The sequence below is a fragment of the Streptomyces lichenis genome, from assembly GCF_023218175.1.
GTDB lineage: Bacteria > Actinomycetota > Actinomycetes > Streptomycetales > Streptomycetaceae > Streptomyces > Streptomyces lichenis.
Window position 1 is genome coordinate 112,767 of record NZ_JALPTH010000019.1, and the last position, 45,777, is coordinate 158,543.

Annotated in this window: 33 protein-coding genes (1 of these 33 cut by a window edge); 22 read left to right on the forward strand and 11 right to left on the reverse strand. The window is 74.3% G+C overall.

Annotated elements, in window-relative coordinates:
• On the reverse strand, window positions 1–9,193 hold the 5' portion of the coding sequence (locus M1O15_RS19970) for a non-ribosomal peptide synthetase/type I polyketide synthase (protein ID WP_248635348.1). The gene continues 2,633 nt to the left of window position 1, outside the view; 9,193 of the gene's 11,826 nt are visible here — the first part of the coding sequence; its start codon is at window positions 9,191–9,193; its stop codon lies beyond the left edge, outside the window.
• Window positions 9,194–9,336: 143 nt separating this feature from the next.
• Window positions 9,337–10,302 (reverse strand): homocysteine S-methyltransferase, encoded by a 966-nt coding sequence (mmuM, locus tag M1O15_RS19975; protein WP_248635350.1) that lies wholly within the window; start codon window positions 10,300–10,302, stop codon window positions 9,337–9,339.
• Window positions 10,303–10,501: 199 nt separating this feature from the next.
• Between mmuM and M1O15_RS19980 the strand changes: the two genes are divergently transcribed.
• On the forward strand, window positions 10,502–10,729 hold the full coding sequence (locus M1O15_RS19980) for a DUF5133 domain-containing protein (protein ID WP_248635351.1): 228 nt from the start codon (window positions 10,502–10,504) through the stop codon (window positions 10,727–10,729).
• Window positions 10,730–10,803: 74 nt separating this feature from the next.
• Here the strand turns inward: M1O15_RS19980 and M1O15_RS19985 are convergent, their stop codons facing one another.
• The 3 genes from M1O15_RS19985 to M1O15_RS19995 all read right to left on the reverse strand — a co-directional run bounded on the left by M1O15_RS19985 (window position 10,804) and on the right by M1O15_RS19995 (window position 19,640).
• On the reverse strand, window positions 10,804–13,602 hold the full coding sequence (locus M1O15_RS19985) for a helix-turn-helix transcriptional regulator (RefSeq protein WP_248635353.1): 2,799 nt from the start codon (window positions 13,600–13,602) through the stop codon (window positions 10,804–10,806).
• 272 nt (window positions 13,603–13,874) lie between these two features.
• Window positions 13,875–15,692 carry a S8 family peptidase gene (locus tag M1O15_RS19990; RefSeq protein WP_505017677.1) on the reverse strand — a complete coding sequence of 606 codons (1,818 nt, stop codon included), beginning with the start codon at window positions 15,690–15,692 and terminating at the stop codon, window positions 13,875–13,877.
• Window positions 15,693–16,142: 450 nt separating this feature from the next.
• Window positions 16,143–19,640 (reverse strand): M20/M25/M40 family metallo-hydrolase, encoded by a 3,498-nt coding sequence (locus M1O15_RS19995; RefSeq protein ID WP_248635355.1) that lies wholly within the window; start codon window positions 19,638–19,640, stop codon window positions 16,143–16,145.
• A gap of 147 nt (window positions 19,641–19,787) precedes the next feature.
• Between M1O15_RS19995 and M1O15_RS20000 the strand changes: the two genes are divergently transcribed.
• On the forward strand, window positions 19,788–20,747 hold the full coding sequence (locus tag M1O15_RS20000) for a LysR family transcriptional regulator (RefSeq protein ID WP_248635357.1): 960 nt from the start codon (window positions 19,788–19,790) through the stop codon (window positions 20,745–20,747).
• Window positions 20,748–20,780: 33 nt separating this feature from the next.
• Here M1O15_RS20000 and M1O15_RS20005 read toward each other — a convergent pair whose 3' ends face one another.
• On the reverse strand, window positions 20,781–21,209 hold the full coding sequence (locus M1O15_RS20005; RefSeq protein ID WP_248635358.1) for a hypothetical protein: 429 nt from the start codon (window positions 21,207–21,209) through the stop codon (window positions 20,781–20,783).
• A complete protein-coding gene (locus tag M1O15_RS20010; RefSeq protein ID WP_248635360.1) occupies window positions 21,203–21,643 on the reverse strand; it encodes an ATP-binding protein in 441 nt (146 codons plus the stop codon). Before M1O15_RS20010 ends, M1O15_RS20005 begins: the two co-directional genes overlap by 7 nt.
• A 251-nt stretch (window positions 21,644–21,894) precedes the next feature.
• On the opposite strand from M1O15_RS20010, the gene M1O15_RS20015 reads away from it, so the two are divergent.
• Window positions 21,895–22,758, forward strand: coding sequence for a Sco1979 family transcriptional regulator (locus tag M1O15_RS20015; protein ID WP_248635362.1), 864 nt, complete (start codon window positions 21,895–21,897; stop codon window positions 22,756–22,758).
• A gap of 8 nt (window positions 22,759–22,766) precedes the next feature.
• Entirely contained in the window at window positions 22,767–23,003 is a 237-nt protein-coding gene (locus M1O15_RS20020; RefSeq protein ID WP_248635364.1) for a DUF397 domain-containing protein, read from the forward strand.
• Window positions 23,004–23,091: 88 nt separating this feature from the next.
• Here the strand turns inward: M1O15_RS20020 and M1O15_RS20025 are convergent, their stop codons facing one another.
• Together M1O15_RS20025 and M1O15_RS20030 are read right to left on the reverse strand one after the other, a co-directional pair.
• Complete coding sequence (locus M1O15_RS20025; RefSeq protein WP_248635366.1) at window positions 23,092–25,023, reverse strand: M64 family metallopeptidase; 1,932 nt, start codon at window positions 25,021–25,023, stop codon at window positions 23,092–23,094.
• A gap of 91 nt (window positions 25,024–25,114) precedes the next feature.
• Window positions 25,115–26,464, reverse strand: coding sequence for a 6-phospho-beta-glucosidase (locus M1O15_RS20030; RefSeq protein WP_248635368.1), 1,350 nt, complete (start codon window positions 26,462–26,464; stop codon window positions 25,115–25,117).
• A gap of 168 nt (window positions 26,465–26,632) precedes the next feature.
• Here M1O15_RS20030 and M1O15_RS20035 point away from each other — a divergent pair, with 168 nt between their 5' ends.
• Window positions 26,633–27,376 carry a WD40 repeat domain-containing protein gene (locus tag M1O15_RS20035; protein ID WP_248635370.1) on the forward strand — a complete coding sequence of 248 codons (744 nt, stop codon included), beginning with the start codon at window positions 26,633–26,635 and terminating at the stop codon, window positions 27,374–27,376.
• Between the two features lie 64 nt (window positions 27,377–27,440).
• Window positions 27,441–27,908: a YchJ family protein gene (locus M1O15_RS20040; protein WP_248635371.1), complete on the forward strand. Its 468-nt coding sequence runs from the start codon at window positions 27,441–27,443 to the stop codon at window positions 27,906–27,908.
• 7 nt (window positions 27,909–27,915) lie between these two features.
• Here the strand turns inward: M1O15_RS20040 and M1O15_RS20045 are convergent, their stop codons facing one another.
• Entirely contained in the window at window positions 27,916–28,176 is a 261-nt protein-coding gene (locus M1O15_RS20045) for a hypothetical protein (protein WP_248635373.1), read from the reverse strand.
• A 186-nt stretch (window positions 28,177–28,362) separates the two neighbouring features.
• Entirely contained in the window at window positions 28,363–29,580 is a 1,218-nt protein-coding gene (locus M1O15_RS20050) for a PucR family transcriptional regulator (RefSeq protein WP_248635375.1), read from the reverse strand.
• A 550-nt stretch (window positions 29,581–30,130) separates the two neighbouring features.
• Between M1O15_RS20050 and M1O15_RS31485 the strand changes: the two genes are divergently transcribed.
• The 16 genes from M1O15_RS31485 to M1O15_RS20130 form a co-directional block, all read left to right on the forward strand.
• Window positions 30,131–30,784: a hypothetical protein gene (locus M1O15_RS31485; RefSeq protein ID WP_282576975.1), complete on the forward strand. Its 654-nt coding sequence runs from the start codon at window positions 30,131–30,133 to the stop codon at window positions 30,782–30,784.
• A 128-nt stretch (window positions 30,785–30,912) separates the two neighbouring features.
• On the forward strand, window positions 30,913–32,496 hold the full coding sequence (locus M1O15_RS20060; RefSeq protein WP_248635377.1) for a DUF6801 domain-containing protein: 1,584 nt from the start codon (window positions 30,913–30,915) through the stop codon (window positions 32,494–32,496).
• A 233-nt stretch (window positions 32,497–32,729) separates the two neighbouring features.
• Window positions 32,730–33,704, forward strand: coding sequence for an ABC transporter ATP-binding protein (locus M1O15_RS20065; protein WP_248635379.1), 975 nt, complete (start codon window positions 32,730–32,732; stop codon window positions 33,702–33,704).
• Entirely contained in the window at window positions 33,701–34,546 is an 846-nt protein-coding gene (locus tag M1O15_RS20070) for an MlaE family ABC transporter permease (protein WP_248635380.1), read from the forward strand. The genes M1O15_RS20065 and M1O15_RS20070 overlap by 4 nt, the downstream gene beginning before the upstream one ends.
• A gap of 2 nt (window positions 34,547–34,548) precedes the next feature.
• On the forward strand, window positions 34,549–35,355 hold the full coding sequence (locus M1O15_RS20075; protein ID WP_248635382.1) for an MlaE family ABC transporter permease: 807 nt from the start codon (window positions 34,549–34,551) through the stop codon (window positions 35,353–35,355).
• Window positions 35,352–36,671: an MCE family protein gene (locus tag M1O15_RS20080; protein ID WP_248635384.1), complete on the forward strand. Its 1,320-nt coding sequence runs from the start codon at window positions 35,352–35,354 to the stop codon at window positions 36,669–36,671. The genes M1O15_RS20075 and M1O15_RS20080 overlap by 4 nt, the downstream gene beginning before the upstream one ends.
• Entirely contained in the window at window positions 36,668–37,699 is a 1,032-nt protein-coding gene (locus M1O15_RS20085) for an MCE family protein (protein ID WP_248635386.1), read from the forward strand. The genes M1O15_RS20080 and M1O15_RS20085 overlap by 4 nt, the downstream gene beginning before the upstream one ends.
• The gene (locus tag M1O15_RS20090) at window positions 37,696–38,814 is read left to right on the forward strand and encodes an MCE family protein (protein WP_248635388.1); all 1,119 of its coding nucleotides are present in this window, start codon (window positions 37,696–37,698) and stop codon (window positions 38,812–38,814) included. The genes M1O15_RS20085 and M1O15_RS20090 overlap by 4 nt, the downstream gene beginning before the upstream one ends.
• A complete protein-coding gene (locus tag M1O15_RS20095) occupies window positions 38,811–39,938 on the forward strand; it encodes an MCE family protein (protein WP_248635389.1) in 1,128 nt (375 codons plus the stop codon). Before M1O15_RS20090 ends, M1O15_RS20095 begins: the two co-directional genes overlap by 4 nt.
• Window positions 39,935–41,122 carry an MCE family protein gene (locus M1O15_RS20100; RefSeq protein ID WP_248635390.1) on the forward strand — a complete coding sequence of 396 codons (1,188 nt, stop codon included), beginning with the start codon at window positions 39,935–39,937 and terminating at the stop codon, window positions 41,120–41,122. The genes M1O15_RS20095 and M1O15_RS20100 overlap by 4 nt, the downstream gene beginning before the upstream one ends.
• Window positions 41,119–42,348 (forward strand): MCE family protein, encoded by a 1,230-nt coding sequence (locus tag M1O15_RS20105; RefSeq protein WP_248635392.1) that lies wholly within the window; start codon window positions 41,119–41,121, stop codon window positions 42,346–42,348. The genes M1O15_RS20100 and M1O15_RS20105 overlap by 4 nt, the downstream gene beginning before the upstream one ends.
• The gene (locus tag M1O15_RS20110) at window positions 42,345–42,845 is read left to right on the forward strand and encodes a hypothetical protein (protein WP_248635394.1); all 501 of its coding nucleotides are present in this window, start codon (window positions 42,345–42,347) and stop codon (window positions 42,843–42,845) included. Before M1O15_RS20105 ends, M1O15_RS20110 begins: the two co-directional genes overlap by 4 nt.
• The gene (locus M1O15_RS20115) at window positions 42,842–43,408 is read left to right on the forward strand and encodes a hypothetical protein (RefSeq protein WP_248635395.1); all 567 of its coding nucleotides are present in this window, start codon (window positions 42,842–42,844) and stop codon (window positions 43,406–43,408) included. Before M1O15_RS20110 ends, M1O15_RS20115 begins: the two co-directional genes overlap by 4 nt.
• Window positions 43,409–43,440: 32 nt before the next feature.
• Window positions 43,441–43,971 (forward strand): Rv1363c family protein, encoded by a 531-nt coding sequence (locus M1O15_RS20120; protein WP_248635421.1) that lies wholly within the window; start codon window positions 43,441–43,443, stop codon window positions 43,969–43,971.
• Window positions 43,972–43,983: 12 nt separating this feature from the next.
• On the forward strand, window positions 43,984–44,754 hold the full coding sequence (locus M1O15_RS20125) for a hypothetical protein (RefSeq protein ID WP_248635397.1): 771 nt from the start codon (window positions 43,984–43,986) through the stop codon (window positions 44,752–44,754).
• Window positions 44,751–45,777 (forward strand): lytic transglycosylase domain-containing protein (locus tag M1O15_RS20130; RefSeq protein WP_248635399.1); only part of this gene is annotated, 1,027 nt, incomplete at its 3' end. The genes M1O15_RS20125 and M1O15_RS20130, both read left to right, overlap by 4 nt.

A 45,777-nucleotide genomic window follows, 5' to 3' on the forward strand; every position in this document is an offset into this window, starting at 1 on the left:
CCAGCACCTCACACCAGATGTGCGCGAGTTGTTGTTCGGTGGGGGTGGTGGGGTCTGCGGATGTGGGGGCGGTGGCGGTCGCCGGGTCCCCTGTACGGCCGGCCAGCGCGCGGCGGTCGACCTTGCCGGTGCCGGTGAGCGGCAGCTTGGCCAGCACGGTGATCCGCGAGGGGACCATGGAGGGCGGCAGCAGACCGGCCAGATGGCGGCGCACCGCACGTGGATCCGGTTGCCCGGCGCCGGGCCGGGCGGTGACGAAGGCGAGCAGCCGCCCCTCATGGGCGATGACCGCGACCTGGGCGAGGCCGGGATGGGTCAGCAGGGCCGCCTCCACCTCCCCGGGCTCCACCCGGTTCCCCCGGATCTTCACCTGGTCGTCGATCCGGCCGAGGAACTCCAGCACCCCGTCCGCCCGGCGGCGGACCCGGTCGCCGCTGCGGTACCAGCGGCGCCCGTCCCGCACGGTGAACGCCCGTGCGGTCAGCTCGGGTTGGCCGAGGTAGCCGGGGGTCAGTCCGGCCCCCGCGATCAGCAGCTCACCCGGCTGTTCCGGCCCGCACAGGGTGCCGTCGGGGGCGACGACCGCCAACTCCGTACCGGCCACCGGCCGTCCGATCGGCAGGGCGCGCTCCTCGTCGGCCGGGCGCTCCGCGATGAGGTGGCAGGTGGCGTTGACGGTCGTCTCGGTGGGCCCGTACAGATTGGCGATCCGCTGCCCCGCGCCGAACAGGTCGAACCAGCGGCGCACCTGGGCGGCGGACAGGGCCTCGCCCCCCACATGCACCCATCGCAGCGCCGACAGATCCGGCACCGGCCCGCCGTCACGCACCCGCTGCTCGGCGGCCGACAGCAACTGCTCCCACAGTGTCGGCACGGAGCTCCACACGGTGATCCGGGTCCGTTCCGCGTGGGCGAGCAGCAGTTCGGGATCGCGCAGCAGCTCCCTGGGCACGGTCACCACGGTGCCGCCGACCAGCAGCGGGGCGAGGAGCTGGCGTACCGAGGCGTCGAAGCAGGGCGACGCGGTCTGCGCCAGCCGGTCACCGGATCCGTAGCCGAAGGTGGCGATGGCCCAGTCCAGGTAGTTCTCCATCGACCGGTGGGTGATTGGCACTGCCTTGGGGCGGCCCGTGGAGCCCGAGGTGAAGATGACGTAGGCGATCGCCTCGGGGTCATGCGTGGGTACGGGGACGGGAGTGGCCGCCGTGGCGTCCGATGGGCCGTCGACCGGCACCGCCCGCATTCCGTCGAAGGCCCGGGCTGCGGTCAGGGTCGGTGCGTGGCACACCACCGTGGAGACCTCCGCGCGCCGCAGCTGGTCCGCCAGCCGGGCGGGCGGATGGGCCGGGTCCAGCGGGACCCAGCCGGCCCCGGCGCGCAGGATGCCGACCACGCCGACCACGGTGTCCGGGCCGGGCTCGGTGAGCAGCCCGACCAGCGCCCCGGGCCGCACCCCGGCGTCGCGCAACCGCGCGGCCAGCAGAGCGGAGGCACGGTCCAGCTCCGCGTAGCCGAGCGCCGTGCCGTCGGCGGACACGGCGGTCGCCCCGGGCGTGGCGCGGAACTGCCGGAGCAGTCGATCGACCACGCCGGATGACCGGGAAGGTGCGGGGGCGGTGAGGGCGGCGGCCAGTTCGGCGCGGAACTCCTGGTCCAGCCGGGCCACCGTCTCCGGCCGGAACAGCGGCAGCGGGAAGTTCCAGGAGAGCCGCAGCTCGGGTCCGTCCGCCCAGCACAGCAGGCTCAGCCGGGTCGCGGCCGACCCGGTGCCGGCCGCCTCGGCCCGTACCTCCACCGGGCAGTCGGCGGCGAGCCGGGCGGGGAAGCGGGCGAAGCTGAAGCCCGCCGGGCTCACCGTACGGGGACCACCGCCGCCGGGCAGCAGCGCGGCCAGGTCCAGGCTGCTCACCCCGGAGTGCCGCTCGCTCTCCAGCCATATCCCGCGCAGCCGCCGGGCCAGTTCGACCACCGGCTCCTCGGGGGCCGTCTCGCAGAGCAGCGGAAGCGTGTCGGCGAGCGGGGCCACCAGCCGGTCCAACCCGGGGAAGCGCCCCTCCCGCCGGGCCCGGGCCACATTGACCGCGATGTCCGGTCGGTCCGTCCACCGGGCGAGGCAGCGCACATACCCGGCGAGCAGCAGCTGGAAGAGCGACACCTCGTGCTCGGCGGCCAGCCGCTCCAGGGCGGCGGTCAGGGGTGCGTCGAGCGCGCCGTAGTGCTGGACCAGCGGGCCCGACGGCGGCCCGTCCGGATCGCCGTCACAGGGCAGCCGCAGCGGTTCCGGCGCCCTCGCCGCCAGCCGCTCGGACCAGTAGCGGCGGTCCGCCTCCGGTGCGGTGCCGCCGGACCCCCTGCCCTCGGCGGCCGCGTAGGCGGCGAAGCCCGGCCCGCCCGGTGCCGGGGCCGGGAGCTCGCCCCGCGCCAGCAGGGTGTAGGTCTCCCACACCTCCTCGGCCAGCAGGTTCAGGCTGTAGCCGTCGGCCGCCGTGTGGTGCGCGACCAGCAGCAGTCGGGCGAGGTCGGCGTCCTGACGGAGCAGCAGGGCGCGTACCGGCGGTTCCGTGCTCAGGTCGAAGGGCCGGTTGCACAGGGCCGTCTCCAGCTCGGCCACCTCCCCGGCCCCGCAGGCCCGGACCTCGTACCAGGTCGGCAGCGGTGCGGCCGGTGCCGGGTACTGCATCGGCCCGTTCCCCGTGTCCTCGATCCGCAGCCGCAGCATGGGGTGCCGTTCGGCCAGTACGGCCAGGGCCCGGCCGAGCAGCTCGGTGTCCAGGGGGCCCTGGACGGCCATCCGCAGATGGCCCCGGGCCGGGAGGTCCGGATACAGCCGGCTGCTGGTGTGCAGGGCGAGTTGTACGGGGGTCAGGGCGAAGGGCGCGGCCCGGTCGGCGGCCTCCTGGGACGCCCGGGGCTGCTGGGAGGCGGGCTCCGCGTCCAGGTGGGCGGCCAGTTCGCGTACGGTCCGGTACTCGAAGAAGAGGGTGGTCGGCAGGGTCCGCCCGGCCCGGCGTTCGAGCCGCTTGACCAGGTCGACCGCGCCCAGCGAGTCCAGCCCGAGGGAGAGGAACGGCGCGTCGTCATCGATGGTGTGCACCGGTACGCCCAGGGACTCGGCCAGCAGCTCCCGCAGCAGCGCGGCGGTGCCGGAGGGGTCCATCGGCCCCGTGGACCTCTGCGGTGCGGGACGCGAGGGCGGTCGGGTGTCGCGTACGCGATCCGGACCGTCCATCGTCCGGTCGGCGAGCAGCAGTTGGGCCAGGCCCATGCCGCAGGCGTCCCGGAGCGCTGCCAGGGCCGGAGCGGTCGCCAGCGGACGGCCTCCGGCACCGGGCAGGGTGTCGGCCGCGAACCCGGCGGCCAGGCCGGTCTCGGCGAACGGCCCGAGGTTCACCGACAACCAGGGCCGTCCGGCCTGCCGTTCGGCGGCGGCGAAGGCGTCCAGGAAGGCGTTGGCCGCCGCGTAGGAGCCCAACCCCCTCGCCAGGCCCGGCAGCACCGAGGAGACCGAGGAGAAGGCCACGCACAGCCCGGGGCCCCGGTCCTGCCGACGCAGCGCCTCGGAGAGCAGCAGGGTGCCCAGGGTCTTCGCCCCGAACGCCTCCACCGTCTCCTCCGGCTTGGTCCCGCGCAGGCTCCCCGGGCGGACCGTTCCGGCCGCGTGGAAGACCGCGTCCGGGGCTGCGGGCAGGGCGGCGACCAGCGCTTCCACGTCGTCCCGGGAGGTGAGGTCGGCCCGGTGGTAGTGGGCCTCGGCACCCAGTGCGGCGAGTTCTTCCAGCAGGCCCGCCGGAGGCTGCGGGGAGCGGCCGGTGAGCCGGAGCACCGGCCGGCCGCGACCGGCGAGCTCCCGGGCCAGGGCCGAGCCGAGGCCGCCGCCACCGCCGGTGATCAGGAAGGTGCCGTCGGCGGGCAGCCGGTCCCGGACGGCGGGCAGCCCCACCCCCTGCGGTGCGACCGTCCGCAGCAACCGCCGCCCGCCGCGCCAGGCGGCCACCACCCCCTCCGCCTGCGATGCCACCACCTCGGCGAGCACGGCCCGCAGCCGCTCCCCGGGGTCATCGAGGGAGCAGAGGTCGAGCCAGTCGGCCACCACTCCCGGGGACTCCACCGGCACGGCCAGGCTCAGCCCGCCCAGCACCGACTGCGTCGGTTCCGGCCGCTCGGGGCCGTGCCCGGTGGTGTGCGCGTCGTCGGTCACCACCAGCAGCCGGTCGGCCCCGGACAGGTCGAGCAGGGCAAGGGCCTCCTGGAAGGCCGTGACCAACTCGCGCTGGACGTCTTCGATGTCCGCCGCCGTCGTCGCGTGTGCGGCGGGCCCCGCCAGGAGCAGCACCGTCGCCGGGCGCGCGTCCGGATCCGTGGTCACCGGTATGCCGCGTTCCGCGAGCTGCCGCGTCAGCGCGTAGGCGGCCGCCGAGTCCGGGCCGGTCACCAGCACCGGCGCCGTACCGCCGGACGGTGGCGGCGGAGGCGGCGTCGGCTGCCAGACGACGCGGTGCAGCAACCGGGTCTCCTCGGGCCAGTGGCGGCGTCGCTGGTAGGGGTACGGGGGCAGCGGCACCCGCCGCCGCTCCGCGCCCCGTATCGGCCGGTCCAGGCGCACCCCGCGCGCCCACAGCCGCGCCACCGTCTCCAGCAACTCCCGCGCCCCGCCCGCGACCTCGTCCAGGGAGGGCCCGGCGGGTGCGGAGGGTGCGGAGAGCACGAGGACGTCTCCGCCCGCCCGCTCGCCGGTGGCCGCCGCCCGGATATGACCGGCGAGGCTCTGGCGCGGGCCGACCTCCACGAAGGTGTCATAGCCCTCGTCCAGCAGCCGCGCCACGGCCCGCCCGAACAGCACCGGGCGCAGCGCGTGTTCGCGCAGCCGGTCCGGGTCCAGGGTCGGCTGCCACTCGGCGGTGAGGGTGCTCAGCAGCGGGACGGCCGGGGCCGAGATGGTCAGGGCGCGCGCCGCCTCGGTCAAAGCCGGGGCGATCGGCTCCATCAGCGGGGAGTGGAACGCCCGGGTCACCTCCAGAGGCCGTACGGTCGCCCCGGCCTCGGTGAGCCGGGTCGCCGCCCTCGTGACCGCCTCAGCATTGCCGGAGAGCACCAGTGCGCCGGGACCGTTGTACGCGGCGACCGCGAGTTCACCGGGGGCCGCCGCCACCAGGGCCGCCACCTGCTCCTCGTCGGCCCCGCGCACCGCCGCCATCGCGCCCGGCGGGGTCGCCGTCCCCATCAGCCGCCCGCGTTCGGCCGCGAAGGCCAGGGTGTCGGCGAAGGAAAGCGCCCCTCCGGCGCAGGCGGCGGTGAGTTCACCGACACTGTGCCCGAGCAGCGCGTCCGGTCGCACCCCCCAGTCCGCCAACTGCCGTGCCACGGCCACCCCGTGGGCCACCAGCAGCGGCTGGGCCACCTCGGTCGCGGCCAGGGCCTTCAGGTCCGCCCCGGGGTCGGTGCACCAGTCCCTCAACTCCCGTCCGCGCACCGGGCCGACCCGGGCGGAGGCCTCGTCCAGGGTGGCGCGGTACACCGGCGCCGTCTCGTACAGCGCACGGCCCTGGCCCGGTCGCGGCGCACCCTGGCCGGGGAAGACGAAGACGGTACGGGGCCGGTGCGCCACGGTCGCCCGCACCGCCCCCGTACCGGCTGCCGGGGCGACGGCGGCGGCCAGGCGGTCGCGCAGCCCGCCGGGATCGGAGACGAGGGCGAGCCGGTGGTCCCCCTCGTCCCGGGCCATGGCCGCCGCCCGGCACACCTCGGCCTCGTCCAGCTCCGGGTGCTCACGCAGATGACCGAGAAGGCGGGAGGCCCAGGCGTCCAGACCGGGGGCGGTACGCGCCGAGAGCGTCAGCAGCCGTGGGCCCGCCGGCCGTTCGCCGTCCTCGTCCGGGCCCTCCGCCAGGGGCGGCGGCGCCTGCTCCAGCACCGCGTGGGCGTTGGTGCCGCCGAAGCCGAAGGCGTTGACCCCGGCCCTGCGGGGGCCGTCGGACGACGGCCAGGCGGTCGCCTCGGTGACCAGGGCGAACCCGGACCGCTCGACGGCGGGGGAGGGCGGCGAGGAGTGCGGCGAGGCGGGCAGCCGGCCGTGCCCGAGGGCCAGCACCACCTTCACCAGTGAGGGCAGCGCGGCCGCGTTCAGCAGATGCCCGAGGTTGGTCTTCACCGAGCCCAGCAGCCGTGGCCGGCCGTCCGCACGGGCGGGGAAGGCATGGGCCAGGGACCGCAGTTCGACCGGATCGCCGACAGCCGTGCCCGTGCCATGGGCCTCGACATAGCTCACGGAGGCCGGGTCGACCCCGCAGTCCTGGTAGGCGCGGCTGATCACCTCGCGCTGCCGCAGCGGGTTGGGCGCCATCAGGCTCAGACTCGTACCGTCGTTGTTGACCGCCGTGCCCCGGACCACGGCGAGCATGTGGTCGCCGTCCCGGCGGGCGTCCCCCAGCCGCCGCAGCACCAGGGCCGCGCCGCCCTCGCCGGGGACGAACCCGTCGGCCGCCGTGCTGAACGCCCGGCTGCGCCCGGTGGGGGACAGCGCCCGCGCGGCCTCCAGGGCCTGGTAGCCGTCCGGGGTGAGGTGCAGATTGACCCCGCCGACGACGGCGATGTCGCACTCGCCCTCCGCCAGGCTGCGCCGGGCCAGATGCAGCGCGACCAGCCCCGACGAGCAGGCGGTGTCCACGGCGAGCGCCGGGCCGTCCAGGTCCAGGCACTGCGAGACCCGGGCGGCGATCAGGCTGGGGAGGTTGCCGGTCAGCGTGGTCGCGGACGGCGGCGCGGCGGGGGCGGCCCCGGCGAGGACCTGCCGGTAGCCGCTGTCCCCGACGGCGGCGAAGACCCCGATCCGCAGACCGCGCCGGCGGGGCCCCGCGTAACCGGCCCGTTCCAGCGCCTCATGGGCGAGTTCCAGGAAGATCCGGGCCTGCGGATCCAGGGTGCGGGCCTCCTCCTCGCCGATGCCGAAGTGCTCCGCGTCGAAGTCGGCCGGGTCGGGCAGGAAGGCGCCCCACCGCCCGGTGTACGGGGCTGCCGCCGCCTCGGCGCCCCAGCGGTCCGGCCGTACCTCGGTGACCTGGTCGCGGCCGGCCTCCAGCAGCTCCCAGAACTCCTCCGGGGTGGACGCCCCGGGGAAGCGGCAGGCCAGCGCGACCACCGCCGTCGCCTCCCCCGGCCGTGCGGCTGCCGTGGCCACCGGGGCCGTCGCCTCCTCCGCCGTGGCCGGCAGGTGGTCGGCCAACGCGGCCACGGTGTCATGGCGCATCAGGGCGGGGCCCAGGGTGGTCCCCAGCGCCTCCTCCAGTCCGGCCAGGACCTCCATGGCCTTCAGCGAGGTGCCCCCCAGGGCGGCGAACGCGTCCCGGTCGCCGATCGAGGCCTCGGGCACCCCCAGCACCCGGGCCCAGACCCCGCGCACCAGCTGCCGGACACCGGCGGGTGAGCGAGTCGGCTGGGCGGCCGCCGGCGGAACGGGGCCTCCAGAGGTCGCGGCGGGCCGGTAGTGGCCCTCCTCGAAGCGGGTGCGCATGCGCTGCCGCTGCACCTTGCCGCTGGTGGTCCGGGGGAAGGCCGAGGGGGGCAGCGCCAGCACCCGTACGTCGTCGTGGACCAGCGCGGTCCGCACCCGCCGCGCGACCTGGTCCAGGACCCCGGCCGCGCCGCCCGGTGGCCGGGCCCAGGGGACGAAGACCACCACCCGCTCACCACCCGTCACCGGGTCCGTCGAGCCGACCACCACCGGGCTTCCCGGCGGCAGCCCGGGGGTCGCCGCCGCGACCTCCTCCATGTCCGGGGCGTGGAAGGTGCGGCCGTTGAGGAAGAGGACGTCCTTGTGCCGCCCGGTGACACAGAGCCGGCCACCCCGCAGAAACCCCAGATCCCCGGTGCGCAGCCATCGGCCGGTGCCGTCCGGGCCGTGGGAGCCGCCGGGGCCGTTGGTACCGCCAGAACCGCCAGAACCGCCGGAGCCGTCGGTGCCGCCGGACCCGCCCGTGTCACCGATGAAAGACAGCGCCGTCGCCTCCGGCAGGCCGTGGTAGCCGCGGGCGAGTTGCGGGCCGCTCACCTCGATGTGTCCCACCCGCCGGTCGCCCAGCAGTCGCCCGGCGCCGTCCGTGATCCGGACCGAGCAGCCCGGCACCGGCGGGCCGACGTCCATCACCTCCACCGCGTCCCCGCCCGCCGCGCGCTCCACGGCCACGCCCCGGCTGAGGGCCGCCCGCTCCAGGGCCACCGGGACGGCCGTCTCGCCCGGCGGAGGGAAGGTGACGGCCAGGGTCGCCTCGGCCAGGCCGTAGACGGGTGTCGCCGCGCGCGGATCCAGCCCGGCCGGCCGCAGTTTGGCGGCGAAGTCCCGCCATACCGTCGCGGAGATCGGCTCGGCGCCCACCAGCATCAGCCGCACCGCGCCGAGGTCCAGCCCGGCGAGCACCTCGTCCGGGACGCGGCGGACGGCCAGCGCCAGCGCGAAGTTGGCGGCCGACAGCACGCTGGCCCGGTGCCGGGCGGCGGTCTCGAACCACAGGGAGGGGTTCTTGGCGAACGACAGGGGGCCGATCCTCACCTGCTTCGACCGGGCGGCCAGCGGCGCCAGATGGGTGCCGATCAGCCCCATGTCGTGGAAGTAGGGCATCCAGCTGACCAGGACGTCCCGCTCCGTGAGGTCCGACGCGGCGACGATCTGGCGCAGATTGGCCACCACCGCGGCATGCGTCAGCTCCACCCCCTTGGGCGCGCCGGTGCTGCCGGAGGAGAACTGGAGAAAGGCCAGGTCCTCGGGGGCCGGTACGGCGGGGGAGGCGGGTACGGGGCACTCCCGCAGCGTCTCCAACCGCAGGACCCGCACCGGGCCGGGCAGTTCGGCGGCCACCGGCGCGCAGGCCGCGTCCACCAGCACGGGCGGGCGGCCCAGGTGCTCCCACACCGGGCCCACCCGCCGTGCGTCGGGTGCCAGTGGCACCGGCACCAGCCCGGCCGCCAGCGCGCCCCAGAACATCGGCTGGAAGTCCTCGCCCCGGTCCGCGAGCAGCGGCAGAAAGGTGCCGGGGGCGACCCCCGCCTCGCGCAGACCGCCCGCGACGCGCAGGGACTCTCCCAGGAGCTCCCGGAAGGTGACGGCCCTCTCGGTACCGTCCCCGCGGACATGGACGAGGACTTGCCCGGGGGACTCGTCCGCCGCGTTCAGCAGGACGTCCAGGAGCGTTGCAGGAGCCATGGGTCCGTTCGTTCGTGCTCTGGGGGATCGTGTGCGGGTGCGTCGTCGGTACGGCGTCGCCTACGTGCCGTACGGCGGCCCTCCGGTAAGGAGGAGGGCATAAGCCACCGCCGCGTTCCCCCGGACACGTCGCGCCCCGTCCCTCAGTGCGCCGGGCGCGTGCGGCCGGCGCGTACGCCGGAGGGGCGCGCCTCCCGTGCCAGCGCGGCGATCCGCTCCGGGCCCACCCGGCAGCAGCCGCCCACCAGCCGGGCCCCGGCCCGCCGCCACTGGGCGAGCCGGTCGGCCGAGAAGGTCACCGGACCGCGCCAGGCGCCCGCCCCGGCGTCCCAGCGCTCACCGCTGTTGGGGTACGCCACCACCGGCTTGCCGGTCACCCGCGCGGCCACCGACACGGCCCGGGCCACCTCCTCCGGGCGGCAGCAGTTGACGCCCACGGCGACGATCTCCTCCGCGTCCGCCGCGACCGCGAACGCCTCCTCCAGCGGCTGGCCCGCCCGGGTCCGGCCGCCCTCCACGCTGTACGACAGCCAGGCCGGCACGCCCAGTCCGCGTACCGCCCGGACCAGGGCGCGGCCCTCGTCGGCGTCCGGCACCGTCTCCAGGGCCAGCGCGTCGGGCCGGGCGGCCGCCAGCACCTCCAGCCGCGGCCGGTGGAACCGCTCCAACTCCCGTACCGCCAGCCCGTACTGCCCCCGGTACTCCGAGCCGTCGGCGAGCATCGCCCCGTACGGGCCGGCCGAGGCGGCCACCCACAGCGCCCGGCCGGGTGTGCGCGCCTCCGCCCGCCGGGCCGCCTCCCGGGCCAGCTCCACGCTCCGTGCCAGCAGCGCGGCCGCCCGGTCGGGGCCGATGCCGAGGCGGGCGAACCCCTCGAAGCTCGCCTGGTAGCTCGCGGTGATCACGGTGCCGGCGCCCGCCTCGAAGTACGCCTGGTGCGCCGCGACCACCGCCTCGGGGTCGTCGCCGAGCAGCCGGGCCGACCACAGCGCGCCGCCCAGGTCGTGTCCGGTGGTCTCCAGCTGGTGGGCGAGGCCGCCGTCCAGGACGAGCGGAGGGCCGGAGGAGGTGAGCACCTCGGTGAACGACGGCCCGGGAGCGCTGATCATGCCAGGCAAGCTAGTCGAAGCCGGGCCTCGGCGCAGGAGTCGGAACCGTATCGAGACCGATCGGTTCCGATCCGGACCGGTCGCCGCGGATCACCGGCTGATTGGGCCGGCGATCATCGGGTAGCGGGACAGCGGCGCCGGACGAGCGGCGTCCGACGAGCGGCCCCGGTGGCCGCCCGCCCCCGGAAGGAGACCCGCCGTGCTGATGGCGCACCCCGCCGTACTGGACAACCTGGTCGAGGAGTACGCCACGCTGGTGGCCCTGCACGCCGAGGAGGGCGGGCCGGAGGTCCGGGCGCGGATGGACGAGCTGGCCCGCACCCTGTGCACCGCCACCGGCACCGCCGACATCGACACCGCCCTGGTGGCGGCCCGCCACCGGCTCCCGGGCGCCCGCCCCGAGGACGACTCGCTGTTGGCGGCCTGAAGCATCGTCTTCACGGCCGCACCCGTTGATCATCCGGCCAGGCTGCCGGCACCGGCCGGGGCCGCCGCCCGCCCTCACCGCACCCGGCCCGCCGGGCCGTTGAGGGCGGAGGCCAGCTGGGCGCGGGAGCGGACGTCCAGCTTCTGGTAGATCCGGGTCAGCCGGGCCTCGACGGTCTTCACGCTGACATACAGCCGGGCCGCCGCCTCCTGGTTGCTGGCGCCCGCGCCCACCAGCCGGGCCAGCCGCAGTTCCGCGTCGGTGAGGGCGGCCAGCGCACCGCCGGAGGCGGGCTCCAGGGCGGGGCCGTCGGCCGGGGCCGGGCGGTCCGCGGTGAGCCCCAGCCAGGGCGCGGCTCCGGCCCGTTCGAAGACCGCGGCCGCCGCCTGGAGGGCGGAGGCCGCGGCGGACCTGCGGCGCCGGCGGCGTTCCACCCGGGCCAGCGCCACCAGGCAGCGCCCCTGCTCCAGGGCCAGCCCGTGCCCGGCGAACCGCTCGGCGGTCTCCACCAGCAGCTCCACCGCCTCGTCCGGCCGCCCGCCCGCCGCCAGGCAGAGCGCGTACACCCGGTCGCAGCCCAGCAGCACCGTGGCCCGGCCCAGCCGCTCGGCCACCGGGCCCACATCGGCCAGCAGCGCCCGGGCCTCGTCCGGCGCGTCCGCCGCGAGCAGCGCCTCGGCCAGCTCCTCCGGCCAGCGCAGCATCGCCGGGTCCACGGTGGACCGCACCCAGGCGTCGTCCCGCACCCGGCGCAGGGTCTCCAGCGCGGCGGCCACCTCGCCGGTGAGCAGCTGCACCCGGCCCAGGGCGTACAGGGCGCGGGACAGGAAGACCTGGTCGCCCTCCTCCTCGGAGGCCCGCACACTGCGCCGGGCGTAGCCGGCCGCCCGGGCGAAGGAGCCGCCCGCGGTCTCGGCCACCGCCAGCGCGTACCAGGCCGGGCCGGGGGAGAGGCCGGCCTCCAGGGTCAGCGCCAGGCACCGCCCGGCGTGCGCCAGCGCGGCGGCGCACTGGCCGAGCCGGGCCTCCACCTCGACCAGGGTGCGCAGCAGGTCGATGGCGTCCTCGGTCGACCCGCGCCGCTCGACCAGCGGGAGCAGCGCGTACGACTGGTCGCGGGCCTCACCGAGCCGGTCGTCGAAGAGGGCGTGCCGGATGGTGAGCAGCTGGGCGGCGTTGCGCACCCCGAGCGGCCGGTCGGCCATCTCCAGCGCCCGGGCCTGGGCGAGGGTGTCCTCGGCGCCGGGTGAGCCCAGGATCCGGTCCATCCGGGCCTGGTGGGTGAGTGCCTGGGCGGCGGTGTGCCGGTCGCCGACCGAGGCGGCCAGCACGGCCGACTCCACCGCGGCGGAGCGGGAGCGCACCGGGTCGGCGTCGGCCAGCACGTACTTGACCGCCAGCCGCAGCAGCACCGCCGCCCGCAGCCCCGGCTCGTCCTCCGAGTCCTCCATGGCGTGGACGTACATCTCGTCCAGGTCGGTCAGCCCCTGGCCCGCGGTGTCCAGCACGGCGAGCCGGGCGCGGACCCGGTCGGCGGGGGCCGCGTCCCGGGCGAGCAGGTCGGCGGCGGCGCGCAGCGCCAGGTCGGCGCGGGCCGCGCGGGCCGCCTCCTCGGCCGCCTCGACCAGCCGGCCGATGCGCCGCCCCGGCCGTGCGGCCGGGGTGGACTCGGCGGCCAGCAGGGCGAGTTCCGCGGCGAGCGCGCCCTGCCCGCGGCCCCGGGCCCGGTCGGCGGCACCGGCCACCTCGGCGGCCAGCTCCTCGTCGGGGGCGTCGGCGGCCAGCGCCCGGTGGCGGACCTCCTCCACCGGGTCGTCCGCGATCCGGGCCAGCGCGGCGTGCCCGGCGCTCCGCTCGGTCCAGCAGGTGTCCCGTACCAGGGTGGAGGGGAGCAGCCCGGCGGTGAAGGCGACCGTGCCGTCCTCGGCGAGCGCCACCAGTCCGGCCCGTTCGGCCGCCGCCAGTTCGGCCTCGGCGGCGGGGCGGCCGGCCCGGCGCAGCAGCGCGGCGGTGGGGCGCAGCGCGAGGGCGGCCAGCAGCAGGGTGGCCCGGACCTCCGGGGAGGCGGGGGCGAGCATCCGGCGGGCGGCGTCCCGGGCCCGTCCGGAGAGCGGCAACGCCTCGGCGTGGTGGACCGGTCCGGGGGCGTCCGCCAGCGAGCGGCCGACGGCCAGGGCGAGCCGCGGGTTGCCGCCGCTGGTGCGGTGGATACGGCCGGCCAGCCGGGCCGGCAGCCCGTGCCGTACCAGCAGCTCGGCCAGTTCGTCGGCGTGCAGCGGCCCCACCAGCAGGACATCGGCCTCGGCGGCCACCCAGAGCGGCAGCGGGGCGGTGGTGTCCTCCCGCTGGGGCGCCGGGGTCTCCACGGCGAGGACCCGCAGGGTGTCCGGGGCCAGGTGCAGGGCGAACCGCAGCAGGTCGGCGCTTTCGGCGTCCACCCGCTGGGTGTCGTCCACCACCAGCAGTACTGGGGTCCGCTCGGCGAGCGCCCGCAGCACCCCGGCGAGGGCGAGGCGCAGCGCCATCGGGTCGAGGGGTGCGCCCTCGGGGGCGGTGGCCTCCCGGCAGAGCACCGCCACCGCCTGGCGCTGCGGGCCCGGAAGCCCGTCGAGGGCGTGGCCGGGCACGGAGGCGATCAGGGCGGCGGCGGCCGCGCCGGTGAGATGGCGGTCGGCGGGCTGGGGCGCCAGCCAGACCACGGCCTCGCCGCGGGCCTCGGCCCGTGCGGCGGCGGCGTGCGCGACCTCGGTCTTGCCGATCCCCGGAGGCCCGGTGAGCAGGGCCCGGCCGCGGCCGAGCAGCACCCGGTCCAGCCGTCCCAGCAGCTCGGCCCGGCCGACCGGGCCCAGGCCGCCGGGCGGCGGCGGGTCCATCGGCGCGGGAGGGTACGGAGACGATCTCACCTGCTTGCCACCACCCTCCGGCGCGGCGCGGACCCCCTGTCCACGGCCGTCGCGGCCGGATCAGCGCGGGGATGTGCTGGGGAGCGGCCGTTCGAGCCCAGAGAATACGAACGCCCCGGTCCCCGTCCAGGGGTCGTGTCCGGCATATGGACAGCCGGCCCCGGGCACGGCGACGGGGCGCGCCCCCGGGGTTACCCCGGGAACACGCCCCTGACCTGCGGTGACGCCGTCTCGCTGGGAGGTCAGAAGGTCAGACCCCAGGAGTTGATGTAGCCGGTGTCACCCGATGCCGTATCGCGCACCTGGAGCTTCCAGGTGCCGTTGGCGCTCTCGCCGGCGGCGTTGACCGTGTACGAGCCGGTGACGTTGGCGGCTGAGTCGCTGCCGCTGGAGTTCTTCAGCCGGTAGGCGGTGCCGTCCGGGGCGACCAGGTCGACCACCAGGTCGCCGCGGTAGCTGTGCCGGATGTCCACGTCCACCTTGAGCGCGGCCGGGGCGGCGCCGGCGATCCCGCTGACGGTGATCGGCGAGGAGGCCGTGGCGTTGTCCGCGATGGTGACGTCCGCGGTGTTGGTGAAGCTCTTCCCGGCCGGCGGGGTGGTGCCGCCGGTGACCGCGGCGACCGTCTTGGCGGCGTCGGCGATACCGGTGCCGCAGCCGCCGGAGCAGGTGCCGGGCAGCGGACGGGCGTTGGTCTTGATGGCCGACTCGATCTGGGCCGGGGTCAGGCTCGACTTGGCCGACTTCAGCAGCGCGGCGAGCCCGGCGATGTGCGGGGCGGCCATCGAGGTGCCCTGGTAGGCGGCGTACGACTCCGAGGACTGGGTCTTCTGGCCGGAGTTCAGCGTGGACCAGATGCCGTTCTGCGGGGTCTGCGTGGTGCCGTTGCGGGTCTCGCCGCCGGGCGCCGAGACGTCCACCGCGGAGCCGTAGTTGGAGTAGTAGGCGCGGCCGCCGGAACGGTTGGTGGAGGCCACCGTGATGACGTTGGCGCAGTTCGCCGGGGTGGAGTTGGCGGCGGTGGTGTTGCTGTTGCCGGCCGCGACGACCACCGTGGTGCCGCGCGAGACGGCGCCGTCGATGGCGTTCTTGTAGACGCTCGGGCAGGTGGCGCTGCCGCCGCCCAGGCTCATGTTGATGACCTTGGCCGGGTTGGGGTTGGCCGGCACGCCCGGGACGCTGCCGCCCGAGGCCCAGGTGATGGCGTCGGCGATGTCCGAGGAGGAGCCGCCGCACTTGCCGAGCACCCGCACGTGCTGGACCTTCGCCCCGTGGGCGATGCCCGCGACACCCTTGCCGTTGTTGGTGGTCGCGGCGATGGTGCCCGCGACATGGGTGCCGTGCCAGGAGGACGGGCCCGCCTTGGAGTCGGGGTCGCACTCGGCGTCGAAGTCGTTCCAGTCGCCCTCGTCGCGCGGGTCCGCGTCGCGGCCGTTGCCGTCGCGGGCGTCCGCCGAGGAGGAGATGAAGTCGTAGCCGGTGACCGTGTTGGCGCTCAGGTCGCTGTGCGCGGCGATCCCGGTGTCGATCACCGCGACGGTGACCCCGTTGCCGGTGGTGGTGTCCCAGGCGGCGGGCACGTTCATGCCGCCGGTCGCCTCGAACAGGTCCCACTGCTTGGCGTAGTCGGTGTCGTTGGGGGTGACGGCCAGCGGGTAGGCCCGGATGTCGGGCTCCACGGTGGCGACCGAGGAGTCCGCCTTGAAGGCGGCCATGACCTCGGCGAGGTCCTTCTTGTCCTCCGCGCCGGTGCCCAGGTCGACCAGGGCGGCGCCGCCGGCGAGCCGGCGCTCGAAGGACAGCTTCTCGCCGGTCTCCTTGGCCTTGGCCGCGGTGTCGCTGCGGGCCGCCTCGTTGGAGGTGGCCTCGGCGGTACGGGCCTTGTAGGTGACGATGACCTTCTCCACGGGCGCGCCGGCCGGCGTGTCCATGGACTGCGAGACGGGGGAGGGGGTGGGGGTGGCCTCCACGGCGAGCGCCACCGAGGAGGTGGCCGCCGTGCCGGCGATCGTGGCGCAGACCGCCGCGATCGCTATGAGTCTCCGTCGTGAACCGTTCAAAGGTGTTGCCCTTTCCAGGAGCCGCCCCGGCGACTCCCGGGGCGGCTGACGGTGCTGGGTCGCGCCGTTGCGAGTGGCGGCGGGGCACGGGACCGCGGAGACACCGTGGGGGTGGCGCTCCGTGGCCCCTGGGCCGGGTGTGCCCTGTGCGCCGCCGCCGGCGCGGCGGCCCCTTGGGGAAGGGGCCGTACGGCAGTCGGATTACATGCACCTGACATTCGGGTGCACCGGAACCGCCGGTGCGCCAGACAGTAGGGACAGCCGGGCACCCCCCGATACGGGGAAAACCCTTGTCACCCCCGCCCCCACCCCCGCCACCTGCGAACCCACCCCTCGCCCCCCGAACCCGGCGGGAGGAGAACCGGCGCACGGCGGGGCCGGGACCGGTGGGGGAGCACCGGTTCCGGCCCCGGGCGCACTCAGTGCGCCGTGGCTATACGGTCAGCGGGGTCAGCGGGCCTCCAGGGTGACGTCGTCCACCACGAAGGAGGTCTGGAGCGACTGGTCCTCCACGCCGGTGAACTTCACGGTGACGCTCTGCCCGGCGAACTGCCCCAGGTCGTGCGTCTTCTGGACGTACCCGGCGGCGCTGTCCGTGTTGGACAGGCTGGCCAGGGTCTTGCCGCCGGCCGTCACCGTGAAGGTGTCGTAGGCGGTGTTCTCGGTCTCGTCGGTGTCGATGTGCACCCAGTAGCTCAGCTTGGCCGAGGTGCAGCCCGCCGGGATGGTCACCGTCTGGGCGGCGCTGTCGGTACGCGGCGAGCCCCAGCCGTTCAGCCAGGCCATGTACGAACCGCTGCGCGGCGACTGGCCGGCCTGGTTGGTGATGACCTCGGTCTGGGTCCAGGGTGAGGTGCCGTTCTCGAAGCCGCCGTTGACGATCAGCTGCGCCGGGGTGCAGTCGCCGCCCCCGCCGCCGACGGTCAGCGTGTAGGCGGTGGAGTGGCTGGTGGTGCCGGCCGCCGTCACGGTGAGGGTGTACGTACCCGGCGCGGCCGAGGCGCCGACCTGCACCGAGAGGGTGGCCGAGCCGCCGGTGGTCACCGAGGTGGGGCTGACCGTGGCGGTGACCCCGGCGGGCGCCCCGGAGACCGAGAGGTTCACGGTCTGCGCGGCGCCGCTGAGCGTCGCGGTGTTCACCGACGCCGTGGTGGAGCCGCCCGGGTTCGCGCTGCCGGCCGCCGGGTTGAGGGAGACCGAGAAGTCCTGGGCCGGGGTGTCGCTGCCGACCGCCTGCTTCCAGATCGCGTAGGCCACCCCGTCGGCGCTGCGGTCCAGCACGGTGGCGTTGATGTTGCTGGAGGTGTCACAGGAGCTGTGGTAGCAGGAGTCGTACGCGGCGTTCGCCGTGCCGCCCCACTTGGACGCCTGCGCCGAGGTCTTGCGGGCGCTTGCCCCGGCCGCGTAGCCGGAGGTGGCGATGCCCGCCTGCTGGAAGGAGTAGTCGTCGCTGCGGCCCTGGCCCTCGGTGTTCTCCTCGGGCGCCAGGTTCAGCGAGGTCCAGTACGCCTTCAGCGGGGCGGCGGCGGTGGAGTTGACGTTGTTGATGAAGTAGCCGCCGTTGGTCGAGCCGACCATGTCGAAGTTGTAGTACGCCTTGATGGCCGAGCGCTGGGCGCTGCCGAGCTGGCCGACGTAGAACTTCGAGCCGTTGAGGCCCTGCTCCTCGTCGGTCCACCAGGCGAACCGCACATGCTTGGTCATGCTCGGGTTCTTCTGCGCCAGCACCAGCGCGGTCTCCAGCAGGGTGGCCGAGCCGGAGCCGTTGTCGTTGATGCCGGGGCCCGCCGCGACGCCGTCCAGATGGGCGCCGAACATGATCGTCTGGTCACTCGGGCCGCCCGGCCAGTCGGCGATCAGGTTGTTGGACGGGTAGCGGCAGCTGGTGCAGTTCTGCTCGCTGACCTGGAAGCCGGCCGCCTGGAGCTTGCCCTTCACATACGCCAGCGACTGGGTGTAGCCGGCGCTGCCGGCCCGGCGGTTGCCGCCGTTGTTGGTGGCGATGGTCTGGAACTGCGACAGATGCGCCCGGACGTTGGCCACGTCGATGTTGGGCGGGTCGGTGCCCGGCTGGGTGCCGCCGACGTTCAGCGTGTAGTCCACGGTGTGCGCCAGGGTGCTGCCCTGGCCCTTGACCACCACGGTGGCGGAGCCGGGCGCGGCGTTGGCCGAGGCGGTCAGCGTCAGCGTGGAGGACTGGCCGGACTGCACGGTGGCCGGGTTGAAGGCGGCGGTGACCCCGGACGGCAGACCGGAGGCGGTCAGGGTGATCTGCTGGGCCTGCCCGGTGGTGGTGGAGGTGGCCACCGTGGTGGAGACCGAGCCGCCCTGCTGGACGGTCCCGGAGGAGGGGTTCAGCGCCAGCGAGAAGTCGTTCTGGCCGGACGGCGTGCAGGTCGGGTCACCGGACTGCGCGGGCACGCTGATCGCGTCCCAGGCCGCCTTGGTCCTGGTGAACAGCCCGCAGCTGGCGTCCAGGTTCTTGGCCGAGGTCAGGGTCGCCGTGCGGTACTTCTTGTACGACATGCTGCTGGTCTTCAGCAGCATCCCCCCGTAGAAGACCTTGCCGGCGTTCTGGATGCCCACGCCGGTCAGCGTGGTGTTGTTGCAGGTGGAGCTGTTGGGCTTGCCGCCGCCGGGGCTGGTCCCCTCGGCGAGCAGATAGAACCAGTGGTTGAGCGGACCGGCCGCCGCGTGGGTCTCGGTGCCGGGTATCGAGGAGCTGTAGCAGGCCGGGTCGTTGTTGACCGCCGGCGGGTTGTACATGTTGCGGATAGGCCCCCGGCCCTGGAGGTCGATCACCTCGCCGACCGTGTAGTCGGGGGTGTCGTAGGGCGAGGGCTGGTTGATGTAGGCCTCGGTGAGCGCGCCGAAGATGTCGCCGGTGCCCTCCCCGAGCCCGGACTCCTGGCCGCTGGTGCCGCCGGGGGTGTTGGTGTCGATGGCGTGCCCGTACTCGTGGGCCACCACGTCCACACCGGCGATCCACTGGTTGCGGCTGTTGCGGCCGATGGTGACCTGGCTGCCGTCCCAGTAGGCGTTCAGCTCGTTCAGCCCGACCTTGGCGGGGAAGGAGCGGCCGCTGCCGTTCACCCCGTTGCGGCCCAGCCAGTTCTTCAGCATGTCCCACTGCTTCTGGGCCGCGAACATCAGGTCCGTGCAGCCGGTCTCCTTGGAGGTGGCCTGCCCGGTGCCCCAGGAGTCGGTGGACTTGGTGAAGACCTGGTTGGTGCTGTAGTCCGCGCAGCTCAGCCCCGTCCGGTTGGGGTCCCGCAGCGAGTACGAGGAGCCGGAGGCGGTGGTGTCGATGGTCAGCGGGTTGGGCCCGTTCCACTGGCTGTTGCCGCTGCCGGCCACCACCTCGTCATGGGTGTCCAGCACCTTGCCGGTGCGGGCGTCCACGAAGACATGCAGCCGGCTGGGGGCCTTGGCGGTACGGCCGGTGAGCACCGTCTCCCAGGCGAGCGCCTGCCGCCCGTCGGTGATCTTGACGACCAGCCGGTGGCTCTCGACCTTGTCGACCCTGGCCAGCCTGGACCGGGACACCGTCTCGGCCCGGGCGGCGGTGACGGACGGCTCGGTGGCCACATCCACCGCCTTGGCGGAGGCCGACTGGACGGCCCGGACCTCGCCCTCGCCGTCGGCCAGCACCACGGTGTCGCCGCCCACCACGGGCAGCCCGCGGTAGCTGCGCTCATAGGCGACCGAGTAGAGGTCTTTCAGCCAGGGGGTCACCTGGCGCCGCTCGTACTGCTCCTGGGGCGCGTTGACCGCCGCGTCGAGGCCGCTGTTGACGGCCCGGTCTGCGGCGGCGACCGCCCGGGCGGCCGGATCGGCGGCCACCGCGGACGTCGGGGAGGCCGCGGCGGCCGGCTGGACGAGCACGCCGGCGAGCCCGGCGGTCAGCGCCAACGCGGCCGCGGCGGCGGTGAGTCTGGAGGGATGCACGTGTTCACTCCATGGGTGGGGGAGTGCGGACAGGCGGTTGCCCGCGGCGCCGAGTATGGGCGTGAACATGCCGCCTCGGCCCCATCCCGGAAGGGCATACGTGCAGGGTTATGGTGCGCGCCCCACCCCGGTGCGTACGCTGCCGCAATGCAGCTGGAATTGAGACATCTGCAGGCGGTCCGCCGGATCGCGGAGTCGGGCAGCCTGACCACCGCCGCGCGGCGCCTCGGCGTCTCCCAGCCCGCCCTCTCCGCCCAGCTCCGCCGGATCGAACGAGCCGTCGGCGGTGAGCTGTTCACCCGCGGACCGCACGGCGTGGAACCCACCGAGCTGGGCCGCTTCGTGCTCGCCAAGGCCCGCCGGGTGCTCAGCGAGATGGACTCCCTCGGCGCCGAGGTGCGCGGCCGCGCACCCGGCGGACCGCTCCGGCTCGGCTGCATCCTGCTGGTGCTGGTCGACGGGCTGCTGGACCGCACCGACACCGTGATGGCCGGCCAGGAACTCACCGTGGACGTGGGCGTCTCGGTGACCGCGCTGGTCCGCGCGCTGGCCGCCGGGCAGTACGACGCCATCCTCTACGGGGAGGTCAACGAGCACCGGGTGGCGCTGCCGGACTGCGCCGAGACCCGCACCGTCGTCCCTCGGGAGCCCTTCTGCGTACGGCTCGCCGCCGGCCATCCGCTGGCCGCCCACGACACCGTGGAGCTGGCCGACCTCGCCGGGGAGCAGTGGCTGGCCCTCGCCGAGGACGACGACGGCGGCCCCGAGGCACTGGTGGAGGCCTGCGCCCGGGCCGGGTTCACCCCCCGGCTGCGCTACCGCACCACCGACCGCCAGCTCGGCCATGAACTGGTCGCCGCCGGGCGGGCGGTCGCCCTCACCCAGCCCACCGCCCGCGCCACCGCCGGCACCGTGCTGCGCCCGCTGGCCGGCACCCCGCTCACCGGCCGGGTCCGCCTCGCCTGGAACCGCTCGACCGTCACCGCGGCCCAGGCCGGGCTGCTGCACCGGGCCGCCGCGCTGGCGTATCTGGCCGTGGTGGACACCAACGCCTTCCACCGCGCCTGGTTCGACGAGCACCCCGGGCTCCACCCAGTGCTGGACTGACCCGCGGCGCCCCGCCCCGGGCCCGGCGGCGGCTCAGCGCCCGGCGCCCACGTTCCACGCCGACCAGGCCGGCGCCACCCCGGTGAGCTGGCAGACCACCAGATAGAGCGGGATCGGCGGGGTGTACGGGGAGGTGGCCTCCGGGTGGTGGATCAGCCGGGGCCCCCGGTCCGGCACCCGGGCCCCGGGCGCGTAGCAGGACGGCAGCGGCCAGCGCAGCTCGGCGTCCGAGCCGGCCGGCACCAGGAACCACCACCACTCCGGGTCGGCGAAGACCAGCCCGCGCCCGGACAGCCGGGACAGCACCCGGAACCCGTGCCGGGCCGGTACCCCCACCGCGTCGCAGCCCAGCGGGGTGGGCAGGGGTGAGCACAGCCGCACCTCGCCGTCCGGTTCCGGGCGGCGAGGCGGCGGTGTACGGCGGGAGCCTGCCGCCAGCAGGGAGGCCATCGACCTCAGCATGGTTCGGCGAGGTCGTCGTGGGCGAGCTCCGCCCAGACCACCCGGCCCACTCCGTGGCGGGCGTCGTACGCGCCCCAGGCGGTACTGACCGCGTCCACCAGCATCAGCCCTCTGCCGCACTCCTCGGGGGCGGCCCGGCGCAGCCTGGGCCCGGCGGCCGGGCACCCCTCGTCCTGCACCGCTATCCGCAGCTGCTCGCCGCAGTCCCGCAGCTCGCAGACCACCCGGTGGCTCGCGGTGTGCACCACGGCGTTGGTGACCAGCTCGGAGACGACCAGCATCACGCCGTCCGAGACGTCCCCGGACACGCCCCACAGCACCAGCCGCTCCTCCACCAGATGGCGGGCGCGGCAGACGGACTCGGCGCCGGCGGGCAGCTCGAAGGAGAAGCGGCGGACATCAGGGGAGGTCGCGACCGGGGACCGCTGGGCCATGAGCTGGGGGGTGAGCGCATTACCAGGTACCACGGTCGACTGTCCTTACGTGGGAAAGCGGCGCCCTGCGCCGTGTCTCCCCCACGGCGGGCGTGGCAGCCGCGTGAACTGGTTCACCAGGCTGGTTCAACGGAATACTTTGCTCCTGCCGCGGACACTTGGCAAGTGCCACTCTGAAAAGTGCAGAGTGCCGTGTTCTCGATCGTCTTCCCATGGCACACTCATCGAAACAGCGCGTGGGGAGGTCATCAGTGAGCGAGCCGCGGTCCGCCCCCACCGTGGGGCAGGTCGTACTCGGCAAGCGTCTGCAAGAGCTGCGGGAGGCCGCCGGTCTCAGGCGGGAGGAAGCCGCCAAGGTCCTGAGGGTGGCCCCGGCCACCATCCGCCGCATGGAGACCGCGGAGGTCGCGCTGAAGATCCCGTACGTCCAGCTGCTGCTGGCCGCCTACGGGGTGCCCGCCGAGGAGGCGGAGGGCTTCATCCAGCTCGCCGAGGAGGCCAACCGGCCCGGCTGGTGGCAGCGCTTCCACGACGTGCTGCCGAACTGGTTCTCCATGTACGTCAGCCTGGAGGGCGCCGCGTCCGTCATCCGGGCGTACGAGCCCCAGTTCGTCCCCGGACTGCTCCAGACCGAGGAGTACGCCCGGGCCATCCTGCGCGGCGGCGCGGTCGGCCAGATCCGGCACGACGACATCGAGCGCCATGTGGCCCTGCGGATGGAGCGGCAGTCCCTCCTCACCAGGCCCGAGGCCCCCAGATTCTGGGTGATCATGGATGAGACGGTGCTGCGCCGCCCGGTCGCCGGCGACCCCGCGATCATGCGCGGCCAGATCGACCGCCTCCTCCAGGCCGCCGAGCTGACCAATGTGACCCTCCAGCTGGCCGAGTTCGCCACCGGGCACCATCCCGGCACCTACGGGCCGTTCGTTCTCTTCCGCTTCGCCGTGCCGGAGCTGCCGGACATGGTCTACAGCGAGTACCTGACCGGGGCGGTCTACCTCGACGCGCCGCCCGAGGTCGCCACCCATCTGGAGGTCATGGACCGGATGGCCGCCCAGGCGGCCACCGCCCACCGGACGAAGGAGATCCTGCGGGACCTCCGCAAGGAGCTGTGAAGCAACCCATGGAGCGCATATACAACGGCATGCCCGCCGCCGACCTCGGCGCCGAGGGGTGGCACAAGCCGTGGAGCGGCGGCAACGGCGGCAACTGCGTCGAGGCGATGAAGCTGGCCGACGGCCGGGTGGCGGTCCGCCAGTCCGCCGACCCCGACGGGCCCGCGCTGATCTACAGCCACGGCGAGATCGCCGCCTTCATCCAGGGTGCCAAGTCCGGCCAGGCCGACTTCCTGCTGAACTGATCACCGTACGTATCGACGCGTGCGCGGATTCGGGAGCGCTCCCACGCCTCAGGAACGCCCCCGTCCGCCGTCCGCCGCCTCCGGGACGCTACCCTCCGTGTCCGCCCGGCCGGACCAGGGTCACCAGGAAGCTCCGCGCCCCGCCGGTGTTCCCGGCCGCGTCGATGGTCCGGTACTCCACCCGGTGGGTGCCGTACTCCGGGGTCGCGTCGTCCCAGGGCACCACCCGCGGGGCGCCCAGCTTCCCGTACACCAGCCCGTCGATCTCGGTGCCGCCGGGGGTGAAGCGGAACGGCGCCTCGGCGTCGGTCGGCCAGCCGTAGTACGTGTACCAGCCGTCGCCGTCCACCCGGAACTGCCGCACCACATACCCCTCCCGGTCGTCCCGGGCGGTCAGCGCCATGGTGAACGGCCCGTCGTAGACGTACTCCATCGGCCGCCCCGGCCGCCGCACCGTACGCAGCGGCTCCGACAGCTCATAGGCCGCCGTGGCCGGCCGGGCGTCCACGCTCCAGCGCAGCTCACGGCCGATGCCCGCGATCCTGGCCGTCAGGGTGTGCGTCCCCTCCCGCAGCCGCAGCCTGGACAGATCCAGGTCCCGGTCGTTCGCCCCGGTGGCCACCGGCCGCCCGTCCAGCCGCCAGCGCACCTTCGGCACGCCCCGGACCGGATGGGTGGTCTCGGCGTACACCGTGGACCAGGCGCCGACCGGCCGGTCCGTGGCGGTGTGCGCGGCGAAGGCCGCCGGCCTTTCGGAACGAGGAGTGCGTACGGAGGGGTCCACCGTCCACTCCACCGTGCGGGTCAGCGCCGCCGAACCGCGGATCGCCGGGTCGCGGACGAACGGCGTCGGGTCGCTGACCCGCGCGGTCAGCCGGTGCTCGCCGCCCCGCAGCCCCAGCCGGCGGAGATCGACGGCCCGGGCGCCGTCGTACCGCCGCAGCGGCCTGCCGTCCAGGGACCAGCGCACCTCCAGCGCCCCGCCCTCCGGGTGCAGGGTGTCCACCGAGACGGTCCGGTCCGCGCCGATCGGCGTGGTGTTCGGGGTGTGGCCCTGGAGCAGGTCCACCTTGGCGGAGATCGCCTGGACCATCACCTCCCGGCCCACCTGGTCGAAGGGGTAGCCCAGGGTCTTCATGATCGAGTGCCGGCTCGGCCGCCACACCCCCTTGGTGGAGTACAGCCCGCCCTCATGGCGCCCGATCACCCCGCCGGACTCGCTCTCCTCGCCCAGCCAGCGCCACCACTTGGCCCGCTGCTCCCGCATCTGCGCCTCGGTGAGCACCGTGTGGTGCGCCGAGTCCGGCTCCCCATCGGTGTGCGTCCCACCGGGCACCCCGCGCCCGTAGTAGTCGTACTCGTCATCGAGCCCGCCCAGCGAGTGGCCGATCTCATGCGGGGTGATCAGCGCGGAGAGCGCGTTGCCGCCCGAGGCGGTGGCCCAACTGCCGCCCGCACCACCGTAGGTGTCGCTGTTGGCGAGGGCCACGATCTGCCGGTTGGCGGCCGTGGCGCCCGGCACCAGATCGGCGTACGCGGCGGCCGCGCGGCTGTCCACGGTCAGCAGCCGCTGCACACTGGAGGCGTTGCAGCCGCCCCAGAAGGCCATCCCCAGCGGGGTGTTCCGGCGCGGCGCGTCCAGCGACGGGTCACAGTCCACCCCCGACTCGGGTGAAGCCACCTCCACCGCCCAGACGTTGACGTACGAGCGGTAGGAGGCGAAGGGCTCCACGCTCCACAGCACATTGAGGTGCTTCTCCACATCGGCCCGGAACTCGGGGAGCTGGTCGGCGGTGTAGCCGTCCCCGAGGACCACCAGGTTGAACCGCTTGGCGGCCGGCCCGGTGGTCTGCACCGGGACCACGGTGGCCCCCGGATCCACGGCCGGGGCGGCGACGGGTGAGCGGGGGCCGGCACCGGCGGCCGGTCCGGCCCCGGTGAGCCCCATGGTCAGCAGGGCGGCCGCGACGGCCAGCGCGGCGGCCCGGCGAGTACGTCGAGAGGTTCTGCGGTGTGTCATGGGCGGCGAGCGTACGGCCCTGGGCGCCCCCCTGAACAGACCGGCACCGGTCAGCCGGCCGAGGTCCGCGGCCCGTCAACCCGCCCCGCCCTCAATGGAGATACCCCAGCCCCGGATGCTCCGCCAGATAGCCGTCCAGCAGCCGCCGGGCCACCGCCACCGAGTCCACCAGCGGATGCAGGGCGAACGCCCGTACCGCCGCCTCCCGCGACCCGCTCTCGCTCGCGGCCAGCACCTCCCGCTCCACCGCCTTGACCGCCGCCACCAGTCCCACCGCATGGCCGGGCAGGGGGGAGACCGCCAGCGGATGGGCCCCGTCCGCGTCCACCAGGCAGGGCACCTCCACCACCGCGTCCGCGTCCAGTACGCCGAGCGCGCCCCGGTTGCGCACATTGAGGATCAGGGTGGCCCGCTCGTCCCGGGCGATGGCCCGCATCAGCGCCAGCGCCACCTTCTCGTAGCCACCGGACTCCAGATCCTCCCCGCCCCGGTCACCGGCGCCCGCCGCCTCCCGGTTGGCCGCCATATAGGTGGCCTCCCGGTCGGCGAGAGTGCGCCGCCAGGCCCCCAGCGCCGACCCCTCGCCGTGCGCGCTCACCTCCTCGTAGAACCCGGCCTGCTGGTCCCGCAGATACGCCCCCCGGGTCCGCTCCGCGCCTCGGTAGGCGGCCACCGCCTCCCGGTTGAAGTAGTAGTAGTGCAGGTACTCGTTGGGCACCGCGCCCAGTCCGCGCAGCCACTCGGCGCCGAACAGCCGCCCCTCCTCGACGGTGTTCAGCGCCGCCTCGTCCGCCAGCAGCCCGGGCAGCAGATCACGCCCGGCCACCCGCACCCCGCGCAGCCAGCCCAGATGGTTCAGGCCCGCGTAGTCGTAGAACGCCCGGTCCGGGTCGGCGCCCAGCGCCCGCGCCACCCGCCGCCCCAGCCCCACCGGCGAGTCGCAGATCCCGATCACCCGCCCGCCCAGCACCCGGGACATCGCCTCGGTCACCAGACCGGCCGGGTTGGTGAAGTTGATGACCCAGGCGTCCGGGGCGAGCGCCGCCACCCGCCGGGCGATCGCCGTCGCCACCGGCACCGTGCGCAGCCCGTAGGCGATCCCGCCCGCGCCGACCGTCTCCTGCCCGAGCACCCCCTCGGCCAGCGCCACCCGCTCGTCCGCCGCCCGCCCGGCCAGCCCGCCCACCCGGATCGCCGAGAACACGAAGTCCGCCCCGGCGAGCGCCGCGTCCAGGTCCGTGGTGGCCTCCACCACCGGGGCGTCCCCCGCCCCGGCCGCCGCGGCCTGCTCGGCCAGCACCCGGCCGATCGCCGCCAGCCGCCCGGCGTCCACATCGTGCAGCGCGACCCTGGTCACCCGGCCCTCGCCCCGGTCGGCCAGCAGCGCCCCGTACACCAGCGGCACCCGGAACCCGCCACCGCCCAGAATCGTCAGCTTCATGCCCGCCAACCTACAAGCGGCCTCCGCCGCCCCCCACCACCGGCAATCCGGTGAAACGCCCCCCCGCCACCCGTCCGGTCGATACGATCCCCGAGGCACCCGGCGGCCCCGGGCACCGGCACCCTCACCCTGGTCGACGCCGAGGGCAGGCTCGCCCGGTTCGACCTGGTGACGGGGAAGCAGACCGGCCCCGCGCACCTGCTCCACGCACCGGGCACGTCGGACACGACGCTCGGCGAGGTGAAGTCGGCCGCCTTCTCGCCGGACGGCCGGCTGCTCGCCGCCGCCGGGCGCCTCGCCGCCACCGATATGAAGCGGAGCGAGGCGAACGGTACGCGGGTGGGGGACAAGCCCGGGCGGCTCGGGCTGTGGCAGGTCGCGGACGGCAAGCGCCTGGCGGACCCCCTGCTCTTCCCGGACGACGGCAAGGACCGTGAGACGGACATCGAGGGCCGCGCCGTCACCGGGCCGGCCTACGGTCCGGACGGCCGGAGCGTGGTGGTCAGCGGACCCGCGGGCAGCCTGCTCTGGGAGGTGGCGGATCCGACCCAGCCCCGGGAGGCGGCCCCACCGACGAGCGGGGCGTCCGCGGCGGCGCTCTCACCGGACGGGACCGTACCGGCCGGGGTCGACGACCGTGGTTTCTCCCTGTACGCGACGGAGACGGGCGAGCGACTGCCGTCCTCGTTCCCCTACGAGATCGAGGACCTCCGGCGGGAGACCCATATCGGCGGTGACGGCCGCCGGTTGATCGCCGGGTCGTCCGAGGCCGTGCCGCGCCGCTGGGATGTGTCCCTGTGGCGCGCCCCGCTGATGGACCGGCTGTGCGAGCGCATCGGCCGACCGGTGACCAAGGCGGAGTGGGAGGCGGTGGCGCCGCCCGGCATCCCGTACCGCGAACTGTGCGACTGACGGGCGGGGCCCCGGGCCGGTGCCCCACCTCCGGCCATGGACTTCCAGCGGGCAGAATGGCCGGATGGCCCGTCGTACCGCCCGCCGCCGTCCCGCCCCGTCCACCGCCGCCACTCCGGCCGCGCCGCCCGGGGCGGAGGCGCCCTGCCCGTGCGGGTTGCCCGCCGCGTACGGCGACTGCTGCCGGCCCTTCCACAGCGGTGAGGCGGCGGCGCCGACCGCCGAGCGGCTGATGCGCTCCCGCTACAGCGCCTTCGCCGTGGGCGACGCCGGTCATCTGCTGCGCACCTGGGCGCCGGCCACCCGGCCGGCCACCCTGGAGCTGGATCCGGCCATGCGCTGGACCGGGCTGGAGATCACCGGCACCACCGACGGCACCCTGTTCCACTCCACCGGCACGGTGACCTTCACCGCCCGCTACACCCACCACGGGCAGCCGGGTGCGCTGAGCGAGCACAGCCGCTTCGAGAAGGCCGACGGCCGCTGGGTGTACCTGGACGGGACCTTCCCCGACGAAGCGTCAGCAGGCTGAGGGGGCGTCAGCGGCCTGGGCCGCCGGGGCGCAGCAGCAGCCGGGGGTTGTAGGCGCCCAGCACCTTGTTGGCGCGGGCCAGCGCGGCCAGCGCGTGTTCGCGGTCGGCCTGGTCCTCGGTGCACAGCGGCGCCTGGAAGCGGCGCACCTCGCGGGCGGCGCACTCGGCGTCGAACTCGGCCTGCAGGATGCCGAGCGGCATGCACGAGCCGATGAGGGCCGCGACCCGGTCGGGGATCGGAACGGGAACGAGGGGCGACGCGATCACGTGGTGTCCTTCTGCTGTACCTGCTGTGCGCTGCTTGTGGCAGCGGCCAGTTTGCCGTGCTCCCTCCATGGGTACACCATCTCGTTCACGCTTTTTCCGAAGTTTTGTCTCCGTACGGCAACCGTTCACCGGAGCCCGGAGCCTCCCCGGCGAGGTGCGCGTCTTTCGCCGCTTCCCGACGGGGTGTCAGCGGCGGCCGCGTCGCCGCTGGTCACCGCGGAGATGCAGGGCCCGCAGCACCGCCTCGGTGGCGAACCGGGTGCCCGGTTCGGTCAACCGGCCGCCGTAGTGGGCCTCCAGGTTCCGCATCCGGTAGCGCACCGTCTGCGGATGGACGTCCAGCAGCTCGCCCATCCGCGCGGCGGTGCCCCGGGTCTCCAGCCAGATCCGCAGGGTCTCCACCAGCCGGTCGCGCCGGGTCGGGGTCAGCCCGGCCAGCGGGGCCAACTCCCGCTCGGCGAGCCGGTCCAGCAGTGCCGGATCGGCCAGCAGCCAGAGCGTCAGCAGATGGTCGGCGCAGAACACCAGCGGGGCGTCCTCGATCACCCCGGCCTCCATCAGCTCCAGCACCCGCCGGGCCCAGCGGATCGAGTCGGAGGCACCGGCGGGCGCCACGGTCAGCCCCACCGTCATCGGCACCCCCGGGAACGCCTTCGCCAGCAGATCGAGCCGGGTCTCGTCCGCCGGGCCGGGAATCAGCAGGTGGGGCTGGGGATCGGAGAGGTCGGCCAGGACATCGTTGTCGATCGCGACCGCCGGTGAGCCCGCGGGGGAGCGGAGCGCCACCAGCGTCACCTGCTCCGGAAGCAGCCATCCGGTCTGCTCGCACAGCTCCGCGATGGCCGACCTCGGCACCGGTGAGCCCGACATCAGCAGATGCAGCAGCCGTCTGCGTAACGCCTCCGACCGCCCGTCGGTGCCCGCCCGCACCTCCAGATAGCCCTCCCGGGAGACCGCCTCCAACTCGTCGACATAGGCGAACAGGGTGTCGGCGAAACTCAGCATCAGGGTGGGGGAGAGGTTGTAGCGGCGGCCCACTTTCTTGGCCCGCCGCAGCGCCACCCGCGCGCCCAGCCGGTAGGCGCCGCGCAGCCGCTCCAACCCCCGCCCCTCGTACGCCTCGAAGCGGCCGAACCGCCGGCAGGCCTCGTCCCGCAGCGGCGTCGGGGCGCCGGGCGAGGCGATCCGCTCGGCGAACGCGGAGATGTGCTGCTCCACCCCGTACCGGATCGCCGCACTGTGCGGACCGTGCAGCAGCCGCGCGTACTCCGGGTAGGCCCGGGTGACCTCCAGGCCGATCTCCTGGATGAGACTGGGCAGTTCGGGCCGCACGATGGCGGCGAACTCCTGAGGGAGCGGCCCCAGCGGCTCGCCCGCGTCCGACGGCTGAGTGGTTCTGGGCATGCGGGTGGTCCCCTTGTCTCTCCGGACGTGAGGTCTCTTGCGAACACGAGGTCTCTCCGGACGTGCGGCTGCCGAACATAGACCACCCCCGGGCCCCCGGCACACCCGTGTGCGAGGGCCCTCGGGCCCCGCCGCCGCAATCCGGCCGAACCCGCCCCGTCACCGCCCGGCCGGGGCCCGCGGCCGGGCGCCCCGGAGGCGGTTCTGCTCACTTCCGTACAAGAAATCCGTCGGGCTTGCTGCGCCGGCGACAAGAAAATACCCACCGGTAAGAGTGCCCGCAGAAACTTACGGTCGCGTATTGCGCCGCCGGTTACCCACTCGTAGCGTCAATCGCGCAAGGTGCTCGGCCTGGTGGCCTATTCGTCTTCTGGCCCCGCGTTCCGTGAAGTGAGCCGCTCGACGGTCTTCGTTTTCCCTTACCTCACACCGGAATCCCCCTCGGTTTCCGTCGGAATCACCCCGGCGGGATCGAATTCCGCTGGGACCGCTCCAGGAAAACGCCCGACCGCTAATCAGGTACGCCCGATCCGCCTAGGAGGAACAGCCCGTGCGACGTACGACCCGAATCGCCGCCCTTTCCGCCGCCGTCCTCACGGCGGCGGCCGGGATCACCGTCACCACCGCCTCCGCCGCGCCCCAGGCGCAGTGGACCGTCACCAACCCGGCCGCCAACGACACCTTCACCGCGGTCAACCAGACCGGGGTCAACGCCGTCCTGACCAACGTCACCACCGGAGCCACCCTCACCTGCGCCGTCTACGGCGCCAACGGCACCGCGGTCGACGGCACCTACGCCAGCGGCGCCGGTCTGGCCACCATCGCCAACGCCACCTTCGGCACCAGCGCCAACAAGTGCAACGGCCCGCTCGGATCCAAGTGGGTCTCCTCCGCCACCCAGCCCATGAAGCTCAACGGCGTCAGCTACTCCGGCGGCGTCACCAAGGGCACCCTGACCAACGTCAAGGTCAGCCTGACCGGCACCAGCCTGCTCGGCACCTGCAACGCGGTGATCGAGGGCTCCGCCAACACCGGTACGTACACCAACTCCACCGGTCTGCTGGCCATCGCGGCCGACGCCACCCCGGCGCTGACCGTGACCAGCGCCTCCGGCTCCTGCGCCGGGCTGATCGCCACCGGCAACAAGGCCAAGTTCAGCGCCACCTACAAGGTGACGCCGATCATCACGGTCACCAGCCCCTGACCCCGCCCCCACCGGGACGGACAGCGGAAGAGCGTCGTGCGGCCGGTGCGCGTGCCGGCCGCACGACCCGCGTTCGGGCAAGGCAAGGCCCGAGGGCGAGGACGCCGGAGTGACGAGGAGGGGGCGCGGTGAACGGCAGCAAGGGGAGGTCCGGGGGTACGGGCCGGGGCGGGCGGCGCGCGCTGGCGCGTACCGCCTCGGTGGGGGCCGCCGTGCTGGTCGCCGGGCTGGTGCCCGGCACCGTGGCGGCGCTCGACGAGGGCGCCCAGGCCGCCGAGGTGTCCTTCGCCTACCGGTGCGTCCTGCCCGGCGGGGAGCATCCGGCGGTGGTACGGGTCTCCGCGGGGCTGCCGCGCCAGGTGGCGGCGGGCCGGCCGATCCGCCCGGTGGACGTGGAGGTGGCCGTCGAACTCCCGGCCGAGGCCGCCGCCGAGCTGACCGCGCGCGGTGCGGCGAGCGCGGGCGGCGCGGTACGGCTGACCGGGCGGGCCACCCAGGGCGAGCACTCCGCCGAACTGCCCTGGACCCAGCTCACCGCTCCGAACACGCCGATCCCGGCCGAGGGCCCGTACACCCTTCAGGGCGCCGGGGCGGTGCCCACGGTGACCGTGGGCTCCCCGGGCGAGCTCACCCTCGCCACCGGGCCCCTCACCCTGGACCTGCTGACCCGCGCCGCCGACGGCACCCCCACCGAGCCACCGCAACTGTCCGTGGAGTGCGCCCCGGAACCCGACCGGGACACCGTGATCGCCACGGTCAGGGTGCTGCCCGGACCGGGCGGCGCCGGCCGGCCCAGCACCCCGCCCGAGGTGGACCGGCCCGGCGAGCCCGGCACCACCCCGAACCCCTCCGGCGAGCCGTCGGACGGCGGGCCGGCCCCGGCGGACGGCGAGGCCGGCCCCGACGCACGGCCGCCGGCGAAGGAAACCGGCGAAGACCCCGTAATTCCCCCCGGAAAATCCCCCGGCGGAAAGGGCGGGAAGGCGGACGACTGCGTGGACCCGCCGCCCCAGGACCTCCCCGCCGTCCCCGCTCACGGATATGTCGCCGGATACGCCAACGTGCTGAAGCTGGGCGCCGCCATGTTCGTGAAGGACCCCGGTCTGATGCGGGTCCGCATGGCGAAGGCGCTGCGTATGCACCCCTGCGCCAAAGAGGGCGAACCCGTCTTCACCCTCTACAGCGACGCCACTCTCGACTACCGGGGCAAGTCGCAGTTCCCGCCTGCCCGGTCCACCTTCCTCACCTTCGGGTTCATGCCGACCACGGCGAGCGTGGAACTCGCTCTGGAGGGCCGTCTGGAGATCGCCACGGACAGCTACTTCGCCCCGGACTTCTCCCAGCCGCAGGTCACCAAGGCGACCGGAAAGATACGGGTACGGCTGTACGACGTCGAGGTCAACGGCACTCCGCTGGAGGTCGGGCCGGGCTGCCGCACCGTCCGGCCCATGGAGCTGACCCTGACCGGACGGGGCGGGCAGGACGTGAACGGCGTCCCCTACGGCTACACCGTGGAGTTGGGCGGCCCGCTGACCGGCACCGCGACCATCCCGCCGTTCACCGGCTGCGGCACCGGCGGGGAGGACCTGGACCGGGTGTTCACCGGCGCCCTCTCCGGCCCCGGCAACTACACCAAGATGACCCAGGGCGCGCTCTGCTCCGGAACGCAGGACTTCTGCCCGGACGCGCCGCGACCGAAGCCCGAGCGGTGAGCGCGCATGCCCACCCAGCGGCACCGGACGCGCACCCGGCGACACCCGATGCGCACCCGGCGACAAAGGCCGCCCGGCCCGTTTGTCACCCGATGACAAACCGGCGGGTCGTTTCGGGCCCCGGGAATCCGGTCCCGGCACGGATCTTGTCGCCGTCCGATCGCCGAACGTAACGTGCGCTCGCCAAGGCGCTTTTGTCACTTCCTCAGCAAACCGGCACCGGGAGTTTCGTGGTGGGAGCAGAAGTGGTCGTGGAGGGACTGACCAAGTCCTTCGGACGGCAGAACGTCTGGCAGGACGTCACCCTGACCCTGCCCGCCGGTGAGGTCAGCGTGATGCTCGGCCCTTCCGGCACCGGCAAGACCGTGTTCCTGAAATCCCTCATCGGGCTGCTCAAACCGGAACACGGCCGGGTCCTGGTGGCCGGCACCGACATGGTGAACAGCCCCGAGCGGGACATCTACGAGACCCGCAAACTCTTCGGGGTGATGTTCCAGGACGGGGCGCTTTTCGGCTCCCTGTCGCTCTTCGACAACATCGCCTTTCCGCTGCGCGAGCACACCCGCAAGAAGGAGAGCGAGATCCGCCGCATCGTGATGGAGCGGGTGGAGATGGTCGGCCTGGTGGGCGCCGAGCGGAAACTCCCCGGCGAGATATCCGGCGGTATGCGCAAACGGGCCGGGCTGGCCCGCGCCCTGGTCCTGGACCCGCAGATCATCCTCTGCGACGAGCCCGACTCCGGACTCGACCCGGTGCGCACCGCCTACCTCTCCCAGCTGCTCATCGACCTCAACGCGCAGATCGACGCCACCATGCTGATCGTCACCCACAACCTCGACATCGCCGCCACCGTGCCGGACAACATGGGCATGCTCTTCCGGCGCAACCTGGTCACCTTCGGCCCCCGCGAGGCGCTGCTGACCAGCGACGAACCGGTGGTGGCGCAGTTCCTCGCCGGGCGCCGCGAGGGCCCCATCGGGATGTCGGAGGAGAAGGACGCGGCCACCCTCGCCCGCGAGCGGCGCGCCGCACTCCCGTACCCCGAACGCGTCCTCGCCCCCCAGCTGGAGCCCTCGCCGGGGCTGCCGCCCCGGGCCGGTGCCCAGCGCCGCCGGGAGCGGGTGCTCGCCATGCTGCCCGAGCTGCCGGAACCGGCCAGGGCCGCGATCCTGCGCAGCTACGCCCCGGTCGGCGGGGCCGTCTCATGACGGTGGCCGACCACCGGCCCGTACCGCCGGACCCCGCCGCAGCGCCCCCGCCACCGCCGGTGGCCCCACCGCCGTCGCGCTGGCTGGCCCCGCTGCGGGAGACCGGGCGGCTCTTCGCGCTGGCCGGCACGGTGGTCCGGGACACCTTCCGGCGCCCCTTCCAACTGCGGGAGTTCATCGAGCAGTTCTGGTTCGTCGCCAGCGTCACCATTCTGCCCGCCGCCCTGGTCTCCATCCCGTTCGGCGCGGTCATCGCGCTCCAGGTCGGCTCGCTCACCGAGCAGCTCGGCGCCCAGTCCTTCACCGGCGGCGCCAGCGTGCTCGCCGTCATCCAGCAGGCCAGCCCGCTGATCGTGGCCCTGCTGATCTCCGGCGCGGGCGGCTCCGCGATCTGCGCCGACCTCGGCTCGCGCACCATCCGCGAGGAGCTGGACGCCATGGAGGTGATGGGCGTCTCGCCGATCCAGCGGCTGGTGGTGCCCCGGGTGCTGGCCACCATGCTGGTCGCCGTCCTCCTCAACGGCATGGTCTCGGTCGTCGGCACCCTCGGCGGCTACTTCTTCAACGTGATCATGCAGGACGGCACCCCCGGCGCCTACCTGGCCGGCTTCTCCGCCCTCGCCCAGCTCCCCGACCTGTGGATCAGCGAGATCAAGGCGCTGATCTTCGGCTTCCTCGCCGGAGTGGTCGCCGCCTACCGGGGGCTCAACCCGCGCGGCGGCCCCAAGGGCGTCGGCGACGCCGTCAACCAGTCCGTGGTCATCACCTTCCTCCTCCTCTTCTTCGTCAACATGGTCCTCACCGCGATCTACCTCCAGATCGTGCCCGCGAAGGGAGCCTGACCATGGCCTCCCCGCTCGGCTGGCTGGACCGCTCCGGCGACCAGCTCGTCTTCTACGCCAGGGCCCTGCTCTGGATCCCGCGCACCCTGCGCCGCTACCTCCGGGAGGTGCAGCGCCTCCTCGCCGAAGTCGCCTTCGGCAGCGGAGGGCTGGGCGTCATCGGCGGCACCATCGGCGTGATGATCGCCATGACCCTGTTCACCGGCACCGTGGTCGGACTCCAGGGGTACGCGGCACTCGACCAGATCGGCACCTCCGCCTTCACCGGCTTCGTCTCCGCCTACTTCAACACCCGGGAGATCGCCCCGCTGGTCGCCGGGCTCGCCCTCTCCGCCACCGTCGGCGCCGGCTTCACCGCCCAGCTCGGCGCCATGCGGATCAACGAGGAGGTCGACGCCCTCGAATCGATGGGCATCCGCTCCATGCCGTACCTGGTCACCACCCGGGTCATCGCCGGAGTGGTCGCCATCATCCCGCTCTACGCCATCGGGCTGCTCTCCTCCTATCTGGCCTCCCGGATGGTGACCGTGTTCTTCAACGGCCAGTCGGTGGGCACCTACGACCACTACTTCGGGCTGTTCCTCTCCCCGGACGACGTGCTGCTCTCCGTCCTCAAGGTGTTCGTCTTCAGCGTGATGGTGATCCTCGCCCACTGCTACTACGGCTACCGCGCCAAGGGCGGCCCGGCCGGAGTCGGCGTCGCCGTCGGCCGCTCGGTGCGCAACGCCATCGTGCTGATCAGCGTCACCGACTTCTTCCTCTCGCTCGCCATCTGGGGTGCGACCACGACCGTGAAGGTGGCCGGATGACCGCGACCGCCCCCCTCCCCACGACGCGCCCACCGGCGCCGCGGTCCCGGGCGGCCCGGGACCGGGGCCGGGTTGCCCGCCGCAGGCTGGCCGGGGTGGCCTTCCTGCTGGTGCCGATCGTCCTGGTCCGGCTCTCCGTCGCCGTGTACGGCAAGGAGTTCGCCGACGACGCCACGGTCACCGTGCTCACCTCCAGCGCCGGCAACGAGATGCGCCGCGGCGCCGAGGTCAAGCTGCGCGGGGTGGTCGTCGGCGAGGTCCGCGAGGTCCGCGCCGACGGCGGCGGCGCCCGGCTCACCCTCGCCCTCGACCCGGCCGAACTGGACCGGGTGCCCGCCGACGTCACCGCCCAGCTGCTGCCCACCACCCTCTTCGGCGAACGGTTCGTCGCCCTCGTACCGCCCACCGGCCGGCCCGCCACCGCCCGTCCGATCGCCGCCGGCGCCGTCATCCCGCCCGACCGCTCCAGCAACGCCGTCGAACTGGAACAGGTCCTCGACCAGGTGCTGCCGCTGCTCACCGCCGTCAAGCCGGAGAAGCTGTCCGCCACCCTCACCGCGATGTCCCAGGCGCTCGAAGGCCGCGGCGAACAGCTCGGCACCACCCTGGTCACCCTGGACGCCCATCTGAGGAAGCTGAACCCCCATCTCCCCGCGCTCAACCGGGACATCAGCCGACTCGTGGAGGTCAGCCGGGTCTACGGGGACGCCGCCCCCGGCATCCTGGACGCGCTCACCGACGCCACCACCACGACCGGCACCCTCGCCGAGAAGCGCCAGGCACTCGCCGGGCTGTACGGCACCACCACCGGCACCGCCCAGGACGTCACCGCCTTCCTGCGGCAGAACCGCGAGAACCTCATCCGGCTCTCCGCCGCCTCCCGCCCCACCCTGGAACTGCTCGCCGCCAACTCCGCCGCCTTCCCCTGCACCCTGCGCACCCTGGCCGGCTTCGTCCCCGCCATGGACCGGGCGCTCGGCAAGGGCACCGACCGGCCCGGACTCCAGGTGAACCTGCGCACCGTCCCCTCGCTGGGCGAGTACCGGCCCGGCACCGACCGGCCCGCCCCCTACGACCCGGCCGGCCCCGCGCACTGCTACGCCATCCCCTACACCGGCGAGGCGGCCCCCGCCGCGGCCGCCGGCACCGGAGCCACCCCGCCGAAACCGCTCGGGCTGCCCAACTCGCCCGAGGAGAACCGGCTCGTCAACGAGCTGATGGCCCCCGCCCTGCGCACCGCCCCGAACGAACTCCCCGACTGGTCCACCGTGCTGACCGGCCCCGTCTTCCGCGGCACGGAGGTGAGCCTGAAGTGAACCGCCGCCCCCTCGCCGGACCACTCGTCAAGTCCCTGGTCTTCGTGCTGGCCACCGTGCTCGCCACCGGCGTCCTCGCCTTCTCCATCGCCAACAAGGGCGTCGGCGACACCGTCGCCTACACCGCCCGTTTCACCGATGTCACCGGACTCACCGAAGGGGACGGGGTGCGCGTCGCCGGGGTCAAGGTCGGCCAGGTCGACTCCATACGGGTCGCCGACCGCCGGATCGCCGAGGTCCGCTTCACTGTGCAGAAGGGCCGCGCCCTGCCCGCCACCACCACCGCCTCGGTGAAGTACCTCAACATGGTCGGCCAGCGCTATATCGCCCTGGACCGCGGCCCCGGACCGGTCGGCCGCGCCCTGCCGCCCGGAGCGGTCATCCCCCTGGAGCGCACCACCCCCGCCCTCGACCTCACCCAGCTGTTCAACGGCTTCCAGCCGCTGTTCGAAGGGCTCAGTGCCAAGGAGGTCAACAGCCTGGCCGGCTCCATCGTCCAGGTCCTCCAGGGCGAGGGCGGCACCGTGGACGCCCTCCTGGAGCACGTGGGCTCGCTCACCACCACCGTCGCCGCCAAGGACCGGGTGATCGGCGAGGTCATCGGCAACCTCACCACCGTGCTGAAGACCGTCAACGACCGCGAGGAGGGCTTCGACCAACTCGTCACCACCCTCCAGCAGATGGTCAGCGGCTTCGCCGGCGACCGCGAGCCGCTCGGCGAGGCGGTCGCCGCCCTCGGCTCGCTCGCCGGCACCACCGCCGGGCTCCTGGAGGACGGCCGCGCCCCGCTGAAGGAGGACATCCACCAGCTCGGCCGGCTCTCCGGCCAACTCGCCGACGGCACCCCGCAGATCGAACGGTTCCTCACCAACACCCCGGCCAAGATGCAGGCCGTGGGACGGCTCGCCTCCTACGGCTCCTGGATCAACCTCTACCTCTGCGAGGCCAGGGTCTCCGGGGTCACCACCTCCGACGGCTCCACCCCGCCCACCGGCATCCCGCTCACCGAATCGAGGTGCCGCGCATGAGGACCCCCTGGTCGCGGGGGAGTGCCGCCACCGGCACCGCCTCCGCCGCTCCCCCCAAGGACGCCCCGGCACGCCCTGGCCGCCGGCGCCCCCGGCTCACCCGCACCCCGCTCAGCTCCCGCGACCCGGTCGCCGTGGGACTGGTCGGGCTGCTCCTGCTCGCCCTGATCGCCGCCCTCGTCTACAAGATCGACGCCTTCACCGGCGGCACCGAGTACACCGCCGACTTCACCGAGGCCGCCGGACTGGACGAGGGCGACGAGGTGCGGATCGCCGGCGTCAAGGTCGGCGAGGTCACCTCCATCTCCCTGGACGGCGCCAAGGTGAAGGTCGCCTTCGAGATCGCCGACCAGACCTGGATCGGGGACGCCACCACCGCCGCCATCGCCATCAGGACCCTGCTCGGCGAGAAGTACCTGGCCCTGGACCCCCTCGGGAGCTCGCCCCAGGACCCTACCCGGCGCATCCCCGCCACCCGCACCACCTCGCCCTTCGACGTCACCCAGGCCTTCACCGGCCTCGGCGAGACCATCGACGCCCTGGACACCGACCAGCTCGCCAAGAGCTTCGAGGCCATCTCCGCCACCTTCGCCGACTCCCCGCCCGACGTCCGCGCCGCCGCCACCGGGCTGTCCGCCCTCTCCCGCACCGTCTCCGCCCGGGACACCCAGCTCGCCGAACTCCTCGCCGGAAGCCGCAAACTGAGCAAGAGCCTCGCCGACAAGAAGAGCAGCTTCGAACTCCTCCTGGAGGACGGCTCCGCCCTGCTGGGCGAGCTCCAGGCCCGCCGCGACGCCATCCATCTGCTGCTCACCGGCGCCCGCGATCTCGGCACCCAACTGACCGGCCTGGTTGAGGACAACAACCGCCGACTCGGCCCCACCCTCGCCTCGCTCAGCCGGGTGACCGGTGTGCTCGCCCGCAACCGCGACAGCCTGGACCGCACCCTGGCCCTCGCCGGACCGTACTACCGGCTGGTCGGCAACACCCTCGGCAACGGCCGCTGGCTGGACACCTATGTCTGCGGACTGGTGCCCCGCAGCTATCTGCCCGCCGGCACACCCCCCGCCACCGGCTGTATGCCGCCCACCCCGAAGGGAGGCGGTGCCCGGTGAACCCCCGACGCCTCACCGGAATCGGCGCCGGACTCGTGCTCGTCGCCGTGGCCGCCGCTTCCGGGATCAGCGCCCTGGACCGCTCCGAGTCCCCCCGTGTCACCGCCCTGTTCGACCGCGCCACCGGCGTCTACGAGGGCAACGACCTGCGCGTCCTCGGCGTCAAGGTCGGCACCGTGGACGCCGTGCGCCCCCGGGGCACCAAGGTCGAGGTGGTCCTCCGTCTCGACGAGGACGCCCCCGTCCCGGCCGGTGCCCGGGCCGTGATCGTCGCCCCCAGCCTGGTCGCCGACCGCTACGTCCAGCTCAGCCCCGCCTACACCGGCGGCCCCCGGCTCGCCGACGGCGCCGTGCTGCCCGCCGACCGCAACGCCGCTCCGCTCGACGTGGACGAGCTCTACGCCTCGGTCACCGAACTGAGCCAGGCCCTCGGCCCGGACGGCGCCAACGCCGACGGTGCCCTCGCCGGTCTCCTGGACACCGGAGCGGCCAACCTCAAGGGCAACGGCAAGGCGATCGGCGACTCCATCGAGGAGTTCGGCAAGGCCGCCCGCACCCTGGACGACAGCAGCGGCGACCTGTTCGCCACCCTCGCCCACCTCCAGACCTTCACCACCATGCTGAAGGAGAAGGACACCACCGTCCGCGACGCCGAACGCCGGCTCGCCTCCGTCACCGGCTTCCTCGCCGACGACAAGGAGAACCTGGCCGCCGCCCTCCGCGAACTCGGCGGCGCCCTCGCCCAGGTGAAGACCTTCATCGAGGACCACCGCGGGGCGCTCAAGAAGAACGTGGACCAACTGCTCCCGGTCACCCAGGCCCTGGCCGACCAGCGCGCCTCACTCGCCGAGCTCCTGGACACCGCCCCGCTCGCCGCGGGCAACGCGCTCGCCGCCTACGACCCGGTCCACCGCACCCTCAACGGACGCGCCAATATCAACGAACTCAGCCCCGCCGCCCCCGACTCCACCGCCCCCGCCGGGCTCGTCCCGGTCCAGGACCCCGCCCGCCGTGCCGCCCTCCCCGCCCTCCCGCTCCCCGCCGTCGGCCCCCTCTACGGCACGCCGGAGCAGGCCCCGGCCGCCAAGAGTGCGAGGAAGACCGCGAAGGGAGCCACCCGATGAGCCCCCGACCGCGCCCCGCAACAGCCTCCCGTCGTAGCCGCCGCACCCGCCGTCCCCCCGCCCTGCTCACCCTTCTCCTCACCGCCGCCCTCGCCGGCTGCTCCGCCCCCGGCATCGAACTCACCGGAATCGAGCAACTGCCGCTGCCCGGCGGTGCCGACCTGGGCGACCACCCCTACGAGGTCACCGCCGAGTTCGCCGATGTCCTCAGCCTCGTCCCGCAGTCGGCGGTCAAGGTCAACGACGTCGCCGTCGGCCGGGTCACCCGGATCACCCTCGACCCCGACGACTGGTCTGCCACCGTCACCATGAAGGTCAACGGCGAGGTACGCCTCCCCGCCAACGCCTACGCCCGGCTGGAGCAGTCCAGCCTGCTCGGCGAGAAGTACGTGCAGCTCACCGCGCCCGCCAAGGCCCGCGGCAGTCTCGGCGACGGCGCCCGCATCCCGGCCGGCCGCACCGACCGCAACCCCGAGGTCGAGGAGGTCTTCGGCGCCCTCTCCCTGGTGCTCAACGGCGGCGGCATCCAGCAGCTGCGCACCATCGCCGGTGAGCTCGGCACCGCGCTGGGCGGCAACGAGACCGAGATCCGCTCACTCCTGACCCGTATCAACACCCTGGTCGCCGGACTCGACGGCAACAAGGAGGACATCACCGCCGCCCTGGACGGAGTGAACCGGCTGAGCGCCACCCTCGCCACCCGCCGCCAGGACGTGGGCACCGCCCTCACCCGCCTCAGCCCCGGCCTGAAGGTCCTGGAGGAGCAGCGCGGCTCCCTGCTCACCATGCTCCGTGCGCTGGACACCCTCTCCACGGTCGCCGTGGACACCGTGGACCGCGCCAAGGAGGACATGATCGCCGACCTCAAGGCCCTGGGCCCCAGCCTCAAGGCGCTCGCCGACTCCGGGAAGGCGCTGCCCGACTCGCTCCAGGTGCTGCTGACCTATCCGTTCACCGACGAGGTGCTGCGCGGCGTCAAGGGCGACTACCTCAATGTCTACCTCGATGTCACCGCCGTCCCCGGCACTCAGATCGTGCCCGCCCTCACCCCGGGCGACGAGCCCCCGGGCCCCCAGCCGCCCGCCTCTCAGCCGCCCACCGGGGAACCCCCCACCGGCCGGGGCCTTCCGCTCCCGCTCCCCTCCACCTCCACCGGCACCCCGAACGGAGGGGCGCGTCGATGATCACCACCGCCATCCGGCTGAAGAACCTCGCCTTCCTGGTCGTGGGCGTCCTGGTCCTCGGCTATCTGGGGGTCCGCTACGCCGGACTCGGCCATCTCGTCGGGATCCGCGACCACTACACCGTGCGCGTGCAACTGGCCTCCACCGGAGGCCTGTTCACCCACTCCAACATCACCTACCGCGGAGTGTCCGTCGGCCGGGTCGGCCCGATCAGACTCACCGAGGACGGTGTGGAGGCCGAGCTGCGCATCAAGGACTCGGCCCCCGCCATCCCCGCCGAGCTGGAGGCGGTGGTCGCCAACCTCTCCGCCGCCGGCGAGCAGTACATCGACCTCCGCCCCACCCGGGACGGCGGCCCCTACCTCACCGACGGCTCCGTCATCGCCCGCGCGGACACCCGGCTGCCCGCCCCGGTCACCACGGTCCTCGGCAGCGTCACCGACCTGGCCGCCTCCGTGGACACCGAGTCGCTGCGGACCGTCGTGGACGAACTGGGCACCGCGCTGGCCGGCCGGGGCGACGACCTCCAAGTGCTGCTGGACAACGGCGACTCCTTCGTCCGCGCCGCCGACGAGGCGCTGCCCACCACCACCCGGCTGATCGACGACGCCCAGACCGTGTTGCGCACCCAGGCCGAGGAGGGCGAGGCCCTCACCGACTTCGCCTCCGGCGCCCGGGAGCTGGCCGCCCGCCTCAAGGACTCCGACACCGATCTGCGTACCCTCATCGCCACCGCCCCGCAGGCCGCCGGGCAGGTCAGCGGGCTGCTACGGGATCTCGACCCGGCCCTCGGAGTGGTGCTGGCCAATCTGCTCACCACCTCCGATGTGGCGGTGACCCGCCAGCGCGGTATCGAGGAACTGCTGGTCAAGCTCCCCGCGTTGGCCGCCGCCGGATCGACCGCGATCACCCCCTCCGGGGCCAACCTCGGGATGTCCGTGGCCTTCTTCGAACCGCTGCCCTGTACGGCGGGCTACGGCTCCACCCGCTACCGCAACGGGCTGGACCTCTCCGATCCGCCCGCGCTCAACACCCGGGCCCGCTGCACCGCCGACCCCTCCACCGGGGTGAACGTCCGCGGCTCCGCCCAGGCCCCCGGCGGCGGCCCGGTCCCACCCGCCGCCCGCCCCGGCCCGGCAGCGACCGCCTCCACCGGCACGGCGGCACCCCGGGACATGGGCGATCTGCTGGGCCTCGGCGGACCGGACACGGGGGAGGCCCGATGACCGGCCGCGGACTTCCGGCGACCCGCTGGTGGTGGACGGCCGTGGCCGTGGCGGTGCTGCTCTGCGCGGCGGCCGGCTGGGCGTACGCGCACACCGCGGGCGCCCCGGACCGGCGGTACGTGCAGGCGCGGGACACCGCCCTGGACACCGGCACCCGGCAGGTGGCCCGGCTCAGCAGCGTCGATCCGCGCCGGGCCGCCGAGGCACGGACCGACTGGCTGGCGGCCTCCACCGGCGCCCTCCACGACGAACTGGAGCAGGCGAAGCCGCCGTCGAGCACCGACCCGGCCGCCCGCGCCACGGTCACCGGGGCCGCGCTCACCGCGCTGGACGAACGGGCCGGCACCGCCGAGCTGATCGCCACGGTGGAGGTGGAGACCACCCCGCGAGGGGGCAGGGCCGCCACCGACCGCAGACGCCTGGAGGCCGGCCTCACCCGTACCGCCGACGGCTGGAAGGTCAGCGCCCTCACCGCCGTACCGGTGGCCGGCTCATGACCGCCCCCACCGCCCCCACCACGACCGCCCCGGCCGTCCCGGCGGTCAGCGAGCCCCCGGCCGGCCGCCCCTGGCAGCGCCGGATCGCCGCGGCACTCACCCTGCTGCTGCTCGCCACCGCGGGCGTGCTGCTGTTCCTCACCACCCGCCTCGCCGACGATCCCGCCCTGGGCAACCGGGCCCTGACCGACACCGAGGCCACCGCACGGGTCGCCGGCGAGGTGGGGGGCGGGCTCGCCGAGGCCTTCTCCTACGGGCCCGACGCCACCGAGCGGGCCCGGACGGCCGCCCGGCGCCTGCTCGCCGGAAAGGCGGCCAAGCAGTACGAGGAGCTGTTCGGCCAGGTCGAGCGGCGCGCCGCCGAGCAGCGGCTCACCCTCACCACCCATGTGGTGCGCACCGGGGTCGTCCGGCTCACCGCCGACCGCGCGGAACTGCTGGTCTTCCTCGACCAGGTGGCCCAGCGCGCCGGGAAACCCGCCACCTCCGCCGCCGCCCAGCTCGCGGTCACCGCCGAACTGGCCGACGGCCGCTGGCGCATCACCACCATCCAAGCCCGATGACCCACCCATCACCCACCGGGGGTGTCCGCACGATGGCCCGTACGACGACACGCAACCCGCTGCTGACGGCCGCGGCGGTGCTCGCCCTGCTCGCGGCGGGCGGCGCCGGCTGGGGCGGCTGGTCCTGGTACGCCGCGGCGCATGACGAGTCGGCCGCCTACGCGGCCACCCGCGACGAGGTGCTGGCCGCGGGGGAGCAGGCCGTGCAGAACATGAACACGCTCGACCACCGGGATCTGCGCCGCGGCCTGGAGACCTGGCGCGGCTCGGCCACCGGCGACCTGCTGGCCCAGCTCACCGCCGGGCGCACCGAGTTCGAGCGGCAGATCGAGCAGGCCAAGACGGTGACCAGGGCCAAGGTGCTGTCCGGGGCGGTGACCGAGCTGGACACCAGGGCCGGCCGGGCCAGCGTGATGGTCGCCCTGCGGGTGACGGTGACCCCGCCCAAGGGCGCGCCGACCGAGAAGGAGAGCCGGATGCTCGGCGAACTGACCCGTACCCCCGAGGGCTGGAAGCTGAGCGCCCTCGGCCAGGCCCCGGTCGGCAGCGCCGCCACCGGCTGAGAGGACGAGACCATGTCGACCACCCGCCACCTGGTCAACCGGCGCCGCCGTCTGATCACCACCACCCCGCCCCGTACCGCCGCCCCCGCCACCATCCGCAAGCCGGCCCCGGAGCCCGCCGCGTCGTCCCCGGACCCGGCCGAGGCATCACCCGACCCGGCCGAAGCGTCTCCGGACGCGGCCGAGGCGTCCCCCACTCCCCACTCCCGCCTCCACGGCCTCCGGGGCCGCCGCCTCCCGCTCGCCCTCGCCGCCGCCACCGTCCTGCTCGGTGCCTTCGGGGCCTGGGCCGCCAGTGAGGCCGCGGCCCTGCGCGAGGCACCCGCCCTGCGCAACACGGCCCTCACCGACATCGGCCGGACCAGCGAGGTCACCGGCCAGATCGGCAAGGCGGTGAGCGCACTCTTCTCCTACGACCACGCCGCCCCCGCCGCCGCCGACCGGGCGGTCCGCGACCACCTCACCGGCAAGGCGGTCGAGCAGCACCGCGCCATGCTGGCCCCGGTCCGCGCCCAGGGGCCCGGGCAGAAGCTCGTGCTGACCACCACCGTCACCCACACCGGGGTCGAGCTGATCGACGGGGACCGGGCCCGGGTGCTGGTCTACGCCGACCAGCGCAACACCCGCACCGCGGCGGCCGAGAAGGGCACCAAGGGAGCCAAGGACAAGACGGCGGCGGGCGGGGACACCACCTACGGTGCCGCGATGCTGGCCGTGGAGGCGGTACGCAAGGACGGCGTCTGGCGGATCAGCGCCATCGACACCCTGGGAGCCGGCTCATGAGCAGCAACCGCGACAGCGAACTCCGCGTCCCCGGCCGCCGGATGCGGCGCGGACTGACCGGGACGGCCGCCGCTGTCACCGCGATGGCCGCGCTCACCGCCTCCCAGGCCCCGGGCTTACCCGCTCTCACCGCACCCACCGCGCTCGCTGCGGCGGCGACTACTCCCCGCCCCGCGCCCGCCGACCAGCCCAACGACGACGTCTACCACACCGAACTCCCGCCCCTGGCGGCCCCCGCCCCTCTCCGCCTGGTACCCCAGGTCCGCCCCGGACCGATCCCATCCCCCCTCAAGCCCACCACCCTGCCCGCCGTGTTCGCCGGTTCCGGCGCGGCGGCCTCCGCCGCCTCCGGCGTGCCCGCCACCGTGCTCCTCGCCTACCGCCGCGCCGAGGCCGCGCTGCGCCGCAGCGACCCCGGCTGCCGGCTGCCCTGGCAACTGCTCGCGGCCATCGGCAAGGTGGAGTCGGGGCAGGCGTCCGGCGGCCGGGTGGACGCCCAGGGCACCACCCTCACCCCGATTCTCGGCCCGGCGCTCAACGGCGTGGGCTTCGCCCGGATCACCGACACCGACGACGGCGCCTACGACGGTGACCCGGTGTTCGACCGGGCGGTGGGGCCGATGCAGTTCATACCGTCCACCTGGGCGGGCTGGGGCGCGGACGGCAACGGCGACGGCCGCCGCGACCCGAAAAACATCCATGACGCCGCCCTCGCCGCCGGACGCTACCTCTGCGCCGGCGATCGCGACCTCTCCACCTCGGGCGGCCTCTCCGCGGCGATCCTCAGCTACAACCGCTCGGACGCCTATCTGCGTACGGTGCTCTCCTGGCTCTCGTTCTACCGCAGCGGGGTGCACTCCGTGCCGGACGGTACGGGCGTGCTGCCCACCGGCCCCGGCCCGGGCGGACGCCTCCCCGCCCAGCGCCCCGGCGCCTCCCCCGACCGCCCCGGCGACCGCCCCGGTGATCGCCCGGACGACCGTCCCGGAGGCCGCCCCGGCGGCGGAATCGTGGTCGGCCCCC

What these genes read in the sequence shown, in the direction of transcription:
- M1O15_RS20010 (WP_248635360.1), bottom strand. Translation starts at nt 21,643, where the DNA reads ATGGCCCAGCGGTCCCCGGTCGCGACCTCCCCTGATGTCCGCCGCTTC.
- M1O15_RS20005 (WP_248635358.1), bottom strand. Translation starts at nt 21,209, where the DNA reads ATGCTGAGGTCGATGGCCTCCCTGCTGGCGGCAGGCTCCCGCCGTACA.
- M1O15_RS20090 (WP_248635388.1), top strand. Translation starts at nt 37,696, where the DNA reads ATGAGGACCCCCTGGTCGCGGGGGAGTGCCGCCACCGGCACCGCCTCC.
- M1O15_RS20030 (WP_248635368.1), bottom strand. Translation starts at nt 26,464, where the DNA reads ATGAAGCTGACGATTCTGGGCGGTGGCGGGTTCCGGGTGCCGCTGGTG.
- M1O15_RS20025 (WP_248635366.1), bottom strand. Translation starts at nt 25,023, where the DNA reads ATGACACACCGCAGAACCTCTCGACGTACTCGCCGGGCCGCCGCGCTG.
- M1O15_RS20100 (WP_248635390.1), top strand. Translation starts at nt 39,935, where the DNA reads ATGAGCCCCCGACCGCGCCCCGCAACAGCCTCCCGTCGTAGCCGCCGC.
- M1O15_RS20105 (WP_248635392.1), top strand. Translation starts at nt 41,119, where the DNA reads ATGATCACCACCGCCATCCGGCTGAAGAACCTCGCCTTCCTGGTCGTG.
- M1O15_RS20020 (WP_248635364.1), top strand. Translation starts at nt 22,767, where the DNA reads ATGGAGCGCATATACAACGGCATGCCCGCCGCCGACCTCGGCGCCGAG.
- M1O15_RS20070 (WP_248635380.1), top strand. Translation starts at nt 33,701, where the DNA reads ATGACGGTGGCCGACCACCGGCCCGTACCGCCGGACCCCGCCGCAGCG.
- mmuM (WP_248635350.1), bottom strand. Translation starts at nt 10,302, where the DNA reads ATGATCAGCGCTCCCGGGCCGTCGTTCACCGAGGTGCTCACCTCCTCC.
- M1O15_RS19985 (WP_248635353.1), bottom strand. Translation starts at nt 13,602, where the DNA reads ATGGACCCGCCGCCGCCCGGCGGCCTGGGCCCGGTCGGCCGGGCCGAG.
- M1O15_RS20110 (WP_248635394.1), top strand. Translation starts at nt 42,345, where the DNA reads ATGACCGGCCGCGGACTTCCGGCGACCCGCTGGTGGTGGACGGCCGTG.
- M1O15_RS20040 (WP_248635371.1), top strand. Translation starts at nt 27,441, where the DNA reads ATGGCCCGTCGTACCGCCCGCCGCCGTCCCGCCCCGTCCACCGCCGCC.
- M1O15_RS20125 (WP_248635397.1), top strand. Translation starts at nt 43,984, where the DNA reads ATGTCGACCACCCGCCACCTGGTCAACCGGCGCCGCCGTCTGATCACC.
- M1O15_RS20050 (WP_248635375.1), bottom strand. Translation starts at nt 29,580, where the DNA reads ATGCCCAGAACCACTCAGCCGTCGGACGCGGGCGAGCCGCTGGGGCCG.
- M1O15_RS20080 (WP_248635384.1), top strand. Translation starts at nt 35,352, where the DNA reads ATGACCGCGACCGCCCCCCTCCCCACGACGCGCCCACCGGCGCCGCGG.
- M1O15_RS20120 (WP_248635421.1), top strand. Translation starts at nt 43,441, where the DNA reads ATGGCCCGTACGACGACACGCAACCCGCTGCTGACGGCCGCGGCGGTG.
- M1O15_RS20000 (WP_248635357.1), top strand. Translation starts at nt 19,788, where the DNA reads ATGCAGCTGGAATTGAGACATCTGCAGGCGGTCCGCCGGATCGCGGAG.
- M1O15_RS20115 (WP_248635395.1), top strand. Translation starts at nt 42,842, where the DNA reads ATGACCGCCCCCACCGCCCCCACCACGACCGCCCCGGCCGTCCCGGCG.
- M1O15_RS20075 (WP_248635382.1), top strand. Translation starts at nt 34,549, where the DNA reads ATGGCCTCCCCGCTCGGCTGGCTGGACCGCTCCGGCGACCAGCTCGTC.